General features: G+C 49.3%; 42 protein-coding genes and 1 tRNA gene (1 of these 43 running past the window's edge). 18 read left to right on the plus strand and 25 right to left on the minus strand.

The window, feature by feature from the left end; translation table 11 throughout:
* Positions 1–183: 183 nt before the first annotated feature.
* The 6 genes from QEH59_RS01040 to QEH59_RS01065 all read left to right on the plus strand — a co-directional run bounded on the left by QEH59_RS01040 (position 184) and on the right by QEH59_RS01065 (position 9,586).
* On the plus strand, positions 184–1,800 hold the full coding sequence (locus tag QEH59_RS01040; RefSeq protein WP_308983502.1) for an aspartate:alanine exchanger family transporter: 1,617 nt from the start codon (positions 184–186) through the stop codon (positions 1,798–1,800).
* Between the two features lie 137 nt (positions 1,801–1,937).
* On the plus strand, positions 1,938–2,393 hold the full coding sequence (locus QEH59_RS01045; protein ID WP_308983503.1) for an LEA/WHy family protein: 456 nt from the start codon (positions 1,938–1,940) through the stop codon (positions 2,391–2,393).
* Positions 2,394–2,749: 356 nt separating this feature from the next.
* Positions 2,750–4,585 (plus strand): translational GTPase TypA, encoded by a 1,836-nt coding sequence (gene typA / locus QEH59_RS01050; RefSeq protein WP_308983504.1) that lies wholly within the window; start codon positions 2,750–2,752, stop codon positions 4,583–4,585.
* 362 nt (positions 4,586–4,947) lie between these two features.
* A complete protein-coding gene (pflB, locus tag QEH59_RS01055; protein WP_308983505.1) occupies positions 4,948–7,218 on the plus strand; it encodes a formate C-acetyltransferase in 2,271 nt (756 codons plus the stop codon).
* A gap of 84 nt (positions 7,219–7,302) precedes the next feature.
* Complete coding sequence (pflA, locus tag QEH59_RS01060; protein WP_308983506.1) at positions 7,303–8,127, plus strand: pyruvate formate-lyase-activating protein; 825 nt, start codon at positions 7,303–7,305, stop codon at positions 8,125–8,127.
* Positions 8,128–8,164: 37 nt separating this feature from the next.
* Complete coding sequence (locus QEH59_RS01065) at positions 8,165–9,586, plus strand: OFA family MFS transporter (protein WP_308983507.1); 1,422 nt, start codon at positions 8,165–8,167, stop codon at positions 9,584–9,586.
* Here the strand turns inward: QEH59_RS01065 and QEH59_RS01070 are convergent.
* Complete coding sequence (locus QEH59_RS01070) at positions 9,565–10,719, minus strand: Gfo/Idh/MocA family protein (protein WP_308983508.1); 1,155 nt, start codon at positions 10,717–10,719, stop codon at positions 9,565–9,567. The two genes, QEH59_RS01065 and QEH59_RS01070, sit on opposite strands and share 22 nt — an antisense overlap.
* Positions 10,720–10,790: 71 nt before the next feature.
* On the opposite strand from QEH59_RS01070, the gene QEH59_RS01075 reads away from it, so the two are divergent.
* Positions 10,791–11,660 (plus strand): helix-turn-helix domain-containing protein, encoded by an 870-nt coding sequence (locus QEH59_RS01075; protein ID WP_308983509.1) that lies wholly within the window; start codon positions 10,791–10,793, stop codon positions 11,658–11,660.
* Between the two features lie 11 nt (positions 11,661–11,671).
* On the opposite strand, the gene plsY is transcribed toward QEH59_RS01075, so the two are convergent.
* Positions 11,672–12,262 (minus strand): glycerol-3-phosphate 1-O-acyltransferase PlsY, encoded by a 591-nt coding sequence (gene plsY / locus QEH59_RS01080; protein WP_308983510.1) that lies wholly within the window; start codon positions 12,260–12,262, stop codon positions 11,672–11,674.
* A 174-nt stretch (positions 12,263–12,436) separates the two neighbouring features.
* Positions 12,437–14,023: a phosphoglycerate dehydrogenase gene (gene serA / locus QEH59_RS01085; RefSeq protein WP_308983511.1), complete on the minus strand. Its 1,587-nt coding sequence runs from the start codon at positions 14,021–14,023 to the stop codon at positions 12,437–12,439.
* 235 nt (positions 14,024–14,258) lie between these two features.
* Between serA and QEH59_RS01090 the strand changes: the two genes are divergently transcribed.
* Positions 14,259–15,140 carry a YicC/YloC family endoribonuclease gene (locus tag QEH59_RS01090; RefSeq protein ID WP_308983512.1) on the plus strand — a complete coding sequence of 294 codons (882 nt, stop codon included), beginning with the start codon at positions 14,259–14,261 and terminating at the stop codon, positions 15,138–15,140.
* Between the two features lie 5 nt (positions 15,141–15,145).
* On the opposite strand, the gene QEH59_RS01095 is transcribed toward QEH59_RS01090, so the two are convergent.
* The 6 genes from QEH59_RS01095 to QEH59_RS01120 form a co-directional block, all read right to left on the minus strand.
* Positions 15,146–15,589, minus strand: coding sequence for an ExbD/TolR family protein (locus QEH59_RS01095; protein WP_308983513.1), 444 nt, complete (start codon positions 15,587–15,589; stop codon positions 15,146–15,148).
* 5 nt (positions 15,590–15,594) lie between these two features.
* Positions 15,595–16,014, minus strand: coding sequence for an ExbD/TolR family protein (locus QEH59_RS01100; protein ID WP_308983514.1), 420 nt, complete (start codon positions 16,012–16,014; stop codon positions 15,595–15,597).
* Between the two features lie 105 nt (positions 16,015–16,119).
* Complete coding sequence (locus QEH59_RS01105) at positions 16,120–17,724, minus strand: DUF11 domain-containing protein (RefSeq protein WP_308983515.1); 1,605 nt, start codon at positions 17,722–17,724, stop codon at positions 16,120–16,122.
* A 246-nt stretch (positions 17,725–17,970) separates the two neighbouring features.
* Complete coding sequence (locus tag QEH59_RS01110; protein ID WP_308983516.1) at positions 17,971–18,732, minus strand: succinate dehydrogenase/fumarate reductase iron-sulfur subunit; 762 nt, start codon at positions 18,730–18,732, stop codon at positions 17,971–17,973.
* A 30-nt stretch (positions 18,733–18,762) separates the two neighbouring features.
* Positions 18,763–20,706 (minus strand): fumarate reductase/succinate dehydrogenase flavoprotein subunit, encoded by a 1,944-nt coding sequence (locus QEH59_RS01115; protein WP_308983517.1) that lies wholly within the window; start codon positions 20,704–20,706, stop codon positions 18,763–18,765.
* A 12-nt stretch (positions 20,707–20,718) separates the two neighbouring features.
* Complete coding sequence (locus QEH59_RS01120; protein ID WP_308983518.1) at positions 20,719–21,525, minus strand: succinate dehydrogenase cytochrome b subunit; 807 nt, start codon at positions 21,523–21,525, stop codon at positions 20,719–20,721.
* Between the two features lie 386 nt (positions 21,526–21,911).
* Here QEH59_RS01120 and pyrG point away from each other — a divergent pair, with 386 nt between their 5' ends.
* Positions 21,912–23,507 (plus strand): CTP synthase, encoded by a 1,596-nt coding sequence (gene pyrG, locus QEH59_RS01125; protein WP_308983519.1) that lies wholly within the window; start codon positions 21,912–21,914, stop codon positions 23,505–23,507.
* 82 nt (positions 23,508–23,589) lie between these two features.
* Positions 23,590–24,204 (plus strand): hypothetical protein, encoded by a 615-nt coding sequence (locus QEH59_RS01130; protein ID WP_308983520.1) that lies wholly within the window; start codon positions 23,590–23,592, stop codon positions 24,202–24,204.
* Positions 24,205–24,206: 2 nt separating this feature from the next.
* Here QEH59_RS01130 and QEH59_RS01135 read toward each other — a convergent pair whose 3' ends face one another.
* Complete coding sequence (locus tag QEH59_RS01135; protein ID WP_308983521.1) at positions 24,207–25,475, minus strand: aminotransferase-like domain-containing protein; 1,269 nt, start codon at positions 25,473–25,475, stop codon at positions 24,207–24,209.
* A 55-nt stretch (positions 25,476–25,530) separates the two neighbouring features.
* Here QEH59_RS01135 and QEH59_RS01140 point away from each other — a divergent pair, with 55 nt between their 5' ends.
* The 5 genes from QEH59_RS01140 (at position 25,531) to QEH59_RS01160 (ending at position 31,368) form a co-directional block, all read left to right on the plus strand.
* Positions 25,531–26,349: an alpha/beta hydrolase gene (locus tag QEH59_RS01140; protein WP_308983522.1), complete on the plus strand. Its 819-nt coding sequence runs from the start codon at positions 25,531–25,533 to the stop codon at positions 26,347–26,349.
* Positions 26,346–26,897: a DJ-1 family glyoxalase III gene (locus tag QEH59_RS01145; protein ID WP_308983523.1), complete on the plus strand. Its 552-nt coding sequence runs from the start codon at positions 26,346–26,348 to the stop codon at positions 26,895–26,897. The genes QEH59_RS01140 and QEH59_RS01145 overlap by 4 nt, the downstream gene beginning before the upstream one ends.
* A gap of 26 nt (positions 26,898–26,923) precedes the next feature.
* Positions 26,924–28,381, plus strand: coding sequence for an O-antigen ligase family protein (locus QEH59_RS01150; RefSeq protein ID WP_308983524.1), 1,458 nt, complete (start codon positions 26,924–26,926; stop codon positions 28,379–28,381).
* Positions 28,378–29,766 carry a dihydrolipoyl dehydrogenase family protein gene (locus tag QEH59_RS01155; protein WP_308983525.1) on the plus strand — a complete coding sequence of 463 codons (1,389 nt, stop codon included), beginning with the start codon at positions 28,378–28,380 and terminating at the stop codon, positions 29,764–29,766. Before QEH59_RS01150 ends, QEH59_RS01155 begins: the two co-directional genes overlap by 4 nt.
* Before the next feature lie 177 nt (positions 29,767–29,943).
* A complete protein-coding gene (locus tag QEH59_RS01160; RefSeq protein ID WP_308983526.1) occupies positions 29,944–31,368 on the plus strand; it encodes a DEAD/DEAH box helicase in 1,425 nt (474 codons plus the stop codon).
* Positions 31,369–31,525: 157 nt separating this feature from the next.
* On the opposite strand, the gene QEH59_RS01165 is transcribed toward QEH59_RS01160, so the two are convergent.
* Complete coding sequence (locus QEH59_RS01165; RefSeq protein WP_308983527.1) at positions 31,526–31,951, minus strand: hypothetical protein; 426 nt, start codon at positions 31,949–31,951, stop codon at positions 31,526–31,528.
* Positions 31,952–32,426: 475 nt separating this feature from the next.
* On the opposite strand from QEH59_RS01165, the gene QEH59_RS01170 reads away from it, so the two are divergent.
* Positions 32,427–32,500 (plus strand) — tRNA-Gly (locus tag QEH59_RS01170).
* A gap of 171 nt (positions 32,501–32,671) precedes the next feature.
* Here the strand turns inward: QEH59_RS01170 and QEH59_RS01175 are convergent.
* From QEH59_RS01175 to QEH59_RS01225, 11 genes are all read right to left on the minus strand, one after another.
* On the minus strand, positions 32,672–34,237 hold the full coding sequence (locus QEH59_RS01175; RefSeq protein ID WP_308983528.1) for a sulfatase: 1,566 nt from the start codon (positions 34,235–34,237) through the stop codon (positions 32,672–32,674).
* 7 nt (positions 34,238–34,244) lie between these two features.
* Positions 34,245–36,536, minus strand: coding sequence for a hypothetical protein (locus tag QEH59_RS01180; protein WP_308983529.1), 2,292 nt, complete (start codon positions 36,534–36,536; stop codon positions 34,245–34,247).
* Positions 36,537–36,580: 44 nt separating this feature from the next.
* Entirely contained in the window at positions 36,581–38,047 is a 1,467-nt protein-coding gene (locus QEH59_RS01185; RefSeq protein ID WP_308983530.1) for an alpha/beta hydrolase, read from the minus strand.
* A gap of 266 nt (positions 38,048–38,313) precedes the next feature.
* Positions 38,314–39,243 (minus strand): helix-turn-helix domain-containing protein, encoded by a 930-nt coding sequence (locus QEH59_RS01190; RefSeq protein ID WP_308983531.1) that lies wholly within the window; start codon positions 39,241–39,243, stop codon positions 38,314–38,316.
* A gap of 250 nt (positions 39,244–39,493) precedes the next feature.
* On the minus strand, positions 39,494–40,252 hold the full coding sequence (locus QEH59_RS01195) for a PEP-CTERM sorting domain-containing protein (RefSeq protein ID WP_308983532.1): 759 nt from the start codon (positions 40,250–40,252) through the stop codon (positions 39,494–39,496).
* A 138-nt stretch (positions 40,253–40,390) separates the two neighbouring features.
* On the minus strand, positions 40,391–41,107 hold the full coding sequence (locus QEH59_RS01200; protein WP_308983533.1) for a hypothetical protein: 717 nt from the start codon (positions 41,105–41,107) through the stop codon (positions 40,391–40,393).
* Positions 41,108–44,617: a hypothetical protein gene (locus tag QEH59_RS01205; RefSeq protein WP_308983534.1), complete on the minus strand. Its 3,510-nt coding sequence runs from the start codon at positions 44,615–44,617 to the stop codon at positions 41,108–41,110.
* A gap of 253 nt (positions 44,618–44,870) precedes the next feature.
* A complete protein-coding gene (locus QEH59_RS01210; RefSeq protein ID WP_308983535.1) occupies positions 44,871–47,147 on the minus strand; it encodes a glycoside hydrolase family 2 TIM barrel-domain containing protein in 2,277 nt (758 codons plus the stop codon).
* Positions 47,148–47,152: 5 nt separating this feature from the next.
* Positions 47,153–49,213 (minus strand): beta-galactosidase, encoded by a 2,061-nt coding sequence (locus QEH59_RS01215; RefSeq protein ID WP_308983536.1) that lies wholly within the window; start codon positions 49,211–49,213, stop codon positions 47,153–47,155.
* A 39-nt stretch (positions 49,214–49,252) separates the two neighbouring features.
* Entirely contained in the window at positions 49,253–50,686 is a 1,434-nt protein-coding gene (locus tag QEH59_RS01220) for an MFS transporter (protein WP_308983537.1), read from the minus strand.
* 34 nt (positions 50,687–50,720) lie between these two features.
* A complete protein-coding gene (locus QEH59_RS01225; RefSeq protein ID WP_308983538.1) occupies positions 50,721–53,111 on the minus strand; it encodes an FAD-dependent oxidoreductase in 2,391 nt (796 codons plus the stop codon).
* Between the two features lie 360 nt (positions 53,112–53,471).
* Here QEH59_RS01225 and QEH59_RS01230 point away from each other — a divergent pair, with 360 nt between their 5' ends.
* Positions 53,472–55,103: a sulfatase gene (locus QEH59_RS01230; RefSeq protein WP_308983539.1), complete on the plus strand. Its 1,632-nt coding sequence runs from the start codon at positions 53,472–53,474 to the stop codon at positions 55,101–55,103.
* 16 nt (positions 55,104–55,119) lie between these two features.
* Positions 55,120–55,887, plus strand: a complete 768-nt coding sequence (locus QEH59_RS01235) for a hypothetical protein (RefSeq protein ID WP_308983540.1) — start codon at positions 55,120–55,122, stop codon at positions 55,885–55,887.
* Between the two features lie 18 nt (positions 55,888–55,905).
* Here QEH59_RS01235 and QEH59_RS01240 read toward each other — a convergent pair whose 3' ends face one another.
* The 3 genes from QEH59_RS01240 to recR all read right to left on the minus strand — a co-directional run.
* Positions 55,906–56,190 (minus strand): hypothetical protein, encoded by a 285-nt coding sequence (locus tag QEH59_RS01240; protein WP_308983541.1) that lies wholly within the window; start codon positions 56,188–56,190, stop codon positions 55,906–55,908.
* A gap of 282 nt (positions 56,191–56,472) precedes the next feature.
* Positions 56,473–57,111: a metalloprotease gene (locus tag QEH59_RS01245; RefSeq protein WP_308983542.1), complete on the minus strand. Its 639-nt coding sequence runs from the start codon at positions 57,109–57,111 to the stop codon at positions 56,473–56,475.
* Positions 57,112–57,115: 4 nt separating this feature from the next.
* Positions 57,116–57,671, minus strand: partial view of a recombination mediator RecR gene (gene recR, locus QEH59_RS01250; protein ID WP_308983543.1) — the 3' portion only. 41 nt of this gene lie beyond the right edge of the window; the window shows 556 of its 597 coding nt (coding positions 42–597); its start codon lies off the right edge, out of view; it ends in the stop codon at positions 57,116–57,118.

Below are 57,671 nucleotides of genomic sequence, written 5' to 3' on the forward strand. Positions count from 1 at the left end.
ACCCGGGCCGTGTCATACGCCTATTTGGTAATGGGTGGATTCGCGCTTCAGTAAACGCTACTTGAGACCACTACATGCGCATTAATTATGAGAATAGGTATAATTTTCCATTGCGACTATTTAACATTGCCCATAACATTACTCTTGCTTATTTGAAATCAAAATAGCATAAGTATAAGTAATATGAATTTAGAGGCACTCAACCAGCTCTTACTCGACCAACCACTGGTCACGCTCTTCGCGGTCATCGCGGTGGGCCTACTCTTTGGTAACATCACCATCAAAGGGATCAACCTCGGAAGTTCGGGCGTGTTGTTTTCCGCATTACTGGCGGGGCACTTAGGCTATAGCATTCCTGGTGGCATTGGCACGCTGGGGCTGGTGCTGTTTGTCTACTGCGTGGGCATCGGCGCAGGGGGCCGCTTCTTTGCTTCGGTGGCACGTGAGGGGGCCACTTTAGCTAAGCTCGCACTCGTCATCGTCGCTCTGGGCGGACTTGTCACCTGGGCAGGCGCCAAGCTGTTGGATCTGCCGGCCGATTTGGCCGCGGGTATCTTTGCCGGTGCGCTCACCAGTACACCGGCGCTGGCCGCCGCCACTGAGGGCCTGAAAGAAGCCGCCTCGGGAGTCAGTATTGGCTATGGTATCGCCTATCCTTTCGGTGTAATCGGCGTGGTACTGTTTGTGCAGGTGCTCCCCCGCATCTTAAAGCACGACTTAGATAAGATTGCTGCTGAACACGATGCCGGCGACGCCGCAGAAGACCGTGTGGAGAACGTGCTCGTCGAATGCACCAATCAAAACTTAATTGGCAAGCAGATCGCCGATTCTGGCGTGGCTAATCTCAACGCTTGCCAAGTTTCACGGATCTATAAGGACGGACAGTTGGTACCTTTAAGCTACGACGATGCTTTTAGTGAAGGACTCCTGCTCCTACTCGTGGGACGGAGTAAAGAAATCGCAATAGCCATCGATTACATCGGCCATCGCAGCCATCGCAATGTCTTAAAAGACGTGGAAAATGAGCGTCAGCAACTACTTGTCACCGAGCGCAAAATGGCGGGCAAAAACCTACGGGCCATCGCCCCACTCAAAAACTATGGCATCGTGATCACACGGATCACTCGCCTCGGGCTCACCTTCGTGCCTAACTCTTCAACTGTCATTGAACTTAACGATCAGCTGACTTCAGTTGGTCGCACCGATGATTTAAAAGCCTTTGCCAAAGCAGTCGGCCACCGCAGTAACGCCATCGACACCACCGACCTGCTCTCACTCTCAGCGGGTCTGACACTGGGCATCATCGTCGGCTTGATCCCGATCGGCCTACCCGGTAGCACCCCCATCACATTGGGGCTCGCTGGCGGCCCGCTCTTTGTCGCCTTATTACTGGGACACTTCGGCCGTGTTGGCCGCATCGTCGGTCACATTCCCCGCCCCACCCGCCTGTTGCTGCAAGAGCTGGGACTGGTATTTTTCCTCGCCAATGCCGGCGTGCGTGGCGGTGGCTCCTTGGCCGCTACCGTGCAAGAATATGGGCCCATGCTCTTCGCCCTGGGTATCGCAGTCAGCATTGTGCCGCTCATGGTCGCTTGGCCGCTGGCACGTAAGCTCTTCAAACTCGATGCCTTGCAAGCACTCGGCGGCATCTGCGGCGGCATGACTTCCACCCCTGCGCTGGGAGCCATCACTGCCAAGACCGACTCGCAAGTGCCAGTGGTCAGCTACGTGTCCGCCTATCCGGTGGCCCTGATCGTGATGATCCTGATCGCTAAAGTGCTGATCGGCCTCTTGACCTAATACCACTTCGCGAAAAGTTTGAACGTAATCGAGTTATTTTTCGTCGCCTCGTTTCCCATCGCAAGGAAGGCAACTTCACACATAGACGATCGTTGCAATAAGCTCGCGAAGAAGAGTGAGAACACTTCTATACACACATGAAATCTTTACCGCTCTTTTTGCTACCATTCTTATTACTCTTTACTGGCTGCGCCAGCGTCTCCTCCGACTATGAGCCTCCGAAGGTGGATGTGGTCGGCATTACCAAGAGCGACACAGATACCGCGGCGCTACAGTTCACCCTGCAATTGCGCATTGTGAACCCCAATGCTCAAACCATTCACCTCAAAGGTCTCTATTACGAATTGAGCCTCGACGGCATCGATGTGATCAACGGCACCGCCAACAACATTCCAGCAATCGAGGGCTATAGCGATACCGTGATTTCTGTCAGCTCAGCAGCAAGCCTAGTCAACAGTGTCCGACTCGCAGCTCGACTCATGGAAGTGACCAGTAAGGAACTCCCCTATGAACTACGCGCAAAACTCGGCACCACTTCTAAATGGATGCCGGCGACGACCGTAACGGAAACCGGAGTGCTTCCTTTGCGCTAGCACCAATCCAGAGCCATCGTAAACGACAAGCTCAAATAAGCGCGATCGCCCCACAAATGGGCTCACCAAGCCCCAGTGGAATCGTAAAAGACACGACAAGCTACAGCGGGAAATGAATTATGCGAGACAGCGCCCACTGGCGCAGTCGCCACACTCCCCTCGTCTATTTCCATTGACTTCGTGCCTCGGGCTGACATCTATGCCGCCCTTCAACTACCACCCCGCCGTAAATTTCTCGGCGGGTTTTCTCTTTCTAGGTGATCTTAATCGTAATCCAACTCTTCAAGTAGTCCCACCTCTGGGATACATCAGAGAGGGATTGAGAGACGGATTACGACAAAGACATCCTTAAGTAAATGAACGCAAAAAACATCCGAAACATCGCCATCATCGCCCACGTTGACCACGGCAAGACCACATTGGTGGACTGCCTACTGCAACAAAGCGGAACCTACCGTGAAAACCAACAAGTGCAAGAGCGCGCGATGGACTCCATGGACTTGGAGCGTGAAAAAGGCATTACCATTAAAGCGAAGAATCTCGCTGTAAAATGGACCAATCCCAAGGACGGAGAGGTGTACACGATTAACATCGTCGACACCCCAGGTCACGCCGATTTCGGTGCCGAGGTGGAGCGTGTGATGAAAATGGTCGACGGCGTATTGCTACTGACCGATGCCGTTGGCGGCCCCCAAGCGCAAACTCGCTGGGTGCTGCGCAAAGCTCTCGACCAAGGCCTGAAGACCATTTGTGTGATCAACAAAGTCGATCGCGAGTCCTCACGCCCGGACTGGGTGCATGACAAAGTGCTCGAACTCTTCCTCGACCTGGATGCGGACGAAGATCAATTCAACGCCCCCTTCCTGTATGCTTCGGCTAAGATGGGCTTCGCCGACCGCGAAGTCGATGGCCCACGCGAAAACATGCTCGATCTCTTCGAGACCATTGTAGAGCGCATCCCAGCCCCCACCATCGAAGAAGGTGATTTCCGCATGCTGGTGTCCAACATTGACTGGGACGACTACGTCGGTCGCATGGCGATCGGCCGTGTACTCTCCGGTAACGTCAAAGTAGGCCAAACTATTTTCGCTCTACGTAAAAGCGGCAAACGCGAACGCGTTAAAGTGACCAAGATGAAGAGCTTCTCCGGCGCGGGTAACACCGACGACGTCACCGACGCGGTGGCTGGAGACATTGTCGGCCTGGCCGGCTTCGACGATGTCGACATTGGCGACACACTCGCTGCGCAACAAGACGCCGAGGCAATGCCTTTCGTCGAGATCGATCCTGCCACCGTGCAAATGGAGTTCTCCGTCAACAACGGCCCCCTCGCTGGCAAAGATGGCAAGAAGGTCACCTCCCGCCAGATCCGCGAACGCCTCATCCGCGAGACTCAATCCAACATCTCCATCAGCATCGAAGATACCGACGATGGCACACGCTTCCTGGTCAATGCCCGCGGCTCCATGCAGATCGCCGTCTTGGTGGAAACCATGCGCCGCGAAGGTTTCGAGCTGCTCGTATCTCGCCCCACTGTGCTGTATAAGGAAATCGACGGCAAACGCTGCGAGCCTTTTGAACAGGTCTGGGTGGAAGTGCCGGAAGAACAGCTTGGTGGCGTCATGGAAAACCTCGCAAAGCGCAAGGGCAAGGTCACCAATATGGAGCACCACAATTCCGGTGTCACCGTGGAGGCCGAAGTGCCAACGCGCGGCCTGATCGGTTTCGAAAGTGACCTCGTCACCATGACCTCCGGCCATGGCGTGATGAGCCACTCCTTCCTGGAATATCGCCCGCACTGTGGTGAAATCGTGACACGCCTCACGGGCACACTAGTGAGCATGGAACAAGGCAAGAGCATGCCCTACGCGCTGGATATGATTCAAAACCGCGGCAAACTCTTCGTCGGTCCCGGCGAGGAAGTCTACGGCGGCATGATCGTCGGCGAGAATCCACGTGTCGAAGACATGCCCGTCAACCCTGCCAAAGCGAAGCAACTCGACAACATGCGTGCCAGCGGCTCCGACAAGGGCATCCAGCTCGCGCCTCCCGTTAAGTTCTCCCTCGAGCGCGCGATCGAATACATCGCGCCCGACGAACTGGTCGAAGCGACGCCGAACTTCCTACGCATGCGCAAACGCGAGCTCGACGAAAACAAGCGCCGCAAAGCCGCCAAAGCAGCCAAGTCTTAAGCCCATAGGGCATATTATTTAGACCAAACGCTCACGGGAAACCGTGAGCGTTTTTTTGTGACTTATTGATATTCAGACTGGGCCTCTGACATCTGTCTTCTGACGACTCTTTCAAGGATCAAACAGGCTCCAAAGCGATTTTGAGATGACTGCCCGTGGCGTTGGCGTAACGCTTCGTTACAATCTCTCGCGCTCCATTCTCCCCGACATCACTAACCGGAACCATAAGATAGGCTTATTAAAAAAGGATTAGCACACTTTATACTCGATTAGACAACCTGTTTACATACTCCTTCTGTATAAATTTTACTAATCACAGATACTAATAAAATTAGCTCACACTTCTTTAATCTAATACAGATATGCAAACTACAACATCCCCCGCCCACACAGAGGATAACGCAGCGTCCGCATGGCGCAATTTTCGTAACGGAGTCTGGCAAGACCAGATCGACGTTCGCGACTTCATTCAGCAGAACTATACGCCCTACCAGGGCGACTATTCGTTTCTGAAAGAGCCGACCGCAAAAACCACGCAACTTTGGAACGAGCTCAAGCTGCTACTCGAAGAGGAGCGCGCCGCAGGTGGTGTATTGGATGCCGACACAAAGATAGTCGGCACGGTCGCCTCCCATGGCGCCGGCTATATCAACCAGGACCTGGAAACCATCGTGGGCGTGCAGACCGACAAGCCGCTCAAACGTGCCATGCTGCCTTATGGCGGTGTGCGGATCGCCCAGAAAGCGCTGCAGGCACACGGCCGCGAAATGGACCCCGAGACTGCGGACATTTTTGCCAAGCACCGCAAAACACACAACGACGGAGTGTTCGCCTGCTACACCGACGACATCCGTAAGGCACGCTCCGCCGGCATCGTTACCGGTCTCCCCGATGGCTATGGCCGCGGACGGATCATCGGCGACTATCGCCGCGTCGCGCTCTATGGCGTAGACCGCTTAATTGCCGATAAGCTACGCCTGCTCAAAGACACCCAAAACGAAAGCTTCAGCGAAGACTGGGTACGCGAACGTGAAGAGACTCAGGATCAGATCAAAGCGCTCAAAGATCTCAAGACCATGGCAGCCGCCTATGGCATCGACATTTCCCTGCCCGCCCAAAACGGGCAACAAGCCGTGCAATGGACCTACTTCGGCTACCTCGGGGCGGTGAAGGACCAAAACGGTGCCGCAATGTCCTTTGGCCGCACAGCCACCTTCTTCGACATCTACTTCGAACGCGACTTCGCTGAAGGTACTTTAAACGAGGAGCAGGCTCAAGAGATCATCGACCACTTGGTTATGAAGATGCGGATCGTGCGCTTCATTCGCACCACCGACTACGACGAGCTCTTCTCCGGCGACCCCACATGGGTGACCGAAAGCATCGGCGGCATGGGCGAAGACGGCCGCACGCTGGTGACCAAGTCCAGCTTCCGCGTGCTACAAACCCTCTACAACCTCGGGCCCGCCCCCGAGCCAAATCTCACCGTGCTGTGGTCGCAAAATTTACCACAGGGCTTCAAGGATTTCTGCGCCAAGGTATCGATCGAGACCAGCTCGATTCAGTATGAAAACGACGATCTGATGCGCCAGTACTGGGGCGACGACTACGGCATCGCTTGCTGTGTCTCCGCGATGCGAATCGGCAAGCAAATGCAGTTCTTCGGCGCTCGTGCCAATCTGGCCAAAGCGATGCTCTACGCCATCAATGGCGGCAAAGACGAGAAAAGTGGTCAGCAAATCGCCCCCGAGAGTGATCCTTTCACCGGCGACTATCTAGAGTTTGACGACCTGATGGCACGCTTCGACAAGACCATGGACTGGCTGGCCGCCACCTATGTCAAAGCGCTGAATATCATCCACTACATGCATGATAAATACTCAGCAGAAAACATCATGATGGCCCTTCACGACCCCGTGATCCTGCGCACCATGGCCTGCGGCATTGCCGGCCTCTCAGTCGCAGCCGATTCACTCTCTGCAGTGAAGCACGCCAAGGTCAAAGTCATCCGCAATCAAGAAGGCCTCGCCGTGGACTACAAAGTGATCGGAGAGTATCCGGCCTTCGGCAACAACGACGATCGTGTGGATGCCTTTGCCAACGATCTGGTCGAGCGCTTCATGGATAAAGTGCGGCAACAGCCCACTTACCGCAATTCCGTGCCCACCCAATCGGTGCTCACTATCACCTCCAACGTGGTTTACGGCACCAAGACAGGCAGCACTCCCGACGGCCGCAAGGCCGGCGAGCCTTTCGCACCGGGGGCCAACCCCATGCACGGTCGTGATCGCAAGGGCGCAGTCGCCTCGATGGCTTCGGTGGCCAAGCTCCCCTACGAACACTCGCAGGACGGCATCTCCTACACCTTCTCCATCGTGCCTAAGGCACTGGGCAAAACAGCACCCGAACAAGTGGCCAACCTAGGGAACATTCTGGATGGCTACTTCGAAGCGGCTGGGCACCACATCAATGTCAACGTCTTCGAAAAGGAGACTTTGCTCGATGCGATGGAGCATCCGGAAAAATACCCACAACTCACCGTCCGCGTCTCAGGCTACGCCGTAAACTTCATCAAGCTGACCAAAGAGCAGCAGATGGACGTCATCACTAGAACCTTCCACGATAGTATATAAATCAGAAGACAGGAGACAGAAGTCAGGAGACCGCGAATGAAACGCATCCTGGCTTCTGATCTCTGGTCTCTGACCTCTGAAAAAATGACCACTACCTTAAAACCTACCACCAGCACTGCCACCAGCACTGTCACCAGCGCGACCACTTGCGCCTTTGAACGTCCTGCCACACTGGCTGCTTCGCCCACAACCGAGGGCTACATTCACTCCGTCGAGACCTGCGGGACAGTCGACGGTCCCGGTCTGCGCTATGTGCTCTTCTTGCATGGTTGCCCGCTGCGCTGCCAATATTGCCACAATCCGGATAGCCAAGGCAAACCAGCCGGCGAGACTCACACCGCGGAGGAGGCCTTTGCCGATGTGCTGAAGTACAAATCCTTCATCCGCAAGGGGGGGCTTACACTATCAGGCGGGGAGCCTTTGATGCAGCCCGACTTCGTCGAAGCCATGTTTACCCTCGCCAAAGAAGCCGGCATTCACACCACCTTAGACACCTCAGGTTTTGTCGGCCACAAAGCCAGCGATGCACTGCTCGACAAGACCGACCTAGTGCTACTCGACATCAAAAGCTTCAGTCCAATGACTCACAAAGTCGTGACCGGAGTCTGTGTAGACCAAACTCTCAAATTTGCACAACGTCTGGATGCCCGCGGCAACAAAGTCTGGATTCGCTTCGTGCTGGTGCCCGGCCTCACCGACAACGAGAAAAACATCGATGGGCTGGCCCAATTCGTCAGCCAACTCGGCAACGTCGAACGGGTCGAAATCCTCCCCTTCCACAAAATGGGCGAAGAGAAATACAAACTCTCTGGGCTGCCCTATAAACTAGCAAACACACCGACGCCTACTCCGGAAGCAGTCGACAGCGCACGCGCGATATTTGCGCGGCATGGAGTCGTTGCGATCTAGAGCAGCGCCATTGCGCAGGGGTCGATGCGAATATCTCATGAAAACAAAAAATCGTTGGCTCATTGCAGCGTCCGCCTGCAGCATCAACCTTTCGATCGGCTCCATTTATGCCTACAGCGTATGGAAAATGCCTCTGGAAAACACCTTTGGTTGGTCCTCGAGTAACACCTCACTGGCCTTCAGTCTGGCGATCTTCTTCCTAGGCCTCTCGGCCGCCTTCCTCGGAAGCTTCATCCAGCGCAAGGGGGCCCGCTTCGGCGGCCTGCTCAGCGCAGCCTTCTTTTCGGGCGGCCTGCTAGGCTCTGCACTGGCCTGCCAAGTCGAGAGCCTGCCCTTGTTCTATTTAAGCTTCGGAGCTGTCAGCGGCATCGGGCTCGGCTTAGGCTATATCTCCCCCATCGCCACACTGGTCAAATGGTTCCCCGATCGCCGCGGCTTGGCCACCGGGCTCGCCATTATGGGCTTCGGCTTTGGTGGACTGGTTTGCGCCAAATTGATCGATCAATTCGTACCAGTCCAAGCCGAGATCTCCCTGCCACAGGGTATCAGTGCCTACGAGTATCAACAACAGGCCACGGATGCCGTAACAGCCACCGCGACAAGCCCGTACGCCGCAGCCCTCGCAGCGACTCCTGAGCCAGAGCTCGCGCCTCAAAAAACGCTCCTCTACCAGAAAGCATCCATCGTACGGGCCTTTAGCTACTTAGCCGGCATCTATCTCGTGATCATGGTGCCCAGCGCACTCTATATCACCCCACCTACGCGCGATGACTTGCAGACACTGCCCAGCAAAGAAACGTCCCCCCAGACCAAGTCGCAAGGCGAGGAATTAACAGTGACACAGGCATTGAAACGCCCCGCATTTTACGGGCTCTGGAGCATGTTATTCATCAATGCATCCTGCGGCATTGCACTCATATCAACTGCCAAAAAGATGGGCTATGAAATGGTCCATTTATCCGACTCGGAAGCCAGCTTACTCGTGATGGGCATCTCCCTATTCAATGGCCTAGGCCGCATCGGCTGGGCCGCACTTTCAGACTACATCGGGCGCCCCAATACCTTTGTTGCGTTTTTCCTGCTACAAATCGCCGCCTTTCCGCTCTTGGCCAAGCTCACCCATTTCCCGATTCTCTTCATGGGCATCACCTTCATCATCCTCTCCTGCTATGGAGGTGGCTTTGCAACCATACCGACCTACATCAGCGACCTTTTCGGCATACGAGCCATGCCCACGCTACTCGGCATGATCCTCACCGCATGGTCCTGCGCGGGCCTGGTCGGCCCGATGGTCAACGCACGCGTCTACGAAGCCACGCAAAGCTATCAAACCAGCCTTTATGTATTCGGCGCGGCACTTGTTGGCGCACTCATAATATCACTCTTAATGAAACTGAAAATACCAGAGCTGAAGCAACCACACATCCCCACCGCTGGTCATTTAAGCAGGTCACCATAAAGATGGGCGCAATCCACGGTCTCGCCACTGTCTAAGGCCTGATCCACACTCATACAAGCGATAGCTGACTTAAGCGCCTCATCAATCCCTGCATGAGGCAATGTGCCATTTAACATCGAATCAATCAAAGAGCGCACAAGAACAATATCCCCGCCCCCATGCATGCCATGGCCGTCGATTTGCTCACGCACCACATCGGGCTCATGCGCAATACGCGCCCATTCGATAGTACCCGTCAACACATCACCACGTACAGAACCTTCCGTTCCCATAATATAAAAGCGCCGCTCGGGTAATGTTGAGTGCATATTAGTATGAAAGCTTGCGCGTGCACCATTGGCATATTCCATGATAACGACTTGGTTATCGACTACAGATTTTTCTGCTGTAAACGGATTCAATAAATTGTGGTCGGCCCAGGTCATGTAACCAAGCTTACCCTGCGAATTCTTACCAAGCTTTTCACTCAGAGCAGCATTTTCTGGCCTAAAAATATCATTGCCTCCAAAACTAGCCACTCGGACTGGGACGCTGTCCATCATCCAATTAGCTAAGTCAAAATCATGGCAGCACTTTTCCAAAAGATGAGTTCCTGCATTCTCCCTAAGACGGCGCCAGTTGCCCATAATGTAACCACCATGATTAGGGTGGAGAGTCTCATTAAACTCAAAAGATAGAATCTTCCCCAATGGCATTTCCTCAATAATCGCACGCAAACGCTGATAAAAAAGAGAATAGCGTAGTACTAACCCGAAACTGAACATACAGTCACTTTTACGAACAGCCGCTTCGATCTCGCGGCAATCTTCAAGCGTGGTCGCCAGCGGTTTCTCACTAAAAACATGCTTTCCAGCATCCAATGCGGCAATGATGTGCTCCGCATGAAAACAATTCCAAGAGCCAATCACCACCCAATCAATCTCTGGATCCGCCAACATACTCCGATAGTCTTCAAACACCTGAATATCTGCAGACAATTGTTCCCGTGCACGTGTGACATTAACCACATCCGGATCCGAAACAGCATGAATGCACACATGATCGGTTTCCTCGAGCAATAACCTGAGGATCTCAAAAATACGATTACCTAGACCGATGACACCGACGCGAATGATTGATTTGTTTTCTAGCATCTCACTATTTTAGCACTTTCAAAAAAAGTTCACAAGTGACATTATAATCCCCACACTTAACATTTGCGGACATGAATCAATTTCAATTGGACGCATTTGAAGCGCTGCCCGAACCCTCTAACTACTTTGAAGGTGTGCGAACAGCCGACCCACTACACGTTGATAACGTACTCTTGTTTTATCGTCCCCATTTCTTGGAAGCGACCCAACATGGGGCCATACGCTGGCTCCACAGTCGTCACATACTGGTCAGCAATTTTGGTGTGCCAGGCGTAGCACATTTAAATATGATTCCCTATCAAGTGAATCAATTTTCAGCGATTTTGATCAGTCCCTATGAACTTCACTTCTTTACTGCCATAGAGCAGCCCCTAAGCGCGTGGCTCTTTATGACCTTTGAAACAGAGACTCCACTGGCATTTCAGAGTGAACAAAACCCAGTGATCACGCTAAGTGCATCCCACGTAGACAGGCTGGCAACACTGGCAAGTTGGGCAGTCCAACGCAAATACAACACACTCCAGAGTAATCAATTTATCGCCCAGACCACCGAATTACTAGAATCCCTACGTCCTCAGTGGAGTCGTCGCGGCACAACTGCCACTCAAATCGCGAGCAATAGCTCGCATGCCCTGCTAAATCGAATCTCAAAACATCTAAAAGCGAATCCAGCCCTCAGCCTCAGTATAGCACAATTAGCCGCAACATCCGACTGCTCCGAAAGACACTTACGACGCATGTTTCAACAACGCACTGGCATGCCCCTGGGCGCATTTTTAAAAAAATATCGTATTTCCCGCATCATCCAGCTAGTCGGGCGAGATGGCTTAAGCTTATCCAAGGCGGCCGAGATTTGCGGCTACAGCGCCCCCTCAGCACTCTCCCGTGCTTTTAAGGCGCATACCGGACGCACGCCACGTGAATTCTTCAAGCCCGAATAATACAATTGAAACTAAAACTTATTCTCTTTCCCCGAAAGCATACGAACAATATTTGAACGGTGACGAACGACAATAAGCACTGCGAGAACGATCCCCAGATAAAATCGAGGATCCTCAGAGCCGTGTATAAAATAGGCGGCAATCGGTAAACTCACAGCAAAAAGCATCGAAGCCAGCGCCACCATCTTGGAGGTATAAAAGACGATTAGCCAAATCACTAAGCCAATCAAGAGCACTGCCCACATTAAAGCCAGCAGACCACCGATAGTGGTCGCCACCCCTTTTCCCCCACGAAATTTGAGAAAAATAGAAAAACTATGTCCAAGGATCGCTGCAATTAAGCCTATTACAGCCAGGCGATTATCCCCGCCATAGGCCAGAAGAGGCCAACCGGCGGCCAAGAAACCTTTGAGCGCATCAAGTGCGAAAACAGTATTGCCCCATTTGGCCCCTAAGGTGCGCTTTACGTTGGTCGCACCTGGATTGCCGCTGCCAGCTTTAAAAATATCAATACCTTGGCTACGCGCCACGATGACTGCAAAACTTATCGCGCCGAGAAAATAGCCGACTAAGATAACAAGGAGAATAGAAACGACTGACATAATGATCCAGCATGAAGCCAGAATCGTCTGCTGCGAGTCTAGATTACACCACTTTCACAGTGATTCTGGCGAACGCTGCAGCCTTGGATGTAGCGCAGTAGCAATTAATAGTAAGGCAGCAAAAAAGGACTCCCCATACAAGGGAGCCCTTTTGTGAGAGATTGAATACAAGCCTTACAGCTTGATGACACGATATTTCTCAATCGCAGGATGCTCTGTAATCTTCTTGGCAGCCGCTTCAGAAGGCGCGCTATCCAGTTCAAAGACGGAAACAGCAAATCCTTCGCCTTTATCGCGACTTAATGACATATTTGCGATATTAACTTTGTCCTCACCTAAGGTGACACCGATGAAACCGACGATACCTGGCACGTCCTTATTCTTAAGCACCAACAAGGTCGCATGAGTGCTCACTTCAAGACCATGACCATCAATAGAGACAATACGCGGTGTTTGGTTCTTCCCTACCAGTGTGCCGGCAACAGTGCGCGTTTTGCCTCCCTTACAAGCAACCTCAACTTCAATCAGTTCGTTAAAGTCAGCGTGCGTGCTGCTCTTCACTTGCTCTGTCTCCACCCCCAAACGCTCGATTTTCTTGGGTGCATTCACATTGTTAACGTTGTCAGAAATCTCACGCAGAAATCCACGCTGGATCGCATTGGTCAGTGGTAGTGTATCCAATTCGGTCACTTTGCCAAAATAACGAATCGTAATTTTCTCCACTCCTTCGGGTGCAAGTTGTTGCGAGAAAGTACCAATTTTTTCTCCCAGCGTCATATAAGGAGCTAGCTTCTCAAGGACCTTCGGATCAACGGAGGGCATGTTCAGTGCGTTCATGACCATTCCGCCAGTGAGGGCTTCAATCATTTGCTTTGCGACATCAATACCAACGTTCTCTTGAGCTTCCTGAGTCGAAGCACCCAAGTGCGGCGTGAGCACTAGGTTCTCGATCTGACGCAGTGGACTGTCTTCAGCAGGAGGCTCATCCTCATAAACATCGAGACCAGCTGCGGCAACCTTGCCTGAATTGAGTGCCTCAATCAATGCGGCCTCCTCAATAATTCCACCACGAGCACAATTGAAGACACGCACACCATCCTTCATACGGGAAAATGCATCTGCATTCAGCATGTGCTTTGTCTCCTTAGTCATTGGCATGTGCACGGTAATATAATCCGCGTTTTCAATCACCTCGTCGAGCGTAGCTTGTTGAACGCCCAGACTCTTCGCACGTGACTCCGTCAAGTACGGATCGTATGCCAACACTTCCATCTGAAATGCCATTGCACGTTTAGCAACTTCAGCACCAATACGCCCCATTCCAAGCACACCGAGTGTCTTCTGATTGAGCTCAGAACCTGTATACTTTTTACGATCCCAGCGGCCAGCTTTCATACCCGCACTCGCTTGAACAATCGGACGTGTGCCCGCAAGCATGTGAGTAAAGGTAAGCTCTGCGGTGGCGATCGTATTCCCCGTTGGCGTGTTCATAACGATCACACCGTGATCGGTAGCGGCTTCGATATCGATGTTATCCACACCGACACCTGCACGCCCCACAACCTTTAGCTTTGGGGCCGCAGCGATCACTTCAGCAGTGATCCGAGTATCCGAACGCACAGCAATCGCGTCGGCATCCTTGGCAAGCTCAAGAATTTGCTCCGGGGAGGAACCATAGGCTTCAACGACGTCAAAACCCTCCTGGGCTTTGAACAAATCAACACCAATGGGCGAAATGCGGTCTGCGACTAATATTTTCATAAGAAGCGGGCGAGTAAATTTATGCAGGCGTGAATTGCAACGAAATATCGTGAAAATGAACTTGTACAAATATTCGTAGATAAACTTGAGCCGGCGCGTTCCTGGGAACAGGACCTACTTTCTAGCGAGACAAAACAATGTACACTGCGGGGCAGCCTCAGTGTTTAGATCCAGTGTTCTTCATAAACGAAAACTTTGCCCTTCCCTCTTGGCTGGCAGCCATTATCAGTTGCCCATGCGAAGTATGACAGGTTTTGGGCGCGGTTGCGCAGATGCAATAGATGCAGGTGTACGCATTCAAATTGAGATTAATTCGGTCAACCGAAAGACACTCGACGTACAAATCAGTGCGCCGCGAGAATGGAGCGGGTACGAGGCAAAGTGTAATGAATGGCTAAACGGGGCCTTTCAACGTGGTCGAGTCAATATTCAAATCAAAGTGGAATCCATCCAGGGCGATACTGGCTCACTCAGCTTAAATACCGCCGCAATGGCACAAAGCCTCCAAAACTTACGTGAATTTGCGCAAGCCCAAGGCCTGGACTTCACGCCCGACAGCGGTTTCTTGCTGGATCTGGCACGTTCGGTCAAAGATAGCAGTGGACTCCCAGACTGGAAATCACTCAAAGGCTCAATCCAAGCTGCCTTCAATGAAGCTTTGCTGGATATCGATTCCATGCGACTGCGAGAAGGTGCCGCACTAGCCACCGACTTAAAACAGCGCATCACTGAACTCGAAGACCTGCGGCAACAAATCGAAACCAACGCCAATGGCAGCACGCAACGTTACCGCGATGCCTTGCTTGAACGCCTGAAGCAGCTAAATTTGGAACTCGATCCATCAGATGAACGGGTGCTGAAGGAAGTCGCGATCTTTGCGGATCGCTCAGACATAAGTGAAGAAACCACTCGACTGGCCTCTCACTTTGAACAATTCCTGAGCTTCGTCCACGCGGACGAAGCCAGTGGTCGTAAGATGGATTTTCTCTGCCAAGAAATTCACCGCGAATTCAACACCACCGGCAGCAAATCCAACGATATCGAGATCACACGCCTGGTCATCGAAGGTAAGAACGCGCTCGAACGCATCCGCGAGCAGGTGCAGAACATCGAATAGCCGCCTTAAGTATCATCCCCCAAAGCGAAATTCACCGCTTCAATACCAGCCAGCGAGCAAGCATCCATCACCTTTACGATTTGCCCATGTGACACAGATTCAGCCGGTGAAATTGTGACGATTGCCTCAACTTTATTAGCTGCGCTGGCCTCGCGAAAGCGCGTCAGCATCGCTGCCAGCGCTTGAAAACGTGGTGCGTCAGGCGTATCATAGGGATAATCATTAACAATCACTTGGCCGTCTTGGCGGATTTCAATAATTTGCTCATCGGGCAGGTCCAGTGGTTCATCCTGCACGACCGAGCCAGGCAATTGAAAAGAAAGATCGGCCTCCTGCTGCTCCAAGGTCGAAGCAACCATAAAGTAGATCAGCAGCAGAAAAACGACATCAATCATAGGGGCAATCGGTACGCCGACCTTGTCTTCTACTTTCTTTTTGGGTATGGCCATCAGAATTAATCCATTTGATAGGTGGCGTAAATGACTTCGTAAGCCCCCACTTCGGCACATGCTTTGAGAACTTTCTTAATCGTCAGATAGGGCGTGGCTTGATCCGCACGTAGATGAATGCGCAGTTCAGGGTTCGCTGCCAGTGAGGTCTTCATTGTCGCTCGCATATTCTCAAGCGTGACTGGTTCCATGCCCAAGTAGATGACACCCTCTGCATCCAAAGAAATCGTCCCGCGATTAGGCAGATCCTCAGCATCAGGCACATCACTCTCCGCCGACTCTGGTAAATCAAGCTTCTTAGCACGGTCTGCCTGCGCCAACGTGCTGACCGTCATAAAGAAGACCAACAGTAAAAAAACCATATCGATCATCGGAGTCATCGGGAAATCCTCTTCAGGCGATTGACTGGATCTACGGCGGGCCATTGATACAAAACGTTAAAAATTACAGCTGAAAAGTCAGGTAAAATAGCAAAAAAAAGAGGCGCCCGCATAAGCGGACACCTCTGAAAGATTCGGAAGAATCAGGTCTTAGTAGACTTGAGTCGCTTCTTCTTCAGGAACTGGAGTCTTAAGAAGATCCGAGCGCATTTGTGCCTTAAAGCGGGCGTCACCTTCGGCGACAGCTTGCGCAACAACACGGAACTCGATGATCTGCTTAGCCTTCAATACACTGTAAGGAGCGAAGCTGACGTTGTTGCCAGTGATGCTGCCTTGTGTATCACCTGCAGCGGAGACAACCTTAAGTTGGCTTGGAAGTTGAACTTCGAGGCCGACGTTTGTGTCTTGTGCAGTTCCTTGGTTAGTGATTTGAATCACATAGGTAGTTTCCTCACCAACCAGCAGTGGATCCTCAGTGTCAATCACTTCGATCAACAGCGCTGGGTAGCCACGCCATTCGGTGCATGCATCGTCGTTACCGCTGAGCCCGTATTGAGCTGATGCAGCGCTAACTTGGTTGCAATATGTGCCTTCTTGCAGGCCAAGAACAGTAACGTCGAAGCTCTTGGATTCGCCAGCACCGAGGCTAGTGGTCCATGTAGCTGTGTTACCATTGATTTGTGCACCTGGAGCAGTGAGCAACTTGTTCTGTGAAGGAACAGTGTCGACAACAACTACGTCAGAGAGTGGCACATCACCAGTATTCGTGGCTGTGATTGTGTAAGAAGCCTTCTTACCAACAAACTGCATTGGTGTGCCTTCCTTAACAACATCGATACCTGCTTCAACCACAACGACACATGCATCATCTTCAACAGATGCTGCATTGGAAGCGGAAGCCACCGCTGTGTTGCAATGCTCACCAGTTGCCGAAGCTGTGGTGTTCACTGTAACGTCACGGCTTTCACCTGGAGCGAGTGTGCCGAGATTTGTTGTCAAAGTGCTGTTTCCGCTGTCATGAGCGACGCCAGCAGGCAATGTGTCTGTAAGAACAACATCGTATGCGCAGAAGTTACCAACATTAGTCACAGTGATGTTCCAAGGAACACCTGCACCAAGAAGAACTTGTTCATTTGGAGTTGTCTTTACGATCGCAAGCTCAGGAGCACCCACTTGTGTAGTGGTGCAAGCTTCTGGATATGCAACGATGGTCGCACAGTTACTAAGATCTGCGACTTGAGTTGGCTTAACCGTCAACTTAAGAGGCGTGCGTGAACCGCTTTGAACATTGTAAAGCGTCCAAGTCACACTGCTGCCGTTGACTTCGGCTTCAGGCTCACTTGAAACATATACAGTGCCGGCAGGGATCTGCTCTTCAACAACAACTTTCTTCACCTTATCCTTAGCGATTACTGTATAGTTGTAATCGTAGGGAGTGTTGATCGCAACCATGTCAGGTGCGGACTTCTCAAGGCGTACGAGGTGCTTATCAATGTAATCAGTGACTGTACCGATAGAGCAATCACCAGCTGGAGCAGGTGCTGCGACAGGTGCCGGCGCAGGCGCAGGCTTCGTCTTGTTGTATTGATGAACGTGACGATTGTCAGAGGGTGTTTTCAGGTTGAAAACGGTTGTTTCGGGGGAATCCGACACTGTGAAATTCTTGCCCTGGTCCGGGATTCTCTGAGCGGATAGCTGAGAAGCGGACAAAGCAATGAATGCTGCAAGTGCAGAAGCTCCGAGGAACTTTTTCATGATATTCATATGTTCTGTGTGTGTAGTTAGTTTATTTTGCGGAGCGAACGGATGGCGTTCGCACATCTAGATTAGCAGATGAACTAAATACCCTAGCACAGGATAACGCTAAATCGAGTCAAAACATATTAAATTTTAGCATTAGCCCAGCTACCACTAGGCGTATAAAGAAGTAAAATTCCTACAAAAAAGCGTGCTCCCCCGCAGGAAAACACGCTTTAGAAAATGACGATTTGAAGCGACGCGCTATGCGACCGGCTTAAAGAAGTTCTTCATTTGCGCCACTGCATAGTCGCGATTCAGATGCGCAATCATGTCCAGCGGAATACTCTTCGGGCAAGCTGCCTCACACTCTCCAATGTTAGTGCAACCGCCAAAACCTTCGCCGTCCATGGTGGTGACCATGGCAAGCGTACGACGATCTTTCTCCGCCTTGCCCTGTGGTAGGCTGTTCATGTGAGCGACCTTAGCACCGGTAAATAACATCGCCGATGCATTCGGGCACGCAGCCACGCAAGCACCACAACCGATACAAGCCGCAGCATCCATCGCATAGTCGGCAATGCCCTTAGCAATCGGCATCGCATTCGCATCAACGGCACTCCCAGCACGTGCAGTGATAAAGCCACCTGCCTGAATAATCTTATCCAAGGGTGTGCGGTCAACCACCAGGTCTTTAATGACAGGGAAGGGCTTGGCACGCCATGGCTCGATCGTGATCGTCTGCCCATCGTGGAAGTGACGCATGTGCAACTGACAGGCCGTAGTACCACTCTCAGGGCCGTGTGGAATGCCGTTAATCGTCATCGAGCACATGCCGCAAATACCTTCGCGACAGTCATGGTCAAACGCGACCGGCTCATGGCCATCCGCAACGAGTTGCTCCGAAAGGATGTCGAGCATTTCGAGGAATGAGGAGTCCTCAGAAATATTGGCGAGCTTGTATTCGGCAAATTTTCCAACGTCGAGGCGGTTCTTCTGACGCCAAACGCGGATTGTGAGATTCATTGTTTTTTCCATCGTGCGTATTGAGTTGGATTACTTGTAACTGCGAGTGGCGAGCTTGATGTTTTCGTAAACGAGCGGCTCCTTGTGCAAGGCTGGGGCAACATCGTCGCCCTTATACTCCCACACTCCTACGAATGCGAAATTATCGTCGTCACGCTTGGCCTCACCGTCGTCGGTTTGGTGCTCTGCGCGGAAGTGACCACCACAGGACTCTTCTCGCATAAGTGCATCGCGACAAAGGATTTCGCCGAACTCCATAAAGTCAGCCACGCGACCGGCGCGCTCGAGCTCGGGGTTCAGGCTGTCGGCATCGCCCACAACCTTCAGATTGGACCAGAACTCTTTGCGTAAGGCTTGAATCTCTTCAATCGCTGCAGTCAGACTCTCCTTGGTGCGGGACATGCCGCACTTCTCCCACATAATGTTGCCAAGGCGCTTATGGAAGGAACGCGGCGACTCAGTGCCACCGATCGACATCAGCTTATCAATGCGCGACTTCACATCGGCTTCGACTTCGGCAAAAGCGGGGTGATCTGCGGTCACCTTGCCCGCAGCGGCCACGCCCTGCTCTCCGAGGTAGTTACCCACCGTATATGGCAGAACAAAATATCCGTCCGCCAAACCTTGCATCAGCGCCGAAGCACCGAGTCGATTTGCTCCGTGATCAGAGAAATTAGCCTCACCGCCGACAAACATGCCAGGAATGGTGGACTGCAAATTGTAATCAACCCAAAGCCCGCCCATGGTGTAGTGCACGGCGGGGAAAATCATCATCGGTGTTTCGTAAGGATTATCACCGGTGATGCATTGATACATTTCAAAGAGATTACCATAGCGCTCTTCGATCGCCTTTTGGCCATCACGCTTGATCGCATCGCGGAAGTCGAGGAAGACCCCGAGTCCTGTAGTCGCCACCCCACGACCGTCGTCGCAAGCCTCCTTGGCAGCACGCGAGGAAATATCGCGCGGGGCCAAATTACCAAAGCTCGGGTATTTACGCTCCAGGTAGTAATCGCGCTCTTCATCAGGCACAGCGTTGGGATCGAGCTTACCTTCGCGAATCTTCTTGGCAGTCTCCTTATCCTTAGGCGCCCACACACGACCATCATTCCGCAGCGACTCCGACATCAGCGTCAACTTCGACTGCTGATCACCGTGAACCGGAATACAGGTGGGGTGAATTTGCGTGTAGCATGGGTTGGCCATACCGGCACCACGGCGATAGGCGCGATGCGCAGCCGTCACATTACAACCCTGAGCATTTGTGGAGAGGAAGAATACATTGCCGTAACCACCGGTGGCAATCACGACGGCATCGCCCGCATGGCGGGAAATTTCGCCGGTCACCATGTTGCGCACAATCACACCCTTGGCATGACCGTCGACCTTGACCACATCCAGCATCTCATGGCGATTATACATCTTCACCTTACCGAGGCCGATCTGCTTACTCAGTGCAGAATAAGCACCTAATAACAACTGCTGCCCCGTTTGACCGCGGGCATAAAAAGTACGAGACACTTGCGCACCACCGAAAGAGCGATTCGCCAAGTATCCACCATATTCGCGGGCAAAAGGAACGCCATTGGCGACGCACTGGTCAATAATGTCGGAAGACACTTCTGCCAGACGATACACATTGGCCTCACGAGCGCGGTAGTCGCCGCCCTTCACCGTGTCGTAGAAGAGACGATGCACGCTGTCACCGTCGTTCTGATAATTCTTGGAAGCATTAATCCCCCCCTGCGCAGCAATACTGTGCGCACGGCGCGGACTATCCTGATAACAGAAGCAAGAGACGTTGTAGCCCTGCTCAGCGAGACTGGCGGCCGCAGCGCCACCAGCGAGACCGGAACCGACCACAATCACGTTATATTTACGTCGATTGGCCGGATTGACCAGCTTCATATTAAACTTGTGGCTCGTCCACTTCTGTGCGAGTGGGCCTTCGGGAATTTTGGAATCGAGATTCATTGTTCGGCGTTCCTATTTGTGAAGTGTTTCAGTGATCTCGGCAGCGGCGACTGGCAAACCACCCGTCGGATCCTTTTTAAGTATCCCCGTCAAAGCAGAAAGCGGAATCACCGCAAAGCCGAGAAAAACCACCCAACCATACACCAGGGCCACACGATCGAGACGCTTGCGCCAAAGCGCATTACGAAGCCCGACACTCTGAAACATACTGCTCACTCCGTGTGTTAAATGCATGCAAAGCAAACCAGTGGCTACGATGTAAAATACAGAAACCCACCACACTTGAAAGCCATCAACCATCATATCGTTAACATTGAAAGTATCCACCGGATGACCATTTTTCACGACCACTTCACCATGCTTAACCAAGGGCACCATAGTTGGCTCAATCACCCCCGCTTCCTCATATTGCATACCTGGCACGTTACGCGCCGTAAAATGCGCAATGTGAAAAACAATAAAGGCCAACAGAATAATACCGCTCATGCGCATGGTACGGGAAGAATAGCTCGCCTGAACCATCTTATCATCATCGTAACGATCCGGGCGCGCCTTGCGATTATCCAAGGTCAAGGTCACCGCAGCCCAGATATGCACCGCAATACTCCCCAACAGGAATATGCGAATCCCCCACAGCGCCGCTGCGGGCAGCAAATGATGCAACTTATAAGCATACGCATTGATCACCTCTGCACCGAGAAAGATCTGTAAATTCCCAAGCATGTGCCCCATTACAAAGAGCACGAGCACTAGGCCAGTTAACGCCATCAAAATCTTACGACCGATGGTGGATTTGAAGAAACTACATAATGAGCACATAATATATGTCGGGAGCTATTAAGAAAAGTATTGTTGCAACTGAGATTGGAAGCCTTTTCAAACACCGAGCAGATTGCAACCCATCTATTAGCGAAACAGATAAGTTAAATTAGCTAAGCTTCAGAATAAAGACCTTCAAACAAACGACAGGCTCTTCTAAATACGCACAGCCTTCCCCTGTCTACCTTAAAATTAACAATTCTTATCAATAAAAAATCCAATAGCAGCTAACCTAATCCGACAAACTTCTTTCAATCTAAGCTTGGAAAATGTTTGCCATGCGTGAAGGCCAAAGAATTGAATGCGAGCCCAACGGCGGCCGAACCATCAACAGCGCTCTCGTTTTTCTAAATTGATTATTCTCTAAAACAGTACAGTTCGAACACATGAAGTATATTTTCGTTACAGGCGGCGTCGTCTCCTCGCTAGGTAAAGGACTCACCTCCGCAGCACTTGGCGCCCTACTCGAACAGCGCGGTTTAAAAGTTCGTCTCCAGAAATTCGATCCCTATTTGAACGTCGACCCTGGCACGATGAGCCCCTTCCAGCACGGCGAAGTCTATGTATTGAACGACGGTGCCGAGACTGACCTCGATCTGGGCCACTACGAGCGCTTCACCTCCGGCGAGCTTTCGCGCCTCAACAACCTAACCTCTGGAAAGGTCTACGAAACCGTCCTAGCCAAAGAACGACGCGGGGATTACCTCGGCGCAACGGTTCAGGTCATCCCTCACGTTACCAATGTGATCAAAGAACGTATCTACGCCGGCGGAGGTGACGATGTGGACGTACTCATTACTGAATTAGGCGGCACCATTGGCGACATCGAAGGACTCCCCTTTCTGGAAGCCATGCGCCAATTTGCCCTCGAAGTTGGCCGCGATGATGTGCTGTTCCTACACTGCACACTACTGCCTTACTTAAAAGCTGCGGGCGAACTAAAAACCAAGCCCAGCCAACAATCCGTAGCAAAACTACGTGAAATTGGTATTCAAGCTGACATTCTGGTTTGCCGCACGGAAGAGCCAATGACCAATGAGATGCGCCAGAAGCTCTCACTTTTTTGCAACGTACCAGTTAAAGCTGTCATTGAAGAGATGGACGTGGAAACCTCTATCTACGAGCTTCCTCTGGCACTCAAAGCCGAGAATATCGATGATTTGGTCATCGATCACCTGAAGCTGGACGCCCCGGACAGTGACATGAGAGTTTGGCACGACGTGGTACGTCGCCTCAAAGCACCTAGCCACAAAGTTGAAATTGGCGTTGTCGGCAAGTATATCGAACTACAGGACGCCTACAAATCTGTATATGAATCAATTATCCATGCCGGCATTGCGAATGATACCCACGTGCGCATCGTACGTTTGGATGCCGAAGACATCGAGAATGATCCATCCAAATATTTGGCGACACTCGATGGCATCCTAATCCCAGGCGGCTTTGGAGACCGCGGCACCGAAGGTAAAATCGCCGCCGCAAAGTTCGCTCGCGAAAATAACACTCCCTATTTCGGTCTCTGCCTTGGCATGCAGATCGCAGTCATTGAGTTTGCTCGCAATGTCGCCCAATTGGAAGGTGCCAACAGCACTGAATTCGACTCTCAAACAGCGCATCCGGTCATCGACATCATGGAGGACCAGAAAGATCTAACAACAAAGGGTGGCAACATGCGCTTGGGTGCCTGCCCCTGTGAGCTTGCAGAGGACAGTTTTAGTTATCACGCATACGGCGAAAAATTAATTCATGAGCGCCACCGCCACCGCTATGAGTTTAATAACGTATATCGTGATCAATTAGTGCAAGCTGGCCTACGTATCGGCGGCGTAAACCCAGAGCGCGACCTAGTCGAGATTGTCGAGATCCCAGAGCATTCATGGTATGTTGGCGTTCAGTTTCACCCGGAATTCAAGTCCAAACCCAATGCGGCACACCCGCTCTTTGCGAACTTCATTGCTGCCGCACTAAAATACAAGCGGTAGACCCAAAGTGAACCGCGCGCTACCATTGGGCACAATGCGCTGCGCCGACACTGTGACTTCATCCGCCCCCTCAGCTCACTCCATGCGCCCGCTGTTAGCATTGCTCATCATTTTAGTGTGCGTTTGGAGCTCAGGCTGTGAATCCGCACGGCGCCCCAGCACCTACCTGGCTCATTTCGACCTAAAACATCCACAGGTTGAGGACTTTGAATTATGCGCATCGGCCGGTTGCCGCCAACTGTCACAGCTCGGCTACACTCAACCTGAATGGCAAAGCATCTGCGCTCTATTCACCCCCCCGCCAATGAACGCACAGGACGAGCGTGAACGCATAAAAATCGCCATCGCCCTAACCGAACAAATCAACGGCCCTAAAAATGGGACCGCTGGTGACGCACCACGCAACCAACGTGCACTGGGCACAGGCTCACAACTGGATTGTATTGCCGAAGCAGCAAATACAACGGTCACCCTAATGCTCTTACAAGAAGAAGGACTACTCAAATTCCACAGTACCGGCTACCCCCAGCACCGCGGCTTCTTCAGACTTCGCCTCCCGCACAACACCGCCTCAATTTACGAAAACAACACAGGAGACCACTACGCAGTCGACTCTTGGTTTTATAAAAACGGAGCCCCCCCGGTTTGCGTCCCGGTCAGTGAATGGAAAGCCGGCTACACTCCGGAGGATTTGTAGCCTCACCTGCAATGGGCAGCTTGAGCAACAAAGCGACGCGCCGCCTCACGCAATTTGGCCTCAGGCAAAGCTCCACTTGAAAGCCGCGCACAATGTGCCGGTGCCCCAGCTGGAAAACATAGATTCCCAGGCACATACAGCACGCCTTGCTCAATACAACGCCGACAAAAAGCACTGTCCATCGCGAGATCCATCCCCACAGGCGCACGCAGCCAAAAGATCAAGCCTCCCTCTGGCCGCCGCCACTGCCACCCCGCCTCACGCAAGCCCCCCGCAACCAGAGCTGAGTCGAGAATTTCCGCTTTATGTGCATAATGCTTCTGAATACCAGCCAGATGCTCCGCATACAGTCCGGCATCTAACACACGCTCAATAATCGCCTGCGAAAAATGCGCCGAACCAAAGTCTTGGTGCCCCTTGATACACAGTATTTTCTCACGCCACTCAGAATGCGTACAATAGCCATAACCAATCTTCAAACCAGTAGCAAATGGCTTCGTGTAAGTACCTAAATAAAGTTTCGGAAATGGCTCAAACTCCGGCATACTAATAATAGAAGGAGCCGGATGAGGCTGATCGAAATAAAGCTCACGGTAAGCCGCGTCCTCAATTACTGGAATTTTATATTCAGCTGCCAACAGAGTGCGCGCCACTGCACGTTTCTCCTGCATGCTCAAGGAACGACTGCTTGGGTTACAGAAATAACTGACCAAATAAATCGCCTTCACCTTCGAACGCTCACCAGCGGCCTCCAGCTCCTTCAGTCGCGCTGCCAAACCAGCTGGATCAATCCCTCCCTCGGCATCGCAGGGGATGCCAATCGGCCTCAACCCAAGCCCTTTGAGCATCTCTAAGCATACAAAATAACTGGGCTCTTCAACCAACACAATATCCCCCGGATCACACAGCGCCTGCACAGCAAGGTACAAAGCCTGCTGCGATCCATTAGTCACAAACATCGCCTGCGCATCAAACAACTCCGCCCGCTCTCCTGGATGCGTAGCAATCGCCGCACATGACAACTCACGCAAGCGCTGCCGACCTTGATTCTGCCCATATTGTAAAGCTTCATCAGCCCCACACTCACGTGTTATCTCTGCCGCAAAACGCCCCACCAACTCACGCGGCAGCACTGCATTATCTGTAAACCCCGCAGCCAAAGAAAGTAGATCCGGATTTGCCAGAGCACGCGCCATTAAATCAACAATAACAGGCTTTGCGATTGCACGCCCCTGCCGGGAAAAAGATATAGCTGTCTCTGAATTATCCATTATAAGGGAATTGCATTTGAACTCTGGAGTGATCCGATATTGTAAAGAAGGGAGCGTGCAGCCAACTGCCATGCCCCACAAGCAAATGATTGCCAATGTTTCCATTCTACTGATTGCCAGCCTGTGCCTCACTTACGCAGGCATCAATGTCTATGCAGCATTTCGAGCACATAACCTCATTTTCCCGACACCCGTGAGCAGCTATCAAGACGATGCGGACATCATCAAACTACAATCAACAGATGGTGAAACAATCTCTGCTTGCTATTTATCAACTCCCAAGGATGAACATCTGCTCCTCTACAGTCACGGAAATGGCGAAGACATCGGCACCGCAGGCCTATTTCTAAAATCACTGCAAGAACAAGGTATTGCCGTCCTCGCTTATGACTACCCTGGCTATGGCACGAGCAGTGGAACAGCTTCTGAAAGTGGTTGTTATGCTGCCATCGACACTGCTTTTAAATATGCCACCGAACAACTTGGCTACGCACCCGAACAAATCACACTCTACGGGCGCTCCCTCGGCAGTGGCCCCTCCTGTTGGCTCGCCGAGCAAAACAAAGTTGCTGGACTCATTTTAGATGGCGCGTTTACATCAACATTCCGCGTCATGACACAGATCAAGCTACTACCTTGGGATCGATTCGATAACTACGCCCGCCTCCCCAACATACAATGCCCAATTTTAATCATTCACGGCACCCACGACCGAGTCGTGCCCTTTACACACGCATTGAAAAATTGGAAACTCATATCAAGCAACAAGTATAAACTCTTCGTCAATGGAGCCGGCCATGGAAACTTGATTCAAACCGCGAAACAAGATTACTGGAACATCGTTCTACCATTTATAAAAGGAGACTTATCATGAAGTTACGCGCCCTCATAATCCTACACCCCGGCTTCGAAGAACTGGAAGCTGTCGCACCCATAGATTTGCTCAGCCGCGCCGAGGTTGAAGTAGTCCAGGCCTCCGCTGCCCAGACACTCCAGGTAACTGGTCGCAGTGGCATTACCATAGAAACCAACCACTTACTCTCCCAGATCGCAACTGAGATATTTGATGTCGTCATTCTGCCCGGTGGACCTGGTATCACCCAACTACGCGAAGATGCTCAAATCATTAAATGCCTGCAAAACCACAAGCAAGCGGGTAAACTCATCGCCTGTATCTGTGCTGCCCCCCTACTGCTACTAGATGCCAAGCTCATTCAAGACATCGAGTACACCGCACACCCGAGCACAGCCAAAGAACTCCCAAACGCACGCAACCAAGCCATCGTCATCGACAACAACATCCTGACCTCACCCGGCGCAGGCACCGCAACCGAATTTGCCCTAAGTCTGATTCAACAACTCTGTAGCGAATCCACTAAAAAAGAGATCGCCGCATCCATATGCTGGTCCCACAGCTGCTAACCCCGTCCTGCCCCATAACTTAAGCTTTGGAAGACTCCGCCCAAATCCTCCCCCGCGACAAATTACTGCGCGACAATTTCACGCCAGCTGAATCTTTACTCTTCAGTGTGATCCTAATCATGGCCAGCATGATTTCCTGGATTGGAGACCCACGTTCATTCTGGCTATTAGGCAGCCTACTCATCATTGGTTGCCTAACGCCCTTTTTACTCAAAACGCACGAGCATACGCATCCATTCTTTGTCGATTTACTCTGGCCAAAGTTCTGGATATGCACAGCCCCGGCTTGGACACTGCTCTTACAATTCTTACTGGGGCTATTCCAGAACCCACTTAGCATAACAAGCATCGGCGATCTCCCCATGCATACAGTCGCCCCGATCAGCCTATGGCGTCCCACCTCAGCGGTCAACAGTTCCGCATGGGTCACAATGTTTGGTTTCTGTGCCAGCTACCTGATGGTCGCGTCCCTTTACATAGTCCCTAAATCACGCGCATTTTTCGAACGCCTTTTTCCCTGGCTATGCTTTGGTGCCGTGCTTGTCGCAATTTTTGGCTATATTCAAAAAGGCCTGGGACTCACCAGCCCCCTCCTGACCCCAGGCACGGGGCACTTGGACTTCTTCGCATTTTTCCCTTACGATGGCCATTGGGCAGCTTTCGCTACCCTGTGGTGCTGCACTTGCATCGCCCTGGCTCTACTCTCTACCCGCTACGATGACAGCCCTGACTTCATTCAATCCATCGGTCCATGGTATCTCACTGGTGGCGCTCTTCTAGGAGCCTCTGGCTTCCTGGTACATGCCCAAATCCCGGCAGCAATTCTACTCTTCACCTTGTCAATCATGCTGCTTATTGTAGCAGCCAATTTTCTGGCCAACTCCAAAGATGTTCACAGAAAATCTATCGCAACCTGTAGTGGACTGATCGCCAGCCTTAGTTTTGCAGGTGGTATTTATCGAATGTTTCAAGAGAACACATTCGCCAGTGATGCCGCAGCACTACGTATCGCCGCCTTTGATATGTTTAAAGCAAACCCTATTTTTGGTTGGGGCATCGATAGTTATCAAAATTTGTTACCATTCTACGCCGATGACAGATTACTAGGCAAACACACGGAACGAGCCAGCTCAGACCTGCTGCAAATACTCGCAGAATTTGGACTATTTGGTGGCCTAATTATCGTTGGCTTCTTATTCGTCTTCATCTACCGCTATATACGTGGCCCGCACAATGTACACCTAACCAATCATCTACTAATCGGTTGCGGCGCAGTCCTGCTACTTAGCTTATGCGACAGCCCATTTATGTCTCCAGCGGTCTTTTTTAGTTTTTGCACCATAATGTTCAGCGCCTTACGCTGGGCAGAAATCAGTCGCAATAAAGTCGATGAAGTCGACGCAGCACGCCCTCAATTGGTCACGCATGAAAGCAAGCGTCGACTACCATTCTTTAACACGCATTACCAAGAGGAAGAAAAATGAGCCAAACACACTTTGATTACATCGTTATCGGAGGCGGCAGCGGAGGCTATGCAGCCGCCCGCACAGCACGCGAAACCTGTGAACATGTCGCCATCGTCGACAACGCTGAAACACTCGGTGGGCTTTGTATTTTACGAGGCTGCATGCCTTCCAAGACACTGATCTATTCAGCTGAAGTGCTCCACCTGGCACAAAAGGCAGAACAATTCGGCCTAGAAATCCCGACAGCTGCAGCCAATATGAGCCAGCTCCACCAGCGCAAGCTGGCAACCATCGAAGATTTCTCTGAATACCGACAGGAACAACTCCAGAGTGACCGCTTCACACTATTCCGTAACCACGCGAAATTCGTCGACGCTCAGACAATAGAACTCGACGATGGAACACGCCTCACTGCGGACAATTTCATGATCGCAACCGGTTCAACTGTATCCGAGCCAGCAATACAGGGCTTATCCGAGGTACCTTACTGGACCAGCGACGAGGTGCTCGAACTCGACTTTCTTCCAGAAAAAATCATCGTACTAGGCGGCGGCATTGTCGCCTGTGAACTCGCACAATTTCTACGCCGTATCGGCAGCGAAGTCATTCAAATTCAACGCAGCCCCCACATCCTCAAAGAGATGTCTCCCTCAGCAGCCAGTGTCGTTGAAACTGCCTTTCGCGACGAAGGCATTCAACTCTACACCGACACCGCGTTACAAAAAATCACACATAGCGAAGATGGCTTCAGTGTCAGCTTCGACCACAAAGGCAAAACGATCACCGTCGCAGCTCCCTACCTACTCAATGCCCTGGGACGGAAACCCGCAACCCAAGGGTTGTGCCTCGAGGCTGCCGGCATTCGCACACGCAAAAGTGGCCACATCAAATGCAATGCGATGCAATGTACCAGTAATCCCAAAGTCTACGCTTCAGGCGACGTCACAGGCCCACACGAAATTGTCCACGTCGCCATCATGCAAGGCGAAGTCGCAGCCAAACATGCCACTGGGCGCCCAGCAGATCCTGTGCATTACGACGACCTGCTGGGCGTCGTATTCACTGACCCACAAATCGGCAGCGTAGGCCTCAGCGAAGCTCAACTCAAAGCACGTAACATCGATTATTTAAGTGCCGACTATCCCTTTGACGACCACGGTAAGTCTATACTAATGGAAGCCAAGTATGGATACGTCAAAGTTTTTGCTGAACGCGCCACTGGTGTCGTCCTGGGAGCCGAATGCGTCAGTAAAGACGGCGGAGAACTGATTCATGCCATGGCGGTAGCGGTCACACTCAAAGCCAGCGTGCAAGATTTACTCAAAGTACACTGGTATCACCCGACCCTATCCGAGATCTGGAGCTATCCACTCGAAGACATCGCTGACGAAATGTCCCAATAAGAAAGCTTGCTATTCCAGTAAGAAGTTGTCTTTGTCCCGCGCTTTCCGGCAGATACGTAAGGTCGCGTATCGCCAACTTGTTTCGGTCCGTCATCGATGAGCGGTTGATTTAAGCTAAATACAACTGTCATCGATTGCTGCTGTGCCTGCAATTTCTCAAATGGCACATTCTATACTATGTCCGAAATTACATTTCAGGATCTTGCATTAGCCGATCCAATTCAGCGCGCACTCAAAGCTAAGGGCTACACAACGCCCTCTCCAATCCAAGCGAAAGCAATTCCAGTCTTACTGGAAGGCCATGACTTACTTGCCTGCGCACAAACAGGCACTGGTAAAACGGCCGCCTTCGCCCTACCAGTATTGGACGGTTTTGCCCGCAACCCGCGCAAGCCATTCCGTCGCGGCGTGCGCTGCCTGATCCTCACACCCACGCGTGAGCTCGCAGTGCAAGTCACCGAAAGCTTCAAAACCTACGGCGAAGGCCTCGGGCTCAAAGTCGGCATGGTGTTCGGAGGTGTTTCCGAAAAACCCCAAATTAAAGCCCTCTATGGCGGGCTCGACATCCTAGTGGCCACCGTCGGCCGCTTATTGGATCTGAAGCAACAAGGCCACATCGACATTTCACAAGTTGACACCTTCATCCTCGACGAAGCCGACCGCATGCTGGACATGGGCTTCATCCGCGACATTCAAAAAATTGCCGTCGCCATCCCACAGCAGCGTCACACTTTACTCTTCTCTGCCACCATGGCGCCAGAGATTACCAAACTCGCCAACGGCCTGTTGCACAATCCCAAGGAAATACGCATCGCGCCACAAGGCACGACGGCAGAGAAAATTGATCAACACATACTCTTCGTCAAAAAAGCAGACAAACAAAATCTGCTGCTCGACCTCATTCAAGAACACCAGGCCAATGCCAACAATCAAGAGTTGAGCCTTGTCTTCAGTCGCACCAAACACGGCGCCAAAAACCTAGCTCGCAAGCTCTGCAGCCTCGGCATCGAAGCTGACTCCCTACACGGCAACAAATCTCAAAACGCCCGCCAAAAAACCCTCGACCTCTATAAGAAGGGCGAAGTTCGCGTGCTGGTCGCCACCGATGTCGCCGCGCGCGGTATCGACGTTAAGAACATCACACTCGTGATCAATTTCGACCTCCCGATGGAGTCCGACGCCTACGTGCACCGCATTGGTCGCACCGCCCGAGCAGGCACCAGCGGCAAGGCACTCTCTTTTTGCTCCGAAGACGAAGTCGCACTACTGCGCCAAGTTGAAAAACTGATCAAGCGCACCGTGCCCGTGTATTCGCACGAATACCACGCCGCTCAGATTGAGCATCACCATACCAGCGGCGCTCCCGCACAAAAGCCCAAACAAGGCGGCGGCGGTGGTAACCGCCGCCCACGTAGCGGCGGCAGCAACAGTCGCGGCGGCCCACGTGGTAGTGGTGGCAGCGGCAACCGCGGCGCACGCCCTCAAGGCGCTAGTGGTGGGGGCAAGCCCAAGCCACAAAATGAAAACCGTCCCACCGGCGGCTTTCAAAAAGCAGCCAATGGACAACGCAGCAACCGCAGTCGTGGACGCAGCGGTCGTTAGTGGTTAGAGACAGCATCTAAATCAAAACCTGCAAGTATAAGAACTCACATACTTGTAGATTGCAGTCCTCGCTCCTGACTCGGCGTAACTGAGTGGAGCGAAGACTGTTCAGTCCGCCTGCATATTCGCTGAACAGAACAACTTCGAGCGCGATGCCCTACTGACCGCAACCTTTAGCGGCGTACATGCCAGTCAAGACGGATCGACGATTGAAGGCAGCTTCCGCACGCTCTTCAGCTTGCTGTTGATTCATCTGATTGAGCGAACCAGCCATGTTAATCGCGCTGCCCAGATATGGCAGCGAAGAACCGGCACCAGCGAGGGCTCCACTGTAGAGCGCTGCATTGACGGCCGCGCTCTGAGTAAGCCCAAGCATTTGTGCAGTTCGCATTTCGCCTTCAGCAATGCCAAGAATCTCGTTCATTTGATTAGTTTCGATGACAATCTGCTCACAGGTCATGTTACCATCACCCATTTTGTTAACTTGAATCGTGGCGGCTGATCCAGAGCTACCGGTCGTGTTACAACCAGCGAAGAAAACTGCACTGAGTACAGTCACGAGTATGATGACTTTTTTTTTCATAATTAGTGTTAGTTAGGTAGTTAGGTTAAAGTTCAAGCTTCAGGCGAATAAGCGCGGATTGCGTCAATGGTTTTGCATGTCCAAATTGATTGTTGGTCCATGGTCTTTTCCTGAAGAAAGACTCGATGTCAAAATGTAGCACTACTTATACCCTCAATCAGATTCTTGCACTATCCCCTGATCAGAGGATATTTACAAAATAATTACTAGATAACTACTCATTCCAAGGATTTGCTCCTCAGGTTAGCTCCAGTAAAGTTAATAAAAACTCTGCTAGTGTAGCGCTGGCGCAACTTAAAATCGCTTAGCGAGTCCGCTACATTTAGACGAAAAATCATCCGTTATACCTCAGCAAACTTCTGAGGATGGCTCTAGATTCTTCGATTAGCGGAATGATTCAAACGAAGCGATTGGATATTTCCAGATTGACGCCAGCACCACATTCGTCATTTCCTACGCTACACGGATCACACACGCGGGTATGGTGTAGTGGTAACACGTGACCTTCCCAAGGTTGAGCTGAGAGTTCGATTCTCTCTACCCGCACCATGCTGCATCTACCCAGTTTACTGCATATTATTCCCAAGTTGGTATTCCCAAGTTGGGCCATTTTGCCTAGCACACAGCGTATGTAAGGTAAGTAGATCGAACTTATGCCTACATTTAGTCGTCGTATTCTAACTAAGCTCCTCATTCAATTAAAAATTGAATTTAGGAAAATCATTTAGGGGCAACCAGATACTCTAGCTCATCATTCATTTTAGCCTGCAACACATCAACAACTGGAGCATACTCAACTAAATCGATCAAATTTCGTCCTTCACCACTCGAATCGGTCGCCTCACCATAATCATATAATTCACGAGCAACTATATTTCCAGTCACCTCATCAACGCTTTTGCGATCTGTTCCGGCTTCACGCCATTCAACATAGCGATAGCGTTCATCTCGTATCGCATAGCCCATCGCTCCTTTACGAATATATTGACTGATCGCAACATTAGACTTTTGAGGCATATGATTCCCCTTCAATGCAGGTACAAAACTCTCTCCAGCTAGTTCAGGAATACTAGGTAAACCAGCTAGTTCATTGAGTGTAGGAAAAATATCGACAAGTTCAACCACACCATCGTAACGCACATCTCTGGGCATTCCTGGTGCATATACAATTAGAGGTACACGTGTGGCTTCTTCATAATTCGTATGCTTCCCCCACTCTCCTTTATCGCCTAAGTGAAATCCGTGATCACCGACTAATACAATAATTGTATTCTTAGCGAGTTCCGCGTTCGTAAGTGCAGTCATCAATTTCCCAACCTGAGCATCGACATACGACACACAGGCCATGTAACCATGAATTAATTCGCGCTGTACCTCAGCTGAAAAATTACCAAATTCACCTGATGAAGTATTATAGTCCTCAATTTCATGATAACTATTGTATGCGACCTCAGGTGCACCGATCGGATAACTGGTTTGAGAAGCTAGTTCAAATGAATTTCGATCATATAAGTCCCAGTATTTCTTAGGAGCAACAAACGGCAAATGCGGCTTAATAAAGCCAACGCTGAGAAAAAATGGTTTATCCTGACTACTGGAGCTCTGTCGCTTGATATATTGCACGGCCTCTTCGCCCATCAACCCGTCAAAATAAGCAATGTCTGGTAAATCCACACTCTCGACAGCTGGCCGCATGCCTTCACTCAAAAGACGTTTCGCCTCCATCCACCAAGGCGAAAGGGCTTCCCACTTATTGGCATACTGTTCCTTTAACTTCGGCTCCTGATAATGATGCCCGGCCGGTGATCCGTATGGATCCGGAAAAGCGGGCTTCCAAGAGCTATAATACGGCTCAGTCCAAGATGGTTCATCATTATTGACTACTGTGCGTCCGTCAAAAACTTTGCCCATTCCTTTAGTTCGATAACCATTTTGAGCAAAGAACTCGGGAAGCGTAACCACATCTGGATTCAACGTCCGCATGCGCTGACTCGTACGAACTTCATAATGCGCATCAGGCCGTAGGCCAGTCAAGAAGCTCACTCGAGAAGGACTACATAGTGCCTGTTGCGCATAAGCGCGCTCAAAGACAGTTCCTGCAGATCCCAGTTTATCCATATTTGGAGTCACTGCTTGCGGATCCCCATAAGTTCCCAAGCGTGGCATCAAATCATCTACAATAATGAAAAGCACATTAGGTTTAGTCGTGTTTGCACGCAATGAGGCCACGAATGCTCCGCTACAAAAGAGTGCGACAAGCAGCCATAAATAAACTTTAAAACGCATGGATAAATTAAGGGCGTGAGAATTGTATAATCGTAAAGGCATATTGCGGTAGACTTAGAGTCAGCGATTCATCATCAATCGAATCCCAGGCGGGATAAGTGGTTTCTATGGCATACGAGCGTTTCGCAGGCGCCGAAATCACCTGCACTGAGGTCGGTGACATTCCAGCCAGAACTCCCTCACCAAGCGGCACCGTTAGCGCTACAGGTCCTTGCGCGCGCGTTGGGCGTGACATCACAATTAATGTAACTCGATCTTTGCTCTCGCTCATCGAAGCAATCGAATACAAATCGGAATTGTCAATTTCAACAGGAAGTCGATGCCCTAAAAGATGACGCGCCATGGCAGAAAAGGTATAATAGGAAGGCAACACATTATGATGATCCTCGACATAAAGCGCTTTAGCGATCCATTGGCCCTCCATTGTAATTGGCCAGAAATTTGCAAAATCAGTGCCACCTTCAATCAACGCCCCCAGCATTTCGCCTATATATAGGGCTTGCTCCATGCCTAAGGCATCTTTGCCCTCACCCCACCAAATACTGGTATTCCATTCAGTTACCCCCAGCATAATATCTTTCCCAGTAACCTCTCTAGCATAGCGTTTCAAATCGGCTAACTGCTTCGCATATCCATCTTCAAGCATGAATGCTTTTTCGACTGACCCTGCATATAAGTGCACCTCAATCATATCGATGTGGTCTTTGACTCCCTGCAACAAATTCGGCCACCATTTAAGCGCATCTGGATTACGATACTCCCGCATTAGACGATTCTGAATTTCTACATTTTGCTTGGGAGTAATCTCAAAAGCACGTCGCTTCCGCTCGGTTTCAAGCATGATCTGCAAACCTTCAGCAGTCGGCTTATCTTTCTTCGCTACCGAGTTTAATTGAACCTCCCCCGGCACGGCTATCAAAATATCTGGGTCCACCGCACGCATCGCTTCGGCATAAGCAATCACGAGTTCGGTGTATTCCTCGACAGTAAAGGCCAGGCGCCAATACATCTCATTTCCAATGGTCCAATATTTAACCTGATAATCATTATCCTTACAGTATCGAACCCAATCGGCCGCATACTGCGCACCTTTCTGAATGTCGTTCTCATAGAAAGCATACTCGGTATTCACACAAATGATCGGCTCGGCGCCTACGGCACGACAAAAACGAATAAACTCATCCGTATCCGTCGTTTCTGGACCATCGATATATGGCCATTGAGTGCTGTCGTATAGCTTATGTTCACGCCACAGATAGCGATCGGATTCAGTGCCTCCGGGAAAACGTAACATCGGCATGGGTGTCTCACGCACCAGTTCAACAAACTCGGGGTCTCCTAAAATCGCATCATCGTCGATCCAATACTCAATATTACCACCATAAACCAATGGATTAATAATCTCACCAAGCGACTGATCCGGAAAACGAACCGAGACGGGCTGTGGTGATGAATCAACGGCTGGAGTATACAGGTCAATTTCAGATAAACTCAGCGTCGCTCCAGCTTCTCCCGTAAAAGTAATCTTCACCTCACGCCCTTGCGTGGGGCTAAAGTGCAGTGAGCGCCACGCAGCATCCGTCTTCAGCGCAGTGGTCGCGACACCGTCAACTTGAACTGTTGCCTTAATGCCAGAACCTTTTAACGACTCTGCCCACGCCACTCCATTGATAGTAGTTGCTTCCGGGAGCTGGATATCGATTGCACATGGTAGCTTCAAGCTAAGCGACTCATCGCGCAAATTGTCTGAAAGAACAGTTGTCGTTTCCCCATCGACAGTCACCTGCCAAGCTGGCTCGAAGAAAGAAAGCTCAGCAATGTTCAGAGGTTGATTATTCGGATTCCACTTTAATTGCTCAAACCTCAAATGAAACTCATCGGCAATGACAGGAGGAAAAAAGACCTTAGGGGAACTCCCATGAAAGTTCCCCGCATAAAGCACTGAATCGTCACTGCTCTTATGCAATGAGAACTTAGACAGATCATTTTCTTTCCCGACATCTTTCGTCGCACGGGCGAGATAACGTACTGCTTGAACGATATGTGGCCGATCCAAGGCAATTTTCAAGTATCCCTTTCCATCCTCCTCACCTGTTAGAACAGAGCGACTGCCCAGCTCTAGATCACCATCCGCAATGGCTTCTAAATCTGATGCCGCTGCCTGACCACTCGCCTCGATAACTTCAACCGAAGCAGGAGGGATTATTTTATCCTTATTCAACAAGGTAAAACCAGTCGCATTTGAAACGCTGACGCTTGATAACGAGAAAAGAAAAAAAAGTATATATTTAGCGGACATGTATATGAGTCAGGTGATCTTGAAGGTAATCTTAGTAGGTTCGTTCAGTCATTCTCCACTTTCGAAAACGTAGATGACGCCATTTTCACGGTCGTTGAATCAATGACATCAATTCTCCCTAAACGCCCGCTCTTCCATACAATGAAATAGCGATCATCTTCCATTTTCCATCCGATTCTATTCCCCTTTGGATCCACCGCACTCCCATCTGGATTAAAAACAAAACAATATGCAGGATTAATCATGTGCTGCCATTTACCAACAATAGACAGTTTCGTATTTTCCGATTCTTCCAACAAAGCGTTTTCCGCGAGCGAAGCATCTACGTCTTTTATGTAAGTCGCCGAAGCCATTTTGACTTTATTCTTAGCTAAAATATCAATTCTGCCTAAACCACCACTCTTCCAAACAATATAGTAGCGACCATCGTCAACTTCTTTCCACCCAATGCGATCACCATTTGCAGCCAGCGCACTGTAATCTGAATAAAATGTGAAAGTTTGGTTCGGATGTGACTCTCTTCGCCAAACTCCTTGCAACGAAAACCCTTCCGGAACCTCTGGAATTTCTTTATTCACAATATAATCCTGAGGATTCGGTTTTTTGTCTCGAATCCCAAAGACGTAAGCAGTGTGCGCAAGCAATGCTTGAGTGGTCGCCTCATAAACCTTCTGATCCAGTCGATTCACACCATGCCCATACCCAGAATAGATCAACGTCTCTGCTTGACCTCCATGTTCCTTAATCGCTTTAGCAAAACGGCGACTTTGCACCCAATCGATCGTTAAATCATAGGTCCCATGATAGAGCCATGTATCGGGTGGATCATTACGAATTTGCCAAAATGCTGATGCCCGCTTTTTATCTTCGAGCGAAGCACCAATAAATGCCGCGTCGCCCCCAAAACGGCTTTTGTCACGATCGACGAGATCATAAATACCATTAAACCCATCAAAAGAGATACATTCTGGAGTGTGCTGTGCTGCAATCGCACCTAAATGAGCTCCCGCAGATGACCCAGCAATTCCGACACGGGTAAAATCAAGATTCAATTCATCAGCTCGTTGACGAATACTATCGATCGAATCCATGACATCACCAATCACATCCAAATAATCGCCTCCGTGACTTTTCCAACGATATTCAATGCGCACTCCTGCGATTTGGTTTTCCGAAGCCATCCTAAAAGACTGACGATAGAAATTATCCTTGTTTCCCGTGACCCAAGCACCCCCGTGAATATAAAAAACCACTGGAAATGGGCCTCCAGTTTTCGGCCTTTCTAAACGTAAATCTAACTCTAATTTATCGCCATTTGGTAGAGTAATCGTCTTGTAGACAAAACGATCCGAACGCACATCAGTAAACATCTCTAAATACTCAACAGTATGCTTTTCAGCCTTAGCCTGTTGTTCCTCCCAGGAAGGATATTTGGATGCATTCAGGCTGTAAACTGACAGCAATGAGAACATCATGCAGACACTCCAAAAGGGTATATTTTTTAAATTCATAAGCTATTAAGATCTAATTCAATTCAGCTTTCGAAGAAAACAAGGTATGTTATGATACAAATCGCTACTAACTTAATGCACACAAAGAATATTTAGCGGGGGCTAGAAGCTGAATAAAAAGAGATTCTTTGAAACAGCTTCAGCTGTCCATTGGCAAAGCTTGGACTAACTTGCCAAAAACTTATCCCTAATGCTCAGGATAATGTGATCCGATTCGTATACACGCGTGTTTCCACTCGCACAAAGGCTGCGACAGCGAATTACAATCAATCTAAAGCCTCTGAACTGAATCGTTTTTTATATTCGCGGGGACTATACCCCGAGAGCCGCTTAAACCAACGTGAAAAATTTGACAAGTCATGAAAGCCAATTTCAAAAGCTAAACTCTTCACACTCACCACTGCTAAAGACAACTGATCGCGGGCATAACGCAGCCGATTTTCATCATACACTTGGAACATCGATTTCCCTTCATATTTCTGAAACAATCGATCTGCATTCGAAGCGCTCATCCCTAATTTTGCCGCCAATTCTTCTCGCCGAAATGGTTGATGCTTAGGCATTGCCTCAATCAGCTGGATTCCGCGCAATACACTTTGATGCAAATCACTAATACGCGTCGGTATCAAGCCATTAGCCGTCAGACATCTTTCAAAAGCTGACAACCAATCACTAAATGGTTTTTGAAAACGTAAAAAATCGCTTAAGGTAAACTCTTGTTGATTAATTTGTTCAATATTCGTCCAAACGATATGTTCCTGCTCCTCGACCGAAATACGGCGCCGGTAACTATCAAGCAGTCGTTCTGCGTATTTTTCTAAATAAGGAAAATCCTCTCCCTTCACCACAAGACTGAGGCCATCTTCAAACAAATTACGGCCATTAGGCCATGATGCTTGAAAATGCACAGAGATAATCTCTGCATTCTCGGTAAATTTTTGCCGGCGCAAACCTGGGCGCAAGAAGACCCATTCCCCCGCACAAGCTGAAATCACTTTCCCTTCGACATCAACGACCACAGAACCTTGTTGAATATACCAAACAGCATAATTAGAGATATATCGCTCAGTATTTAGCGCGTATGGATCAACAAGACCGTCATATACCCAAAAGAGTCGAGTGTTTAGATAAAGCCATTCCTTATACGGAGTCGTCCACTTTTTCTTCTTCGGTTTCTGGGATATGCGTTGGCTCAATATAGTGACCTCGATGACCTTGATTCATAAATTCTGCAGCAAATCCATACATATCCTGAATGCCTCTAGCGTTTCAATGGAATAAATTCACAATTGCCCTCAACAATTGCCCTCAACAATTGCCCTCAAACAGCCTGATACCACTGCCGACATTCAGGTTTTCCTCGAAACATGCTCCTATGATGATCAAAAAAAACCGGCAACACACCAATCACTTTAAACTTTCGTATAGAACAGCCTAGCCAACGGACTAGCGAACACGACGACGCATCGCAAGACACATGAGTGCGACAACACCCCCCAATAGCGCAGAAGAACTAGATTCGGGAACTAAAGAATAACTGTCAAAATTAGCACCACCAGCACTCCACATAATGCCTGCCCCGGTGAAGTTATCTGGATTGACCGCATATGTATACTCCGCCCCACTCGCCGCACCATTCAAGTCGACTTGGAACTCAGTTCCAGTTGAAGGCGTATAAAATGCAGAGATCGTCCAGTTTGAAACTGTCGTATCCAGCACAACTCGCAGCAGACCAATCATATCAGCATTGGTGGCAGAATCATAGCCAAAGTTCGAGATATTGCCCGCAGCAACTCCACCTGCAGTGCCTTCACCTGACCAAAACTGTAAATTACCATTCCCCCGGATACCAAAGGTACCAAACGGACTCACTGAATTTGTTACGTACCCCCCAACAACCGGATCGGAGTTAGTAAAGAATAGGCCTGCAGCAAAATTATTGCCACTCGCAGCACTCATATCAACGTATGTTGAGGTTTCATAAACACCTGAACCAAAATCGTAAGCAATCACAGCCCCATTCGAACCAGATGTTGAACCGTCTGTCTTGATCGATGACGACGCAGTGCCCACAATCCAGCCATCAACACCGTGCAAATCAGTAGAGCCATCTCCAGTAAAGTTATAATCAAAAGTCGCTTGAGCACTCAAACTGGAAGTGAGCGCAACGCTAGCTGACAGGATAATAAGGGTAGGGATTTTCATAAGAAAAATCTCTCAACAACTCAACTAATCGACAAGCGAAATGGATAGTCAATGCGATGCAAACAGTTGTCATATTTACGCAAATAAAATATAAGCCTGAGCACTTCACATCTACGTCTTATACATATGTGCCGCACACTAGTCTGTGATTTGAAAGACTCTTACAGATGTCTTGGACTGCGGCATAATGAATACCTGAATCCGATCATTTTCCATAGGGTACCAGATAGAACGATAAACTGACCGCCACCCTGAGTCCGTATTCATCGCAATGAGCACTGGAAAATCGATATTAATAGCAGTTCCATACGAATCTGCATCACCACTAGAATCTTTGACAGTTTGGGTCGGCATCGTTTTTGAAGACTCGCCATCTATCTGAAACTGAAGGTTACCATATTTCATCATAATCGCCATAGTGGTCATATTATGGATACGAGTTTCCCCCTTTCCCAAGGCTCTCAAGGAGTTGTTAAATACTTTCGTTCTATAACGCTCTCCATCATTCGCTTTATTAGGGACCATAAATACCAAACAATCATCGCCTCCAACTGGAAGCATCACACGAGCAACGGGTGTCCTGACGATTTCACCCTCGAACGTTTCCTTAACAAAGAGCACTAACTCGGGCGTCTCGGAAATAAACTCGTACCGCTTCGAGGGACCAACAAAACTCGCACGAATCTCTTGATCTTTTCCATCTGATATAAAGTAAAGTTCTCTAATATCTGCAATTGGATTAAAAAAGCGTAATTTAGCTTTAAAGAGTTCCCCCTCCTGGGCGACAAGATCTTGCCCTCCCAAGATACTCAACAGCGACCAGAATAAATATGTGTATGCAATAGATTTAGACATTTATATTTCATCCTCCGACAACCAACGAAAACTAACAATCACATATTGGCGACCAAACCGCTGATTATCTGGGATCGCTGAATTAATCTCTGGATCGTCCGTAGAATCGACCCAAGTAGGCACTCGCTGCACCACCGCTTCACAGACCGCCGCCCTCTCCACATCACGAGTCAATGGATTTAGACTAGCACCATAAGCACGAATTCGAAAGGTATCGCTCCGTGCTGACAAGGACGGAGCCAAGCTTTGCAACAGATCATTTTGCAAAATCCACCCCGGCGCACCCGCTCCACTCGCAGGCGCATGCTTATCCCAATCAACGGAATCCCCCCAAACCTCGGTCTCTGTCGGTTCTCCTCCAAAATCTGCCACTGTATTCACAGTCATATCCAATGCCGCTTGCAACGCTCCAGCTCGACCAGTCTCGTTGTCAACCAAGCGACGATTAATAAAATCTGACAGGGAACGAAAAGGGCCACGCATTTTGACCTGGCGAACAATCTCCTCCGCCAAATCTGTCAACTCATCCGAATTCAGCGAACGAAATCCAGCCCACGCCTCTGAATTCGTTTCAACATCTGCTCCCGAATTTGAAGCCATGGGGTGCTGAAAGCGCGACACCGGCACCTCCAGTTCAGCTGCAGTCAGAGATCTGATTCCATTCGCAAAAATGTCAAAATATCTGAATTCATTCGCTTGTAAAAGTGTGGCCAAAACAGCCTTCCAAGCTTCCACTGATGTTGAATTAACATTAAACGGGCCATCGACCATTAATGTAGCTGCTGCTGTATCGATATCCCGCAACTCACTCATGTAATCGTCATCGATTACATCATGTCTTGAATAATATTTATAACGGCTATTCGGCAGTTTCTTTCCCTGTGAAACATATTCTGTATCAAAGGTTTCAAAAGGAGGATACATCAACGCTTGCCCAGCTTCTGGAACCGTCGAAAAAAACCATGAATCAAACAGTGCATCATTATAATGCCATGCGAGATCGATAGCTTCCAACGCAGTTCCATTTCCGTCGACATTTCCCGAACCAGTATAGATCGTTTCAGTGAGTGCGCCGAAAGGCGGCGCATAGGAGCTCCCAATAGTATAAAGTGGAACCGTATCTAAAGCACCCACTTCCGCATGCATCAATTGCCCAATGGAGTTCAATGGCTGACGAGGCAACTCCTTTAACACCACATGCTCCTGCCCTGCAAATGAAACTGAATTTCCTGCACGTGCGATCCCCGAATTGATGGAGTCGATCATTGCTTTGTCCGAATTCCATTCGGCACGGTCAAAAACTGAAACATCCCACAAGGGCGAATGCACTTCACTGGAATGCCCAGGTCGCGCATGCCATGCCAATGGATTATAGTGGGCGATGTACGGAATCGAATCTGCCCCGAGCTCAGCACTGCTGGTTTTCAATCGAGCCACAATATTAGCGGCGTATAAAATATCTGCAGCAGAAGATCCTAGCTGAATATTACTCGACGAAACGACGTGATAATAATCCCAAAGTGTAAAATCTTCAGAGCCTGATGAAGTTTCATCCGTTCCAGCCCAAAGATCAGTAAAGGGGTATGATCCAGACTCTGAAGCAGGTGGACGCAATCCCCAAACATCACGCACCACAAACCCCTCATTCGGCTCTCCCGATGTATACTTAGCGTCTGTAATCGCCAATGTTAACCGAAAATCATTAATATCTGTCATGGAGGTATTCTCTCCAAAATCAAGATCCAAGGAATCATGAATCCACTCAGAATTCGTATCTGTTACATCAAAATCCTGACTTGAAATGACTGCCCGAAATGTATTGTGTGGTGCACCACCAACCGGGCCAATCATCTGTGTGGGTAACGGACGGCCATCGACCCAACCCCCGAAGCCCCCCGCAGCGCCATTGTAATTTTTGTACCCTTGACTCGTAGCTGGTGTAAACTGAATCGCAAAAATTTTCATTTCTCCCGGTTGGAGCACAGTCTGATTTAGATTTGTAATATCACGCCAGTCATAATCTGAAAACAGCGAAAACGTAAAATGCCCGGTACGTGTGGTGGAATCATGATCTTGCCATAAATCGACTATATTTGTTGGCGTGCCAAATAACCCTTGAGTCGCCCCAGTTGCCCCATCGCGAACCACTATTTGCATGTCCGCTGCTGGATCATAGGTAATTCTATAATCACTGGTATCCAGCGCCACGTTATAAGGATTCCACAAGACGACAAGAGGACTAATCACATGTCGACCTTGAAGTATCTCTGCCCATCGCTCTTTTACACTCGGAGAGTCATCTGGCCGATCATCTCTCCAATCCCAACGATTCCCAATTTGTGAATCACTATAATCGGAAATCACACCTCCAACACGCCAAATAAACTGCTGCACTACTGGCGCAATTGGATGCGAGACGAGCTTCCAATCACTAATAGCTCCATCGATCAAAGGTTCCGTGCTTAAAAGATCAGCGTCAAATTCCGCACGGGCCCCATCCCAACTCACTGGAAGTGTATTACGCGGCTTAAGCACGGGCATATCTGCATTGGGATTATCAAGCAATTTATAAATGTTCGACCAAGCCGCCAAACTGTCCCATTTCATGGGAAAAACATCCGTAATATTCTGATTACTTAACTCTGATAATTGGTCGCTGAGCCCACGCGAAAGATCACGTCGTAGCCCTCCATTCTTCACATCGGCAAGCACTCCGTAGCTCTGCACGGTTAAATCATGCTGGTATGGAGCCCAAATCTCCGTCCCAAACCTCAATTCAAGATCGATTAGATTGGACATCTGACTTCGCTCTCCAACCGTCATCAAACTACGAAAATCACTAAGCCCTGTAAGCACTTCAGCCTTAGCCGACTCCGCCGCACCAAACCTCAGGCTCTGGCTCAACGAATCCGTGCTTTCATAAACATCCGTATCCTCCTCCCAACTACGGGCATTTACCTTAGCCTTAACCCCCTCGTCCAAAACAGCCCATGCGTACGCGAGGTTATCATCAACACGAGTGATTGTTTCAGCTTCAACCGCAGGAACGAAAGCTCCTGAGCTATCTGTTCCAGCACTCACAAGTTCATAAGGATCGAGCAAGTTTGATGTGATAGAACTCAGTTCATTATTCTCAGTCGGCATCGATGCAAGCCAACCAATAAAAGTCTTACTATTTGGATTGAGCGGATTCGCGTCATCGCTTCGCCAGACACCTGTCCAATATTTTTTGGCTTCAGCAGGAACTAGATTCGCATAACCTCCGTCCAAAATATCTGCACGTGAGGTCACTCGCTGATCGCTTCCGGTCATTTTCTGTAAATGTCCCAACGCAAGATTGAGCGATAGGAGCGCTGATTGCTCAGCACGTAATTTAGTGATCCCGACATTGCTAGTCGCCACTTGAGTTTGAGTGAATGTAGTTAAGGCCAACAGCAATAACAACACAAACGCCATCATTGATAAAGCAATCACCAAGGCAAAACCATCGCAAGACCGAGGAACTGACATGCTTAAAACACGCTGTCTATTTTTTACCTGAGATACATGAACGACTTGACTACACTGTTTGCTTAATTTGTTCATCTGAATGGGATAAGGGTAAATTTCGACTGATTGCTGTAAGTATCATTATATTCAAATCTCCTCGCATACGGACAAGTGAAATCAAGGATCATACATGCACAATAGCTAGTCATATCTTACACAAAAATACTTAAACATAAACACAGCTAGCACCCTTTCATTCTAATTTTCCCCTAGCTCACAAAGCAGTGCCTATTACTGGAGAGCGCTTCAATCGCATTTCAGTGGAAAGTCCTCCAGTTGCGCAAGCGCTCAAGATAATTTCACCGTCCTCGGGGAGTGTTCGGAGCACACACGAAGCGATCCCTGCCTCTAAATGAGCAGTGCCTCCCAAGGGCCCAATCAGTTCAGCAGGGCCACGAACTGTAATATTAATCGCTCCTTCTGCATCGGTGACCAATACACCCGATTCATCTAGACATTCTACATGCACAATCAGGGTATCAATGCATCCCACAACCACAGGGACTTGCTCCGAATCCACAACAATACGAAGCTGGGTCCATACACAAGTTGTCCTCCGTTGATCGCAAGCAACAACAGTACCATCAACTAAAGCGCGCGCTTCAAGAATTCCAGGAACAACAGCATCTAAATCAAAAACAAATGGTGGATGTCTTAAATATTGAGTATGTATCGAAATAGAAGGCGACTGCACACCTATGCGCTCTCCATTCAACAAAAGCTCAACCTGCTCGGCATTACTAAACACCAGTATACGGCGAGAGGAAGAAGCCTCCCAATTAGATGCAATAAACACCATTGCACCACTATCCCAAGCAGTGTCGGCAGTGCCAATCGGACGCTGGCTACGGTAAAAGTAGTGCGCGTATTTCGGCAGCCTGAATATATCACGAACCCCCATAGTCGCCCTCATCGAGTGATAGCCACGCGTATAGTCGCAAAAGGCCCACTGCCCACAGGCAATCGCTTTTGTTGACAGATTTTCGTTGACCGCTTCGATGAAATTTCGGGCCTGTTGAATCTGTGCTAGTTCACCATCTCCCCGTTGCTGTCGACTCGAAAAGCGTGAATCCATCACACCTTCGTGAGCATCTTGATTAAAACCTCCATTACTCGCGTAAAACTCCCAATCTCCATACTCTGCGACAATTAAGGCACGCTCTCCGTTACGATACGTATGCAAACCATCGTGCTGACGACTCCGAATATACAGATCAAAGGCATCGATCCACCCACATGTATAGAATTGATCTCCAGGATACTCTTCATGCCCAGCATGGTGCATCCGTGCCATGAACTCATCAGGCATTTCTGCCTCATTCAACGACAATTCCCAAAAAAATGCACTCGGATGATTTCGATCTCTGCGTACCAGTTCTCGAGCAGCAACTTCACAGGCATCCTGAAACACTTCACTTCCAAAATACTGCCAACCAGGAATGCAGCTCATCACAACAATTCCAAGTGCATCACAGGCATCTAGAAATGCAGGTGACTGTGGATAATGAGAACATCGAACGTAATCAAAGCCCGAATTTTTAATCTTCATTGCATCGCGCCATTGCGCCGCATCTGACAATGCATAACCTAGATACGGATACTCTTGATGACGATTTGTGCCCAATAAACGATACGGCTTACCATTAATTTCCAGCCCTCGGCTTCGAGATGCGACAAAACGACGAATTCCGATTTGAATTTCACGTGAATCGACATCACCATGAGCAGCTATAACTTCAACTCGTAATCGATACAGATTCGGCGCATCTGGAAACCACAGCTTGGGCTTAAGCAGGGTCATTTCAGTAGTCAACTGATGGTCTTCATCTGGTGCAAAATCAAATGACGCTTCGTTGTCTGCTACACGACTATCCGTGTCGTCGAGGAGCGTGACGCGCACTCGACCAGCCTGCGACGCATCACCTCGATTACGAACGTCAACCGCTACCGAAATACTGGCAGTATCCGCAGTCACCATCGGGTAACGGACAAATATACCACCGCCAGCAACCTTATTTGCTTCCGCTTCATCGGTAATATGCAAACGAGGCTTGAGCTCCAGAGATACAGTGCGATAGATACCACCATGCCAGCAAAAATCAATTTTATCTAAAGCTTTCCCTGGTGGAATTTCCGCATCGTGACGATTATCCAAAGTTACAGTAAGCTGATGTCTACGTCCCGCGACGATCTCCTTTAGAACATCCACACACAGAGGCAAATATCCCCCCGAATGTATAGCAACTAGCTTGCCATCAATTCGGATTTCAGCCTTCTGCATCAGTCCCTCAAAGCGCAAGAGAACTGCACCCAACCCATCGGTTTCTTCAACTAAAAGCTCGCGGGAATACTCACATACTCCCGTCCACATATCGCTCCCATTCAAGTCACATGCCTTAGGCGTGTGAGGCACACAGACAGCTTCCGGATGCTGGCCTTCAATTGAAAAGCTCCAACCAGCATTCAGGTCTATAATACGTTTTGTTGACATTGTAACTAATTAACTGATTCAGAGATCAAAGTCATCGTCGCGTAAGGTGCCAACTCGACGCTTCCGAAGCGATGGGCATCGTTGACTAAATCGCGCCATTCACCTTCAAGTTCCACCGCTTGCTTAGTTCTGGTAAAATTAAATACAAAGCGAAAGACACGTCCTGCAGCGCCTTTTCTATCCTGAATCACAACACCCGCAGGTAGCGCCTCTGCCCGAACCTTTAACTTCGCAGCCATTAAAACGTCACGGTAGAAGCGAATCAAGCCCTGGCCGTCTAGACGGGCACCGACATAGAATGCAGTTCCAGTTCCGAATGCGTTCTTGGTGCAAACTGGACGATTCTGGTAAAAGTCTTGATTATACACAGCAATTCCATGTGCAGACTCTGCATGGATGAGTTCTGCAAAGTCAGTCACAATGCTTTGATCCTGTTCAGAACCTTGGTTGAACATAGCAGTGTTACTCTCTTCTTCGAAAAGGTAATCAATTTCCTCATTCCAAACACCAAACACCGATCTCAGTCCAGCCCCGGGAAGCCCCCCGTTCCATACACGATTATTCGGATCCACATAAGCAGTCAAATAGGTACCCACCACAACACCGCCAGCTTCGACGTACGAACTCACTTTAGCCGCAGTGTCTGCGTCAATCAAATAGAGCGAAGGCAGGATAAGACAACGATAGTCTGACCAATCTTGATCCTTAAAGGTAATATCTGCATTCACACCCATGCGCGCCAATGCGTTATAATGTTCACGAGCTGTTTGGGTATGCACATCGTCGGCTTTCGGATATTCCAGTCTCGGAGCCTTCGGACCGACAGATGCCCGAATCGCCCATTTAGACTCCCAATCATATACAATAGCCACAGGCGACTTTTCGCGAGGGACACCAGAAATATCTGCACAGCTCTCAAGCGCTCGTCCCACTTCACAACATTCGGCAAATACACGTGTTTGCCCCGAACCATCATGGTCAATAACTGCACCATGAAACTTCTCACAACCACCTCTTCCTTTACGCCACTGGAAATAATGAACCGCATCGGCTCCATGAGCCAGGTACTGCATCGCTTCGGAAAAATGAACACCAGGCCGCTTTAATTTATTCACCTGCCACCAATTAACCGAGCTCGGCGAGCATTCCATCTGAATCCAAGACTGCCCTTTTGCCATTCCTCGCATGAGAGCATTCACAAACTCAGTGCGCATGCTAACCTGCCACGAATTTTCCCGATCATCGTGCAAGGGGTAGCGATCATTCGAAACAAGATCGAGCACTTTTGACCATTGATAGTAGTTATTTGTATCAAAGGTACTCATGAAATTGGTCGTACAAGGAATCTCGGGAGTCAGTTCACGCAGTGGAACCATTTCGTTCTCAAGTGTCGAAACATGTAAATCATTCACAAATCGACGCCAATCCAAAACCATACCATCAACACTTTGATCGAAGGGCGTGATTTGCTCCCATTCAGTTACACTATGATTCCAAAAAGCAGCCCACCATGCGGCATTCAAAGCATCCAGAGAACCGTATTTACGCTGCAGCCACACTCGAAATTCAGTCAAACATGATTCACAAAAGCACTCGCCACTAATTTCATTATTTACATGCCACAACATCAAAGCCGGATGCCCTGCATAACGTTTCGCTAGCTCACGATTAATCGCCTGAGATTTCTGACGAAACAGCTGCGAACTGGGACAATGATTATGTCGCTCACCACTCGGCTCGCGCACCCCCTGCCGGTCCACTCGGCGGATCTCTGGATTCGCCTCAGAAAGCCACAATGGCTTTGCCGCAGTAGGCGTCGCTAGAAAAACACCAATACCAGCTTGATGCAAGCGATCCATAGCGTCATCAAGCCACTCAAAATGATACACACCATCCTCGGACTCATAGGAAGTCCAAGCAAAGACGCCAAGTGTCATTGTCGTGCAGCCCGCCTCCTTCATTAGCTCGATATCGCGCGTTAAAATATCAGGACGATCCAACCATTGGTCCGGGTTGTAATCAGCTCCATACAAGGGCTGATTTTTATGTTTAAAAATGTTTAGCATACCAAGTGATTCAGGGTAAATATTGAGCACAATTCGGATTTAAACTTCACCTCTGCGCGCTTCGAGCTCTTCACGAATCTCGGTAATCTGTGCTTCGGTTAACTTATAATAACGAAGCAAGAAGTAAGCGATAACGAAAAAGACTGCTGGAATTACCGCGAACATTAATCGCAAAGCTAAAATAGCACCATCATCTTGATCGGCTCCCAATGCTTGATTAAATCCGGAGACACTTAGTAACACCCCCGCAAGTAAGGCAGTGAAAGCTGAAACCCCTTTATTGATGTATCCAAATGCGGACCCAAAAGCCCCCTCTCTCCGCAAGCCACACTTCATCTCATCGTAATCAACTACATCAGCCTTAATCGAACTAATCATCAACGCGACTCCTGAACCCGAAACCGTCAAAAGAATAACCGGAATGAACTGAAGCCAAGGCAAAGTCACACTGTAACAAAAATACTTTAGAATCGACCCAGTAATGCCCATAATAAAGCATACATTCATCATTTGACGTTTACCGATTTTCTCAGAAATACGTGCCAATGGTTGAATGGAAAAGAATGAAATGAATGCGCCGATGGTACCACCAATCGCCACATACGAAGCTGCCATTTTCGTATCCCCTCCGAAGATATAGTATGTATTTACATAAATCCCTAAATGATGAACGAGTGCATTCCCCATATTACTAATAACGAAAACGATAAGTACAATCATCGCCTGATCATTAGTGAAAACACCTCTGATCGACTCCCAGAAGCCGACTTTCTTTTGTGTTTTAGCCACCTTAAAATATGGCTCCTGTGTCTTAAAGGCAGTCACGATCCCGAATAAAGCCAATATTGCACATAGCCCAATCGAAACGTAACGCACGCCAACCAGTGCACTTTCAAAGATGTCCAGTTGAGTCAGTCGATAAGCCCAGGCTGCTATGATATTCGCACCAACCATCCCAATCATCGTCCGTATCGCGACCACCTTCGTTCGTTCATTATAATCCGGAGTCATCTCACTTCCAAGTGCCCAATATGGAACCGAGTAGATGGTATATGCCGTCAAAAACAATATCGACGTCACAGAATAAAAGACAAATTGCTGCTGCTCAGTCCAAGCTGGATCCACGAAGAAGATCAACGGAAACAGAATCATACACAGCAACGAACCAACAAATAAGTAAGGTCGTCTCCGGCCAAACCGGCTGCGCGTATTATCCGAGATGACCCCTGCCGCAGGATCGCTGACCGTATCCCAGATTCTCCCAAACATGATGGCCAAGCCGAGCAATGTCGGATCGACCCCCAATTCAATATTATAAATCGGGAACGTAAGCGCCATCAACATTTGAGCCCCCGAAAATGCCAGCAACGCACCAAGACCATAATAGATCTTCTGCGCAAAGGCTAAGGGCGCACGAGGTGCACGCGGCTGACTAGATTCTGGCGCGAAGCCAGCAGTGGGATCAGATTTCATAGTAGGGGCAATATTTTATGAATAAACGAGCAGATCATTCCGCATAGCAGCGAACTTCGTAAATAGCGGCAACAGCATCACCATTAGTTGCTTCCACCACAACTCGCATACGATCCGTCGAGACAGCAGCTGGCAAGCGATGTTTTCGCTGCCGTTGATAATTTCCCTGAATTGTAATAACGGGCTCCCAACGACTACCATTCCAGGTTTCAATACGATAGTCTTTCGGACATTGCGCATCATGAAATAAAGCAGGTGTCGCATGATACTCACGTAATAAATGCCCTGGGAAAGTCAGCTCCACACACGCGATCGAAACAGGCTCCTGCTCCCACTTGAGCTCGACACTTTGCGGCAACTCCTCATCAGGTGATGAGCGCCAAATGTGTGTTTTATCAGCCGGACGCGTCATACCACTAATGACATTCGCTGCTGGATACGCTGCTTGTGCTGGATGCACGCGAAATGACATCGAATATCCGCCGCCGAAACGACGTAACTTATCTGCACTCATGGCAAAGGCAGACACCTGCCCCACTTCTAATGCGGGACTAGCATGCCAACGAATGTATGGATGCTGGGACAAGGTCAGTCGAACAAAACCCTCTGCCGGCAAACCGGACTCCAGATCTAAATCCACGGGACAAACCACCCACAGCTTTTCACCGACTGGAACTTCGAGGATTCCAGCACGCAGTTCTGTCTCGGTGTTTGTTCGATAGTCCCAAATCCCATTGACAGCTTGCAGACTAAATTCAACCTGCTGAACTGTATCGGAATCATTCGAAAGACAAACCTCTACTGTATCCAAACGTTCACTTCCAACAGCAATCCATTGACATCGATCGTGTGTCAATGTTTCTGAGAACTCAGAACTTGGCCCACGCATGAGACCATTGGAAACGAACTCTGAGTCCGGTCCAACTCCAACACTGAGTGCTTCACTACTCGCACTCACGCTTGCCTTTCGAGCTAGGTCCTGTTCGTCACAACTGCAATAATTAGGCAAAAAGCAGCCATCACGAAGCATATCCTGTTGCACTTGCTGAATTCGATTCTCGACAACGTCTACTAGGCTGACCTGCTCCTTAATCGATCTAGCGGCAGCGGTGCCACACGCTTGACCGAGCAAGGCAGTTGTCGCCATAACCCGAACAGTTCCAAGCGCCGCGTGAGTGACCGAGACATTTCGACCGGCCATCATTAAATTATCAACGTCCTTAGACAAACAGATGTTGAGAGGCACCCCGTAAGGTCCGACATAGCTCTTCGCCATGTACTCCGTATCCACCGCATAGCCCTCCGCGCTATTGGCCTCACTTGAATCAGCGAGCAACCCACCTGGAGTATGCAAATCTACAAACCAACCACCATAGGCAACTTCATCTGGAAAAACCGTTTTATTCTGTACGTCATGCTCAGTCATCAAATAACGCCCCATCACACGACGGCTTTCCCGCTTACCTGGGACCTGCCCGATCCAATCGAGTGCATAATTCGCTGCAATGTCCTTCCACTTTGGATCTTTATTCTTCAACCAATCCCAAATACCTAAGCAATGCCTAGTCAGCTCGTGACGAATATCCTCCGACTCGTTAATGGTATGCCAAGGCACACCAATTTCTATCCACCAATAACCAGAATCAACACCATGCGGAGCACGTCCTTGCTCATAAAAATAACTAGGATCATCATGCTTAACTGCCCAGTCGGGTGCTTGAAATGGAACAGGCCGCCCCATATCCTTAGCCTTAAAGTGAATAGAGCTCCCCATGGTATCCCCCGAGGTGGCGTCAGGTGCATGCAACTCACCGTAGTGCTCTTTACTCTCCGTTCCCATTCGCCACTCACACCCCGCACGATCCGCAACAAATGCATCTCCGGTGCAATCCATAAAAATGGCTCCTTCAATTCTCAGCACTTGCTCTGCATTCGCCACCACGGCCTCAACAGCCTTAATTCGACGGCTGGAATTAATCGCTTTACGATGGCTGTATCCATTCAATATCTCTGGCATGGCACGCTCTGAATCAATATCAGAACCTCGACTCCCGTCCTCCATAATCACCTCCGTAATCGAAGTGTTTACGTGAAACGTGAGGTTCTCGGTAGACATGGCCATGTCATAAAGAACCATATCCCAAACACTATTCGTCCAACCATTTTCACTAATCGGCTCATGGTTACGTGCACGCTCTTCAATCAACGCCTCGGAAATAATACCAGTTTCGCGCGAATAGGCGTGAAAATTAGCCGCGCCATGTGGAGTCACTCGAATCTCAGATGAACTATTGCCGCCAAGAACAGGGCGATCCTGAATGAGACAAACTTTACTCCCTCGTCTCGCTGCAGCGACTGCGGCGGAAAATCCCGCAAGTCCACCACCACAAACAACTACATCATAAATAGAGCGTATCTTTTTCATAAATATCTTTTTCTAAAGTTATCAAACAATGTTTAGATCAACAAATACATAGGGTTCGTTTGCTGATTCGATTTCGACTGATTGAGTCTCTCGAAATAGGCTCGCAAGCATATTCAACCAAATGGACCGTGGCGTTAACTTTTTAAGGACAGATGACAAGTTATCCGCAAGTTATTCGAAATAAGATCAGAATAGCTCTTAGAAATGAAGTATTGCCAAAGCATTATGAGAAGCCGCACTACTCCAACACCATCAATTCGATTTTCGGACAAGTTTTAGACAGCCAATGACTAATAAAGTGAATCGTATTGAATTCGACACTCGTGTTAATTAGGCAAAAACCAACACCGGAAGTGCCCTATGAATACACCCCAAAACCTACTGATATTAATCATCACGTTATTGTTATGTTTAAGCCCATGTTTAAGCGAAGCCGATCAACCAGATGCTAAAAAGAATGTGCTATTTGTTATTGTCGATGATCTTCGTCCGGTGCTCGGAAGCTATGGTGACCCCATCGCAGAGACACCAGCGATGGATCGCCTGGCAAAAAGCTCTATGCGTTTTGACAACGCCTATTGCCAAGTGGCGATGTGCGGTCCCAGTCGCGCCAGTTTAATCAGTGGTCTGCGCCCAACAACGACCGGCTACGTCAAGCACGGCAAGTCACTAAACCATTACATTCCTGACGATTATACCACACTTCCAAAGCAGTTCACTCACAGTGGATACATTACCAAACCAATTGGTAAGATTCACCACAACCACTCGGGAGACTCTCGCCCTGGCGACTGGACGGAAGCGTGGTATAACGGACAGGTCAATAATGCCCTATCTCCTTACCGCGTATATGCCGATCCAGCTAATATTGAAAAAAACAAAACAACTAGAGGTGAACTAATCGAAATCAAAGATGCTGACGATAGTCAGTATGGGACTTACGCACTGGCCGAAGACGCTATTAATAGCATCCAACTATATGAGAAGGATGCACGTCCTTTCTTCATCGCACTAGGATTCTATCGGCCTCACGTTCCTTGGATTGCTCCACAGCACTATTACGATCTCTATAATACGGAAGAAAAGAACCGCTTAATCGACCAGACCTATTTAACTAAACCGAATGGAAAACCATTCGACGCTAAAACTGAACTTCCCAAAGGGGTTGGTATCTATGCCGACAACTACATGAATCAAAAGCAGTATGAAGGAACGCCTGAGGGCGGTTGCGACGGCCTCGACATGGAAGGCGCTCGCCATTGGATTCGCGCTTACTATGCAAGCGTCAGTCTAGTCGATGCTCAGCTAGGTCGTGTAATTGATTACCTCGAAGCTAATGACCTGATGAAGGAAACAATCATCGTCGTCACATCAGACCACGGCTACCACCTTGCAGACCATGGAAACATTTGGGCAAAGCAGACTGCATTCCGAGACGCTGCAAGAATCCCGCTTCTGATACATGCTCCAGAATTAACCCATCAGCACTCCGCGACCGATGCACCCGTTGAGTTAATTGACATTTACCCGACTCTCGTCGACCTAGCAGGAATTGAGCCCCCGGCCCAACCCAACGGGCTTCGCCTCGAGGGTAAAAGCTTACGCCCTCTACTCGAGCAACCCAATGCTCCATGGAAGGAGGCCGCATTTCACATCTGGCTGAGTCCAGTAGGCAGTAAATATTATCTAGAATCCTCAATGACAACCCGGCGCTATCGTTACTCGGAGGCATGGACAGTGAATGGGAAAGGCAATGACATTATGGGCAGCTTTGGAGTCGATGCTAGCGATCCCGACCTCTACTTGGAAGACGCTCCTTACAACCGCGAATTATACGATCACTGGGAAGATCCCAAGGAACATAGAAACCTGATTCACAATTTATCAAACGCACCCGAAAACGCAGCTCTCAATAGCTTAGTCGACGCGTATCACCACACATTAAACAAACATCATGGCTGGAAAGCTTACCACTTAAATTTCGACCTCTAAGCAAGCTCCGTACACGATGATCAACAAAAGAAAATCATATACAAAATCCCTAAGAGCATTAGTGGCACTCTCTTTATTAACCGTGTTGCATCTGACGTTTCCTAGTATAACCAAAGGGGCGGACTCTCCGGGCAAACTGATCTTCGAAGACAATTTCACAAATGTCCCAGCAACTCGGCATAGCAATTTAAGCGGCTGGGTGAATGCGCGTCAATCCGGCATACTGGCGCCTATCGACACGGAAACAAATCATCAAAGTGCCAATTCCTGGCGCACGATGATTAATGCGAATGGCAACCCAGGCTTAGGACTCTATGTAGGAAGCAATCGTAGTGGAGAAGTTAAATACGAATCTATAGTGACCTATAATTACGACTGGAGCCAATACAGTTCCGGTAAAATAAGTTTCGAATTAATACTCGGAAATATCAGCCCAGAGACCGAAGTAATTATTTCTTTCGGCAACGAATGGTCGGAGCGCAACGATCTCTCAGCAGGCTACAACTTCATACTAACCGGAGCCAGCACCAAGGTAAAATTTTCAAGTAACATATATTCGTCCGAAGCAAATCTTCCTAAAAACATAGCCGATGGCAGTCGAATAAAAATCGAACTAACAAACCAGAGAAATATCAACATCTGGGTCGATGACCAGCGAGTCATGAATAACCAACCAGCACAAATCGATGAAAATTTCATACAAATCGCAGCACGAAGTCCAGCTCTTGATCGTAAACTCAGACGTGCTAGCATTCGAACTTTCACAGTGCGCATAGCTGATTAGGCCCTTCGCTTAAAAATACTAGAAATAGCCATCAGTTGTGCTATGAGGTGAGTTCCAAGCAATTTCAATAGTCACACTCAACTCACGGGTATGACGAACGACCCAATTCATCGCTAAGGCATCCCAATTTTTGCCATATTTTTGGTCGATAACAATTGGATCGTCGAGTGGAAATGGGCCTCGAATCTCCTCACGACTAAGTTCGAACCAACGCGTCATAACAGATTGTTCAGCTCCGTATCGCTCGCGTTCTTTAGCAGGCAGGTAATAGAAAAAAACTTCATAGCCCTTCACGTGTTTCACAAAGCACTCCTGACTCAACACCATCATATTGATCTGCTAACCGATGCGAAAGAGATCACGCGCTCCCCGAAAAAGGTGGATTAAACACAAACCACGCCTCTGACGAGTCGACAACAAAGTGATAGCTCATTATTGTCCCATCAAGAACTCCATTTTCAGTTTGTTGCCAAGATTCCCCTAATCACTATGTGCGTCACGACAAAACAGAATCATTTAACGAAGCAAACGACAACTGTAACTTCCATAGCGTGGCTGCAAGCTCTGCCGTAAAGCGGTCAACAGCTATCGCGTGCTCGTCGCTTGATAAGCTTGCCAATTTTGCCAGGCGAAAAGTCCCATAAAGACTGACAGTAAAATCGTGCCGAGAAAGAAATACCCAGCCACCCCGATCAAGACAGCGACTATCACACTCAACAAATGTACATATCTCTGCTTTCTGGGGCCGAGTATGGCGGCCATCATCTGCCCACCATCCATAGGATAAATAGGCAAACAATTTAAAATCGACCAAACGATACTAACCCAAATTAAATCGCGTAAAAATGGACCGAAGAGCGAGCCTTCGGGTGTCGCAATCGAACGGGATAAAAAAATGAGAGCCACTCCCAGCGAAAATTGCAAGGCAGGGCCAGCCGCGGTCACAATAAAAGACTGTTTACGATTTAAACGCCCAGCTGGATACGCAGCAAAACCACCAAAAGACTGCAACGTGATCGAAGTTGGCAAACCGTATTTACGAATCGTCAAAGCGTGGCCTAACTCATGAATCAGGATCGACAAAAATGCTGCGAATATAAATACTAAAACCAATAGTATGTCCAAAGAGTTGGACGCATGCAAGCCACCACCAATGAAGGCCATCGTCAACCAGAACCATGGTTCCACTCGGACGGGTATACCCAGAATTGTAAAATGTATCATTATTTTATTCGTAAATACGGCGCCCCTCGAGAGCGCTGCGTAAGGTGACCGAATCAGCGTATGTAACCCCACCCCCACTGGGCAAACCGAAGCCAATACGAGACACTTTAATCAAGCGTTCTTGAACCAGCTCCTCTTGGATGTAATGACATGTCGCCTGCCCCTCAATATCATTGGAAAGCGCGAGCACGAGTTCATTAATTTCACCAGACTGAATCCGATGCTGAAGACTTTGAAAATTCAACTGCTCAGGCCCCACTCCATGGATCGGAGAGAGTTTACCATGCAAAACGTGGTATTGGGATTTCCACGCACTCGAACGCTCTATGGCAATTAAATCAGGCACGTGCTCGACAACGCAGATCGTGCCAACATCTCGATTCGCATCATCACAAATTGCACAGAGCTCACTTTCGGCCATGTTGCCACAGTTCTGACAGCGACGAACCGCGTCACGTGCCCCTCTCATGGCTTGCAATAAGTCAGCCATCGCGTCCGGTTGCTCCACTAATAGGTGCATGGCCACACGCTCAGCCGAGCGGTACCCCAAGCCAGGCAAG

Source organism: Thalassobacterium sedimentorum (assembly GCF_031127905.1).
Taxonomy (GTDB): domain Bacteria; phylum Verrucomicrobiota; class Verrucomicrobiia; order Opitutales; family Coraliomargaritaceae; genus Thalassobacterium; species Thalassobacterium sedimentorum.

Coding starts and splice junctions, on each gene's coding strand:
- serA (WP_308983511.1), bottom strand. CDS start 14,023: ATGAAAATATTAGTCGCAGACCGCATTTCGCCCATTGGTGTTGATTTG.
- QEH59_RS01175 (WP_308983528.1), bottom strand. CDS start 34,237: ATGCGTTTTAAAGTTTATTTATGGCTGCTTGTCGCACTCTTTTGTAGC.
- pflA (WP_308983506.1), top strand. CDS start 7,303: ATGACCACTACCTTAAAACCTACCACCAGCACTGCCACCAGCACTGTC.
- QEH59_RS01160 (WP_308983526.1), top strand. CDS start 29,944: ATGTCCGAAATTACATTTCAGGATCTTGCATTAGCCGATCCAATTCAG.
- QEH59_RS01110 (WP_308983516.1), bottom strand. CDS start 18,732: ATGAATCTCACAATCCGCGTTTGGCGTCAGAAGAACCGCCTCGACGTT.
- QEH59_RS01185 (WP_308983530.1), bottom strand. CDS start 38,047: ATGAATTTAAAAAATATACCCTTTTGGAGTGTCTGCATGATGTTCTCA.
- QEH59_RS01120 (WP_308983518.1), bottom strand. CDS start 21,525: ATGTGCTCATTATGTAGTTTCTTCAAATCCACCATCGGTCGTAAGATT.
- typA (WP_308983504.1), top strand. CDS start 2,750: ATGAACGCAAAAAACATCCGAAACATCGCCATCATCGCCCACGTTGAC.
- QEH59_RS01135 (WP_308983521.1), bottom strand. CDS start 25,475: ATGGATAATTCAGAGACAGCTATATCTTTTTCCCGGCAGGGGCGTGCA.
- QEH59_RS01115 (WP_308983517.1), bottom strand. CDS start 20,706: ATGAATCTCGATTCCAAAATTCCCGAAGGCCCACTCGCACAGAAGTGG.
- QEH59_RS01065 (WP_308983507.1), top strand. CDS start 8,165: ATGAAAACAAAAAATCGTTGGCTCATTGCAGCGTCCGCCTGCAGCATC.
- QEH59_RS01095 (WP_308983513.1), bottom strand. CDS start 15,589: ATGGCCATACCCAAAAAGAAAGTAGAAGACAAGGTCGGCGTACCGATT.
- QEH59_RS01215 (WP_308983536.1), bottom strand. CDS start 49,213: ATGCTAAACATTTTTAAACATAAAAATCAGCCCTTGTATGGAGCTGAT.
- QEH59_RS01165 (WP_308983527.1), bottom strand. CDS start 31,951: ATGAAAAAAAAAGTCATCATACTCGTGACTGTACTCAGTGCAGTTTTC.
- QEH59_RS01220 (WP_308983537.1), bottom strand. CDS start 50,686: ATGAAATCTGATCCCACTGCTGGCTTCGCGCCAGAATCTAGTCAGCCG.
- QEH59_RS01235 (WP_308983540.1), top strand. CDS start 55,120: ATGATCAACAAAAGAAAATCATATACAAAATCCCTAAGAGCATTAGTG.
- QEH59_RS01225 (WP_308983538.1), bottom strand. CDS start 53,111: ATGAAAAAGATACGCTCTATTTATGATGTAGTTGTTTGTGGTGGTGGA.
- QEH59_RS01195 (WP_308983532.1), bottom strand. CDS start 40,252: ATGAAAATCCCTACCCTTATTATCCTGTCAGCTAGCGTTGCGCTCACT.
- QEH59_RS01130 (WP_308983520.1), top strand. CDS start 23,590: ATGCGCCCGCTGTTAGCATTGCTCATCATTTTAGTGTGCGTTTGGAGC.
- QEH59_RS01075 (WP_308983509.1), top strand. CDS start 10,791: ATGAATCAATTTCAATTGGACGCATTTGAAGCGCTGCCCGAACCCTCT.
- QEH59_RS01045 (WP_308983503.1), top strand. CDS start 1,938: ATGAAATCTTTACCGCTCTTTTTGCTACCATTCTTATTACTCTTTACT.
- pyrG (WP_308983519.1), top strand. CDS start 21,912: ATGAAGTATATTTTCGTTACAGGCGGCGTCGTCTCCTCGCTAGGTAAA.
- QEH59_RS01040 (WP_308983502.1), top strand. CDS start 184: ATGAATTTAGAGGCACTCAACCAGCTCTTACTCGACCAACCACTGGTC.
- QEH59_RS01100 (WP_308983514.1), bottom strand. CDS start 16,014: ATGGCCCGCCGTAGATCCAGTCAATCGCCTGAAGAGGATTTCCCGATG.
- QEH59_RS01205 (WP_308983534.1), bottom strand. CDS start 44,617: ATGTCAGTTCCTCGGTCTTGCGATGGTTTTGCCTTGGTGATTGCTTTA.
- QEH59_RS01245 (WP_308983542.1), bottom strand. CDS start 57,111: ATGATACATTTTACAATTCTGGGTATACCCGTCCGAGTGGAACCATGG.
- QEH59_RS01145 (WP_308983523.1), top strand. CDS start 26,346: ATGAAGTTACGCGCCCTCATAATCCTACACCCCGGCTTCGAAGAACTG.
- plsY (WP_308983510.1), bottom strand. CDS start 12,262: ATGTCAGTCGTTTCTATTCTCCTTGTTATCTTAGTCGGCTATTTTCTC.
- QEH59_RS01200 (WP_308983533.1), bottom strand. CDS start 41,107: ATGTCTAAATCTATTGCATACACATATTTATTCTGGTCGCTGTTGAGT.
- QEH59_RS01230 (WP_308983539.1), top strand. CDS start 53,472: ATGAATACACCCCAAAACCTACTGATATTAATCATCACGTTATTGTTA.
- QEH59_RS01070 (WP_308983508.1), bottom strand. CDS start 10,719: ATGCTAGAAAACAAATCAATCATTCGCGTCGGTGTCATCGGTCTAGGT.
- QEH59_RS01210 (WP_308983535.1), bottom strand. CDS start 47,147: ATGTCAACAAAACGTATTATAGACCTGAATGCTGGTTGGAGCTTTTCA.
- QEH59_RS01105 (WP_308983515.1), bottom strand. CDS start 17,724: ATGAAAAAGTTCCTCGGAGCTTCTGCACTTGCAGCATTCATTGCTTTG.
- QEH59_RS01180 (WP_308983529.1), bottom strand. CDS start 36,536: ATGTCCGCTAAATATATACTTTTTTTTCTTTTCTCGTTATCAAGCGTC.
- pflB (WP_308983505.1), top strand. CDS start 4,948: ATGCAAACTACAACATCCCCCGCCCACACAGAGGATAACGCAGCGTCC.
- QEH59_RS01090 (WP_308983512.1), top strand. CDS start 14,259: ATGCGAAGTATGACAGGTTTTGGGCGCGGTTGCGCAGATGCAATAGAT.
- QEH59_RS01155 (WP_308983525.1), top strand. CDS start 28,378: ATGAGCCAAACACACTTTGATTACATCGTTATCGGAGGCGGCAGCGGA.